This is a genomic window from Chryseobacterium sp. 22532 (genome assembly GCF_052044665.1).
Lineage (GTDB): Bacteria > Bacteroidota > Bacteroidia > Flavobacteriales > Weeksellaceae > Chryseobacterium > Chryseobacterium lathyri.
In genome coordinates this window covers 689,255-744,866 of the sequence record NZ_JBQENJ010000001.1, presented here as the reverse complement: position 1 = coordinate 744,866, position 55,612 = coordinate 689,255, and the positions used below count along the sequence as shown (strand labels likewise).

64 protein-coding genes (2 of these 64 cut by a window edge) are annotated in these 55,612 nt (G+C 37.1%); 17 read left to right on the top strand and 47 right to left on the bottom strand.

Features of this window, described 5'->3' with window-relative positions; all coding sequences use genetic code 11:
• Positions 1–909: the 3' portion of an ABC-F family ATP-binding cassette domain-containing protein gene (locus tag ACTJIV_RS03550; RefSeq protein WP_111957156.1), read on the top strand. It extends 714 nt beyond the left edge of the window; only the last 909 of its 1,623 coding nucleotides appear in the window; its start codon lies beyond the left edge, outside the window; its stop codon occupies positions 907–909.
• An 85-nt stretch (positions 910–994) separates the two neighbouring features.
• On the opposite strand, the gene ACTJIV_RS03545 is transcribed toward ACTJIV_RS03550, so the two are convergent.
• Entirely contained in the window at positions 995–1,807 is an 813-nt protein-coding gene (locus ACTJIV_RS03545; RefSeq protein ID WP_440625633.1) for a M48 family metallopeptidase, read from the bottom strand.
• 108 nt (positions 1,808–1,915) lie between these two features.
• On the opposite strand from ACTJIV_RS03545, the gene recJ reads away from it, so the two are divergent.
• The 4 genes from recJ to ACTJIV_RS03525 all read left to right on the top strand — a co-directional run bounded on the left by recJ (position 1,916) and on the right by ACTJIV_RS03525 (position 5,064).
• On the top strand, positions 1,916–3,628 hold the full coding sequence (gene recJ, locus ACTJIV_RS03540; protein ID WP_111957152.1) for a single-stranded-DNA-specific exonuclease RecJ: 1,713 nt from the start codon (positions 1,916–1,918) through the stop codon (positions 3,626–3,628).
• A 26-nt stretch (positions 3,629–3,654) separates the two neighbouring features.
• Positions 3,655–4,020 carry a four helix bundle protein gene (locus ACTJIV_RS03535; protein ID WP_440625631.1) on the top strand — a complete coding sequence of 122 codons (366 nt, stop codon included), beginning with the start codon at positions 3,655–3,657 and terminating at the stop codon, positions 4,018–4,020.
• A gap of 24 nt (positions 4,021–4,044) precedes the next feature.
• Positions 4,045–4,629 (top strand): nicotinate (nicotinamide) nucleotide adenylyltransferase, encoded by a 585-nt coding sequence (gene nadD / locus ACTJIV_RS03530; protein WP_111957150.1) that lies wholly within the window; start codon positions 4,045–4,047, stop codon positions 4,627–4,629.
• A gap of 96 nt (positions 4,630–4,725) precedes the next feature.
• A complete protein-coding gene (locus ACTJIV_RS03525) occupies positions 4,726–5,064 on the top strand; it encodes a DUF3817 domain-containing protein (protein ID WP_223558252.1) in 339 nt (112 codons plus the stop codon).
• A gap of 59 nt (positions 5,065–5,123) precedes the next feature.
• Here the strand turns inward: ACTJIV_RS03525 and ACTJIV_RS03520 are convergent, their stop codons facing one another.
• Positions 5,124–6,902 carry a carboxypeptidase-like regulatory domain-containing protein gene (locus tag ACTJIV_RS03520; protein ID WP_440625629.1) on the bottom strand — a complete coding sequence of 593 codons (1,779 nt, stop codon included), beginning with the start codon at positions 6,900–6,902 and terminating at the stop codon, positions 5,124–5,126.
• Between the two features lie 326 nt (positions 6,903–7,228).
• Here ACTJIV_RS03520 and ACTJIV_RS03515 point away from each other — a divergent pair, with 326 nt between their 5' ends.
• The 3 genes from ACTJIV_RS03515 (at position 7,229) to ACTJIV_RS03505 (ending at position 12,796) form a co-directional block, all read left to right on the top strand.
• Positions 7,229–9,460, top strand: a complete 2,232-nt coding sequence (locus tag ACTJIV_RS03515; RefSeq protein WP_440625627.1) for a TonB-dependent receptor domain-containing protein — start codon at positions 7,229–7,231, stop codon at positions 9,458–9,460.
• A gap of 75 nt (positions 9,461–9,535) precedes the next feature.
• Complete coding sequence (locus ACTJIV_RS03510; RefSeq protein WP_440625626.1) at positions 9,536–11,836, top strand: TonB-dependent receptor domain-containing protein; 2,301 nt, start codon at positions 9,536–9,538, stop codon at positions 11,834–11,836.
• Positions 11,837–11,989: 153 nt separating this feature from the next.
• Complete coding sequence (locus ACTJIV_RS03505) at positions 11,990–12,796, top strand: alpha/beta hydrolase fold domain-containing protein (RefSeq protein ID WP_440625802.1); 807 nt, start codon at positions 11,990–11,992, stop codon at positions 12,794–12,796.
• A 31-nt stretch (positions 12,797–12,827) separates the two neighbouring features.
• Here ACTJIV_RS03505 and ACTJIV_RS03500 read toward each other — a convergent pair whose 3' ends face one another.
• The 3 genes from ACTJIV_RS03500 to ACTJIV_RS03490 form a co-directional block, all read right to left on the bottom strand.
• On the bottom strand, positions 12,828–14,588 hold the full coding sequence (locus ACTJIV_RS03500) for a discoidin domain-containing protein (protein WP_440625624.1): 1,761 nt from the start codon (positions 14,586–14,588) through the stop codon (positions 12,828–12,830).
• Between the two features lie 136 nt (positions 14,589–14,724).
• Positions 14,725–15,648 (bottom strand): citrulline utilization hydrolase CtlX, encoded by a 924-nt coding sequence (gene ctlX, locus ACTJIV_RS03495; protein WP_336377715.1) that lies wholly within the window; start codon positions 15,646–15,648, stop codon positions 14,725–14,727.
• 72 nt (positions 15,649–15,720) lie between these two features.
• The gene (locus ACTJIV_RS03490) at positions 15,721–16,635 is read right to left on the bottom strand and encodes a dimethylarginine dimethylaminohydrolase family protein (protein ID WP_223558243.1); all 915 of its coding nucleotides are present in this window, start codon (positions 16,633–16,635) and stop codon (positions 15,721–15,723) included.
• Between the two features lie 312 nt (positions 16,636–16,947).
• On the opposite strand from ACTJIV_RS03490, the gene ACTJIV_RS03485 reads away from it, so the two are divergent.
• Positions 16,948–17,109: a hypothetical protein gene (locus tag ACTJIV_RS03485; RefSeq protein ID WP_157963380.1), complete on the top strand. Its 162-nt coding sequence runs from the start codon at positions 16,948–16,950 to the stop codon at positions 17,107–17,109.
• Positions 17,110–17,152: 43 nt separating this feature from the next.
• Here ACTJIV_RS03485 and ACTJIV_RS03480 read toward each other — a convergent pair whose 3' ends face one another.
• From ACTJIV_RS03480 to ACTJIV_RS03445, 8 genes are all read right to left on the bottom strand, one after another.
• Entirely contained in the window at positions 17,153–19,516 is a 2,364-nt protein-coding gene (locus tag ACTJIV_RS03480) for a TonB-dependent receptor domain-containing protein (protein WP_440625622.1), read from the bottom strand.
• A 79-nt stretch (positions 19,517–19,595) separates the two neighbouring features.
• A complete protein-coding gene (locus ACTJIV_RS03475; protein WP_440625620.1) occupies positions 19,596–20,657 on the bottom strand; it encodes a helix-turn-helix domain-containing protein in 1,062 nt (353 codons plus the stop codon).
• Positions 20,658–20,836: 179 nt separating this feature from the next.
• A complete protein-coding gene (locus tag ACTJIV_RS03470) occupies positions 20,837–22,123 on the bottom strand; it encodes a citrate synthase (RefSeq protein WP_111957117.1) in 1,287 nt (428 codons plus the stop codon).
• Between the two features lie 82 nt (positions 22,124–22,205).
• The gene (eno, locus tag ACTJIV_RS03465) at positions 22,206–23,498 is read right to left on the bottom strand and encodes a phosphopyruvate hydratase (protein WP_111957115.1); all 1,293 of its coding nucleotides are present in this window, start codon (positions 23,496–23,498) and stop codon (positions 22,206–22,208) included.
• 290 nt (positions 23,499–23,788) lie between these two features.
• Positions 23,789–24,574, bottom strand: coding sequence for a sensor histidine kinase (locus ACTJIV_RS03460; RefSeq protein ID WP_440625617.1), 786 nt, complete (start codon positions 24,572–24,574; stop codon positions 23,789–23,791).
• 26 nt (positions 24,575–24,600) lie between these two features.
• Positions 24,601–25,047 (bottom strand): hypothetical protein, encoded by a 447-nt coding sequence (locus ACTJIV_RS03455; RefSeq protein WP_111957111.1) that lies wholly within the window; start codon positions 25,045–25,047, stop codon positions 24,601–24,603.
• Positions 25,048–25,175: 128 nt separating this feature from the next.
• On the bottom strand, positions 25,176–25,991 hold the full coding sequence (locus ACTJIV_RS03450; RefSeq protein ID WP_440625615.1) for a hypothetical protein: 816 nt from the start codon (positions 25,989–25,991) through the stop codon (positions 25,176–25,178).
• A 5-nt stretch (positions 25,992–25,996) separates the two neighbouring features.
• A complete protein-coding gene (locus tag ACTJIV_RS03445) occupies positions 25,997–26,629 on the bottom strand; it encodes a response regulator transcription factor (RefSeq protein WP_111957107.1) in 633 nt (210 codons plus the stop codon).
• Positions 26,630–26,805: 176 nt separating this feature from the next.
• On the opposite strand from ACTJIV_RS03445, the gene ACTJIV_RS03440 reads away from it, so the two are divergent.
• The gene (locus ACTJIV_RS03440) at positions 26,806–27,240 is read left to right on the top strand and encodes a hypothetical protein (protein WP_336377721.1); all 435 of its coding nucleotides are present in this window, start codon (positions 26,806–26,808) and stop codon (positions 27,238–27,240) included.
• A gap of 179 nt (positions 27,241–27,419) precedes the next feature.
• Here ACTJIV_RS03440 and rplQ read toward each other — a convergent pair whose 3' ends face one another.
• The 29 genes from rplQ to ACTJIV_RS03295 form a co-directional block, all read right to left on the bottom strand.
• Positions 27,420–27,947 (bottom strand): 50S ribosomal protein L17, encoded by a 528-nt coding sequence (gene rplQ / locus ACTJIV_RS03435; RefSeq protein ID WP_111957103.1) that lies wholly within the window; start codon positions 27,945–27,947, stop codon positions 27,420–27,422.
• A gap of 6 nt (positions 27,948–27,953) precedes the next feature.
• A complete protein-coding gene (locus ACTJIV_RS03430; protein ID WP_034725969.1) occupies positions 27,954–28,949 on the bottom strand; it encodes a DNA-directed RNA polymerase subunit alpha in 996 nt (331 codons plus the stop codon).
• 33 nt (positions 28,950–28,982) lie between these two features.
• Positions 28,983–29,591, bottom strand: a complete 609-nt coding sequence (gene rpsD, locus ACTJIV_RS03425; RefSeq protein WP_111957101.1) for a 30S ribosomal protein S4 — start codon at positions 29,589–29,591, stop codon at positions 28,983–28,985.
• 19 nt (positions 29,592–29,610) lie between these two features.
• Positions 29,611–30,000 (bottom strand): 30S ribosomal protein S11, encoded by a 390-nt coding sequence (gene rpsK, locus ACTJIV_RS03420; protein ID WP_027387198.1) that lies wholly within the window; start codon positions 29,998–30,000, stop codon positions 29,611–29,613.
• Positions 30,001–30,012: 12 nt separating this feature from the next.
• Complete coding sequence (gene rpsM / locus ACTJIV_RS03415) at positions 30,013–30,390, bottom strand: 30S ribosomal protein S13 (RefSeq protein ID WP_040993540.1); 378 nt, start codon at positions 30,388–30,390, stop codon at positions 30,013–30,015.
• 9 nt (positions 30,391–30,399) lie between these two features.
• Entirely contained in the window at positions 30,400–30,516 is a 117-nt protein-coding gene (gene rpmJ, locus ACTJIV_RS03410) for a 50S ribosomal protein L36 (protein ID WP_007839480.1), read from the bottom strand.
• 109 nt (positions 30,517–30,625) lie between these two features.
• On the bottom strand, positions 30,626–30,841 hold the full coding sequence (infA, locus tag ACTJIV_RS03405) for a translation initiation factor IF-1 (RefSeq protein ID WP_027381317.1): 216 nt from the start codon (positions 30,839–30,841) through the stop codon (positions 30,626–30,628).
• 3 nt (positions 30,842–30,844) lie between these two features.
• Entirely contained in the window at positions 30,845–32,224 is a 1,380-nt protein-coding gene (secY, locus tag ACTJIV_RS03400) for a preprotein translocase subunit SecY (protein ID WP_034725974.1), read from the bottom strand.
• Positions 32,225–32,233: 9 nt separating this feature from the next.
• Positions 32,234–32,683 (bottom strand): 50S ribosomal protein L15, encoded by a 450-nt coding sequence (gene rplO, locus ACTJIV_RS03395; RefSeq protein WP_111957099.1) that lies wholly within the window; start codon positions 32,681–32,683, stop codon positions 32,234–32,236.
• A 21-nt stretch (positions 32,684–32,704) separates the two neighbouring features.
• The gene (gene rpmD, locus ACTJIV_RS03390) at positions 32,705–32,881 is read right to left on the bottom strand and encodes a 50S ribosomal protein L30 (RefSeq protein WP_007839493.1); all 177 of its coding nucleotides are present in this window, start codon (positions 32,879–32,881) and stop codon (positions 32,705–32,707) included.
• A gap of 10 nt (positions 32,882–32,891) precedes the next feature.
• Positions 32,892–33,413, bottom strand: a complete 522-nt coding sequence (gene rpsE / locus ACTJIV_RS03385; protein WP_034703137.1) for a 30S ribosomal protein S5 — start codon at positions 33,411–33,413, stop codon at positions 32,892–32,894.
• A gap of 19 nt (positions 33,414–33,432) precedes the next feature.
• Positions 33,433–33,786 carry a 50S ribosomal protein L18 gene (rplR, locus tag ACTJIV_RS03380; protein ID WP_440625607.1) on the bottom strand — a complete coding sequence of 118 codons (354 nt, stop codon included), beginning with the start codon at positions 33,784–33,786 and terminating at the stop codon, positions 33,433–33,435.
• A 15-nt stretch (positions 33,787–33,801) separates the two neighbouring features.
• On the bottom strand, positions 33,802–34,347 hold the full coding sequence (gene rplF / locus ACTJIV_RS03375) for a 50S ribosomal protein L6 (protein ID WP_111957095.1): 546 nt from the start codon (positions 34,345–34,347) through the stop codon (positions 33,802–33,804).
• A 17-nt stretch (positions 34,348–34,364) separates the two neighbouring features.
• A complete protein-coding gene (gene rpsH, locus ACTJIV_RS03370; protein WP_111957093.1) occupies positions 34,365–34,763 on the bottom strand; it encodes a 30S ribosomal protein S8 in 399 nt (132 codons plus the stop codon).
• Positions 34,764–34,907: 144 nt separating this feature from the next.
• Positions 34,908–35,177 carry a 30S ribosomal protein S14 gene (gene rpsN / locus ACTJIV_RS03365; protein WP_047376574.1) on the bottom strand — a complete coding sequence of 90 codons (270 nt, stop codon included), beginning with the start codon at positions 35,175–35,177 and terminating at the stop codon, positions 34,908–34,910.
• Between the two features lie 3 nt (positions 35,178–35,180).
• Positions 35,181–35,732, bottom strand: coding sequence for a 50S ribosomal protein L5 (rplE, locus tag ACTJIV_RS03360; protein ID WP_111957091.1), 552 nt, complete (start codon positions 35,730–35,732; stop codon positions 35,181–35,183).
• Between the two features lie 13 nt (positions 35,733–35,745).
• Positions 35,746–36,072 (bottom strand): 50S ribosomal protein L24, encoded by a 327-nt coding sequence (gene rplX / locus ACTJIV_RS03355; protein ID WP_111957089.1) that lies wholly within the window; start codon positions 36,070–36,072, stop codon positions 35,746–35,748.
• Positions 36,073–36,094: 22 nt separating this feature from the next.
• Positions 36,095–36,463 (bottom strand): 50S ribosomal protein L14, encoded by a 369-nt coding sequence (gene rplN, locus ACTJIV_RS03350; RefSeq protein ID WP_007839504.1) that lies wholly within the window; start codon positions 36,461–36,463, stop codon positions 36,095–36,097.
• Between the two features lie 2 nt (positions 36,464–36,465).
• Positions 36,466–36,723 carry a 30S ribosomal protein S17 gene (gene rpsQ, locus ACTJIV_RS03345; RefSeq protein ID WP_053073319.1) on the bottom strand — a complete coding sequence of 86 codons (258 nt, stop codon included), beginning with the start codon at positions 36,721–36,723 and terminating at the stop codon, positions 36,466–36,468.
• Between the two features lie 11 nt (positions 36,724–36,734).
• Positions 36,735–36,923: a 50S ribosomal protein L29 gene (rpmC, locus tag ACTJIV_RS03340; protein WP_034725985.1), complete on the bottom strand. Its 189-nt coding sequence runs from the start codon at positions 36,921–36,923 to the stop codon at positions 36,735–36,737.
• 11 nt (positions 36,924–36,934) lie between these two features.
• Positions 36,935–37,360: a 50S ribosomal protein L16 gene (gene rplP / locus ACTJIV_RS03335; protein WP_034738777.1), complete on the bottom strand. Its 426-nt coding sequence runs from the start codon at positions 37,358–37,360 to the stop codon at positions 36,935–36,937.
• 98 nt (positions 37,361–37,458) lie between these two features.
• Positions 37,459–38,205, bottom strand: coding sequence for a 30S ribosomal protein S3 (gene rpsC / locus ACTJIV_RS03330; protein ID WP_111957087.1), 747 nt, complete (start codon positions 38,203–38,205; stop codon positions 37,459–37,461).
• A 7-nt stretch (positions 38,206–38,212) separates the two neighbouring features.
• Positions 38,213–38,611 carry a 50S ribosomal protein L22 gene (gene rplV / locus ACTJIV_RS03325; RefSeq protein ID WP_111957085.1) on the bottom strand — a complete coding sequence of 133 codons (399 nt, stop codon included), beginning with the start codon at positions 38,609–38,611 and terminating at the stop codon, positions 38,213–38,215.
• A 2-nt stretch (positions 38,612–38,613) separates the two neighbouring features.
• Positions 38,614–38,892: a 30S ribosomal protein S19 gene (gene rpsS / locus ACTJIV_RS03320; RefSeq protein ID WP_034702850.1), complete on the bottom strand. Its 279-nt coding sequence runs from the start codon at positions 38,890–38,892 to the stop codon at positions 38,614–38,616.
• A 2-nt stretch (positions 38,893–38,894) separates the two neighbouring features.
• Positions 38,895–39,716 (bottom strand): 50S ribosomal protein L2, encoded by an 822-nt coding sequence (gene rplB / locus ACTJIV_RS03315; protein ID WP_111957083.1) that lies wholly within the window; start codon positions 39,714–39,716, stop codon positions 38,895–38,897.
• Between the two features lie 22 nt (positions 39,717–39,738).
• Positions 39,739–40,029: a 50S ribosomal protein L23 gene (rplW, locus tag ACTJIV_RS03310; protein ID WP_034702844.1), complete on the bottom strand. Its 291-nt coding sequence runs from the start codon at positions 40,027–40,029 to the stop codon at positions 39,739–39,741.
• Positions 40,030–40,032: 3 nt separating this feature from the next.
• Complete coding sequence (rplD, locus tag ACTJIV_RS03305; RefSeq protein ID WP_111957081.1) at positions 40,033–40,662, bottom strand: 50S ribosomal protein L4; 630 nt, start codon at positions 40,660–40,662, stop codon at positions 40,033–40,035.
• Complete coding sequence (gene rplC, locus ACTJIV_RS03300) at positions 40,653–41,279, bottom strand: 50S ribosomal protein L3 (protein WP_034678007.1); 627 nt, start codon at positions 41,277–41,279, stop codon at positions 40,653–40,655. Before rplC ends, rplD begins: the two co-directional genes overlap by 10 nt.
• Before the next feature lie 247 nt (positions 41,280–41,526).
• The gene (locus tag ACTJIV_RS03295; protein WP_440625598.1) at positions 41,527–42,291 is read right to left on the bottom strand and encodes a DeoR/GlpR family DNA-binding transcription regulator; all 765 of its coding nucleotides are present in this window, start codon (positions 42,289–42,291) and stop codon (positions 41,527–41,529) included.
• A gap of 117 nt (positions 42,292–42,408) precedes the next feature.
• Here ACTJIV_RS03295 and ACTJIV_RS03290 point away from each other — a divergent pair, with 117 nt between their 5' ends.
• The 7 genes from ACTJIV_RS03290 (at position 42,409) to ACTJIV_RS03260 (ending at position 51,593) form a co-directional block, all read left to right on the top strand.
• Entirely contained in the window at positions 42,409–44,007 is a 1,599-nt protein-coding gene (locus ACTJIV_RS03290) for a glycerol-3-phosphate dehydrogenase/oxidase (RefSeq protein ID WP_111957070.1), read from the top strand.
• Between the two features lie 11 nt (positions 44,008–44,018).
• Positions 44,019–45,515 (top strand): glycerol kinase GlpK, encoded by a 1,497-nt coding sequence (gene glpK / locus ACTJIV_RS03285; protein ID WP_111957068.1) that lies wholly within the window; start codon positions 44,019–44,021, stop codon positions 45,513–45,515.
• A gap of 24 nt (positions 45,516–45,539) precedes the next feature.
• Entirely contained in the window at positions 45,540–46,271 is a 732-nt protein-coding gene (locus ACTJIV_RS03280; protein ID WP_440625595.1) for an MIP/aquaporin family protein, read from the top strand.
• A gap of 10 nt (positions 46,272–46,281) precedes the next feature.
• Positions 46,282–47,082: a hypothetical protein gene (locus ACTJIV_RS03275; RefSeq protein WP_223558232.1), complete on the top strand. Its 801-nt coding sequence runs from the start codon at positions 46,282–46,284 to the stop codon at positions 47,080–47,082.
• Positions 47,083–47,394: 312 nt separating this feature from the next.
• Complete coding sequence (locus ACTJIV_RS03270) at positions 47,395–47,814, top strand: hypothetical protein (protein ID WP_111957062.1); 420 nt, start codon at positions 47,395–47,397, stop codon at positions 47,812–47,814.
• Positions 47,811–48,782, top strand: coding sequence for a hypothetical protein (locus ACTJIV_RS03265; RefSeq protein WP_336377728.1), 972 nt, complete (start codon positions 47,811–47,813; stop codon positions 48,780–48,782). The genes ACTJIV_RS03270 and ACTJIV_RS03265 overlap by 4 nt, the downstream gene beginning before the upstream one ends.
• 84 nt (positions 48,783–48,866) lie before the next feature.
• A complete protein-coding gene (locus ACTJIV_RS03260) occupies positions 48,867–51,593 on the top strand; it encodes a hypothetical protein (RefSeq protein WP_440625592.1) in 2,727 nt (908 codons plus the stop codon).
• 33 nt (positions 51,594–51,626) lie between these two features.
• On the opposite strand, the gene ACTJIV_RS03255 is transcribed toward ACTJIV_RS03260, so the two are convergent.
• From ACTJIV_RS03255 to fusA, 5 genes are all read right to left on the bottom strand, one after another.
• Positions 51,627–52,124 carry a low affinity iron permease family protein gene (locus ACTJIV_RS03255; protein ID WP_111957058.1) on the bottom strand — a complete coding sequence of 166 codons (498 nt, stop codon included), beginning with the start codon at positions 52,122–52,124 and terminating at the stop codon, positions 51,627–51,629.
• 231 nt (positions 52,125–52,355) lie between these two features.
• A complete protein-coding gene (locus ACTJIV_RS03250; protein ID WP_440625590.1) occupies positions 52,356–52,634 on the bottom strand; it encodes a hypothetical protein in 279 nt (92 codons plus the stop codon).
• A 4-nt stretch (positions 52,635–52,638) separates the two neighbouring features.
• Positions 52,639–54,900 carry a TonB-dependent siderophore receptor gene (locus ACTJIV_RS03245; RefSeq protein WP_440625588.1) on the bottom strand — a complete coding sequence of 754 codons (2,262 nt, stop codon included), beginning with the start codon at positions 54,898–54,900 and terminating at the stop codon, positions 52,639–52,641.
• A gap of 318 nt (positions 54,901–55,218) precedes the next feature.
• Complete coding sequence (gene rpsJ / locus ACTJIV_RS03240; protein WP_002661363.1) at positions 55,219–55,524, bottom strand: 30S ribosomal protein S10; 306 nt, start codon at positions 55,522–55,524, stop codon at positions 55,219–55,221.
• 17 nt (positions 55,525–55,541) lie between these two features.
• A protein-coding gene (gene fusA / locus ACTJIV_RS03235; RefSeq protein ID WP_111957054.1) for an elongation factor G crosses the window boundary here: on the bottom strand, positions 55,542–55,612 show its end. Its footprint extends 2,047 nt past the window's final position; the window shows 71 of its 2,118 coding nt (coding positions 2,048–2,118); its start codon lies beyond the right edge, outside the window — the gene reads right to left on this strand; it ends in the stop codon at positions 55,542–55,544.

Here is a 55,612-nt window from a genome sequence, read left to right as displayed (position 1 = left end):
TTCTGGTACCAGGCTTCTCAGCTTGCCACAAGACAGAGAGCTCAGGCTAATAAGAAAGCAGAAGAAAAGAAGAAAGAACTTCAGGACTTCATCGCAAGATTCAGCTCTAACGTTGCAAAGGCAAAACAGGCTACAGCCAGAAAGAAAATGATCGATAAACTGAATATCGATGATATCAAACCTTCTTCAAGAAGATATCCAGCCATTATTTTCGAAATGGAAAGAGAGGCAGGAGATCAGATTCTAGATGTAAAAGGTCTTGAGAAAACAAAAGACGGAGAACTTCTATTCTCAAACATTGATTTAAACCTTAAGAAAGGTGATAAAGTTGCTGTGTTGTCTAAAAACTCTTTAGCGATCACAGAATTTTTTGAGATTCTTGCAGGAAATGTTCAGGCAGATAAAGGAACAGTGGCTTGGGGAGTTACCACAAACCAATCTCATATGCCTTTAGATAACACCAATTTCTTCCAGGAAGATTTAAGCCTGGTTGACTGGTTAAGACAATTCACCAAAAATGATGAAGAGCGTCATGAAGAATTTGTAAGAGGATTCTTAGGAAGAATGCTTTTCTCTGGTGATGAAGCTTTAAAATCCTGTAAAGTACTTTCAGGAGGGGAAAAAATGAGATGTATGTTCAGCAGAATGATGCTTCAGAAAGCCAATGTTTTATTATTGGATGAACCTACCAACCACCTTGACCTTGAAAGTATCACGACCTTGAACAACTCATTGTCTAACTTCAAAGGAAATCTTTTATTAGCGTCTCATGACCACGAAATGCTTCAGACAGTCTGTAACAGAATCATTGAACTGACTCCTTCAGGAATTATTGACAGAGAAATGACTTACGATGAATATCTTGCAGACAAAAAAGTAAAAGAAATCAGAGAAAAAATGTATTCTTAATTCTTTAAGACCATATTAAAACTCAATATAAGTAAAATTCCTCAAAGTTGTCTTTGAGGAATTTTTATTTTAACTGAAGATTGTATTATTTGTTAAGCTTCGTTTTAGGAATAGCAATTGTTCCCGGATCTTTCCATAAACCGTCTTTTTCAGCTCTCTTCTTAATCGCCTGGGCTCTTTTTTCACTGTCAGGGTGAGAGTTGAACATTTTCTGAAAACCAGTCTGAGTGCTTCCTTCCGAAAGCAAAGCCAGTTTTTTGAATGCTGAATACGCCCCTACTACGTTATAGTTATTAGTTTTCATAAAATCATAAGAGTAAGTATCTGCCTCTGATTCCTGTTTCTTGCTGTGTGAAGCATCCAGAAAAGCGTTGGCCATCTGCCCTATCTGACTATCATTTAACGTTGCTACAGCTCCTGATGCTGATGATGCCGCATCCAGTGCTGCTGCCTTCAGGTAAGCAGATTTAATAGCGTCTTTGGTGTCCTGATTCTTTACATGTCCTATTTCATGTCCGATTACTGCTAATAATTCATCATCCGTCATGATATCCATTAACGAAGAAAATACACGAACACTTCCGTCTGCACAGGCAAAAGCATTGATATCCTTTACTTTATAAACTTTATAGTTTAAAGCAAGTCCATCCTGAGATTTATGTTTTCCGAAAAGCTTGTTAAGTCTTACTGTATAAGGATCTTTAGGTCCTGCAACCGGATTGTTCTTATCCATCCAGTCAACCGATTCTTTTGACAGTTTTACTGCGTCTTCATTGGTAAAGGTAAGGGCTTTTGCTCCTTTAGAAACAACGCCTGCAGCTTTTCCAAGATTAATTTTCTGTGCCGATACAGCATTCATAGCGCCTAAGAATAAAAGGCAGAGTGTAATTTTTTTCATGATTATTTTAATTTGGACCGCGAAGATAGATATTTTTTTCAACAATCAGTAAGTCAAGTTCAACCTTAATCATTTCAAAATGCTATTTTTTTTCCTTATTTTTGTGAAATGAGTCAGAAATGGATTTACAAGCCCGAACCCGATGAGGAAGTTGTGGACAGATTAAGTTCGTCACTTGGTTTTGGTACTTTTGAATCTAAGCTCCTCGTTTTAAGGGGAATTGACAATTATCAAAAGGCCAGAGAATTCTTTAAACCCAACCTCAACGATATACACAGCCCATTTTTAATGGCGGATATGCAGAAAGCTGTAGAACGTATCGCAACTGCAATTGAAAATGGCGAGAAAATACTGGTGTATGGAGATTATGATGTAGACGGAACTACGGCTGTTGCTTTGATGTACCTTTACCTCAGCAAAATTGTTGAGAAGAAATATTTAGATTATTATATTCCGGACAGGAATTCTGAAGGATACGGAATTTCTACCGAGGGTATTGATTTCGCCAAAGAAAACGGTTTTTCCCTGATCATCGCTCTAGACTGCGGTATTAAAGCGACCGATATGGTACAATATGCCCAGGATAAGGGTATTGATTTTATCATCTGCGACCATCACCTGCCTGGTGAAGAGATCCCTAATGCAGTAGCTGTTCTGGATCCGAAAAGAAACGACTGCAGATATCCGTTTAAAGAACTTTCAGGATGTGGTGTGGGCTTTAAGCTCTGCCAGGGACTGAATACCATCTATAAAATTCCTGAAGCCGAACTGTTTGAGCTAACTGATCTTCTGGCTATTTCTATAGCAGCAGATATTGTCTCAATGACCGGAGAAAACCGGGTTTTAGCTAAAATGGGATTAAAAGTTCTCAGAAAAACAAGAAATCTTGGATTAAGATTATTGATTCCTGAAGATAAGCTTTCTCATTTTGAAATTTCAAATATTGTCTTTGAAATTGCTCCGAAAATTAATGCTGCGGGAAGAATTTCCCAGGGAAAGGCAGCGGTAGAGTTGATGGTTTCTGATAACCTGAAACATGCCAATCAGATCGTCAGCGATATTATGGACCTTAATGACGAAAGACGTGAGCTTGATATGAATTCCACGCTTTCTGCTTTGAACCAGATTATTGAATCCCAGCAGCAAACAAAATATTCCACCATTGTTTATCATCCTGAATGGAATAAAGGTGTGATCGGTATTGTGGCATCAAGACTTATTGAGACTTATTATAAGCCTACTTTGGTATTTACTGACGGCAACAATGGGGAAATGGTAGCTTCTGCAAGATCGGTTTCTGATTTTGATGTTCATGAAGCGCTTGATATGTGTTCTGAATATTTTCTGAAATTCGGTGGACATCATGCCGCTGCAGGACTTTCAATGGAAAAGGATAAATTTGAGGCTTTCAAAATAAAATTTGAGAAAATAGTTTCTGAAAAGATTCAGGAACACCAGCAGGAACCTTCTATCACGATAGATTCTGAGATCAAAGTGGATGAGATTAACAGGGAATTCATCAACTTCCATAGAAAACTGGCACCATTCGGTCCTCATAATATGAAGCCTATTCTTACCCTGACTGACCAAAAACTGTCCGGATATGTAAAAACAATGGGAAAAGACAACAATCACCTGAAATTTTACATCAAGCAGGAATCTACGGGTAGAAATATAGAATGTGTAGGCTTTAAGCTTGGGCAGTATGTGGAAGATTTTAAAAATAAAAAGTTTGATCTTGCCTTTACCTTAGAAGAAAACCATTGGAAAGGAAATGTAACCCATTATTTGAATATAAAAGATGTAAAGTTTAGAGATTAGGAATCAGTAAAGAGGGATTAGGGCTCATGGGGAATTATAAAGAATTATTGGTATGGCAAAAGTCAGTACATTTTGTAACTGAAATTTACACCTGCACCAAAAATTTCCCAAAAGAAGAAATTTATGCTCTTACCAATCAGATCCGGCGCTCCGCAGTTTCTATTCCGTCCAATATTGCAGAAGGGCATTCACGAAGATCAACCTTGGATTACATTCAGTTTTTAAAAATTGCCCGGGGAAGCTGTGCAGAGCTGGAAACGCAACTCATTATTTCAAGAAATCTGAATTACTTAAGCCTTGAAAATTTTCAAAAGCTAAGTGAAGCAACATCTGAAATAGCAAAAATGCTCAACGCTATTATCACAAAATTACAATCCAACCCTAATCCCTAATCTCTTAAACCTAAGCCCTGACACATGAAAAAAATCGGCTTATTTTTTGGTTCTTTCAATCCGATCCATATCGGACATTTAATTCTGGCTAATTACATTCTGGAAAATTCCGACATGGATGAACTGTGGTTCGTTGTAAGTCCGCAGAATCCTTTTAAAGATAAAAAATCGCTGCTGAAAGATCACAACAGGCTGGACATGGTGCAGCTTGCCGTAAAAAGCTATCCGAAGATGAGGGCTTCAAACGTAGAGTTTTCACTTCCTAAGCCAAGTTATACCATAGATACGCTTACCTATCTTCATGAAAAATATCCAAACTGTTCCTTCAGCCTGATTATGGGTGAAGATAACCTGGACAGTCTTCATAAATGGAAAAATTCCGATATTTTGATCAAAAATCACCATATTATTGTTTATCCAAGGGTTTTTGAAGGAGAAAAGAAAGATTCTGAATATCTTCAGCATGAAAATATTTCGGTTATTAAGGCTCCGGTTATTGAACTTTCTGCTACGGAGATCAGAAATATGATCAAGGAGGGAAAAAATGTACGCCCAATGCTCCCTCCGGAAGTGTTTGAATATTTGGACGGAAGCAGTTTTTATAAGTAATTTTGCAATTAAGAAGTTAAAAGCCAGACTTTAGAAGTTATTTAGGTACAATACAATCTAGTTTTCGACTTTTAATTCTTACCTTATACTTACCATATGGAATTCATCGAAAAGTTTTTCTCAAAATATCCTCAGGAAAAAGTCATTAAATGGTTTAAGCAAATCTGTTTGGCAGAAGCCGTTTCATGGTTTTTTCTATTTACCGCAATGACCTGGATACGTATTGATCCTGAAGGTGTTGTCCCAATCGTATATATCAGTACTATTGGTAGTATTCACGGATTATTTTTTACACTTTACCTGATCTTTCTACCTGTAATAAGAAAAATATACACATGGGATGACGAAGACAGTGTCTTTGCATTAATTTCCGCGTTTTTCCCTTTTGCTACCATCTGGATAGACAAAAAACTAGCCCGTTTTGACAGAGAATAACAGTGTCATATAAAAAAAGGACCAAAATGGTCCTTTTTATTTAAGTTACTTTTAGATGATTAAAGATCTCTTAGAACATGTCCGTTTGCTATGAAAGTATGACTTCCGTTCGTATCCGTATAAGTTCCGTTAACCGTAAAATCAATATACGCTCCTACTGCTCCGAAATTAGTCACCTGAACCACTACATTTCCTGTAGTAGGATTGAAATATCCTCCTGAAAACTCAAAAGTATAATCTGTAGTAAAGCTTCCCGGAACTCCAAGCATATTATTTTGAATCATATAGAAAGAATTTCCGGCAGGTGATGCAGAATTAATTCGTAATTGTTTTGCCGGCATATTGGGAGAAGTTGGAGTAAGACCAGACCATTGAGCATACATACTTCCCAAAACGTACCTCACATTTTGATTATCAATCTTATAACTGATAAATTCATTAACCGAATTACAAACCGAAAGATTGCTAAAATTCATAACCGGTAAATTGGCTGTAAAAGGAATTTCTCCTGAAGTCTGCAAATTAGTATAATCATAGCCTTCCAAAATAAATTGTGGATTAGCTGTACATGAGTAAACATTAAATGAAAAAGTACCTGTACTGCTTACCGGAACTGACGTGTACTGAAAATAGTTGGTTCCGGCCGCAGGTCTCAAAAGCACATAACCATCCGTAACATCAGTATTGGCACAGGTTTTCAAATTTCCCTGTATTATATACTGATTTCCTGTAGATGTTACTGTAATATCAGGCAGCGTCATGGTACTTCCCGCTACTACTGGTGCTACATTTGCAGTATAAACCACCGTGCTACATACATCATACACTTTAAGAATAAGAGTTTCATTTGCAGGAATAATTCCTGTAACTGTACCTAAATTATCTGTCATTCCATAGGTTTCATAGGTCTGGCTGCTTCTTTTTAAACTCACCTTTGTATTAACCATTGGCAACCCCGCAGGATTTTTCACCGTTACTTTCAGGATAGCCTGGGGAAACTGCGCATCGCAATTCCACCAGGAGAAATGACTTACTGTTCCTACATAAGTATTCCCAACCTTCGTTGCAGAACCTTCTTCCTTCCACATTCCCGTATTTTCATCGTATGACCATAGCGGTATTGTGTTCGGAGACATTGAAGTTTGTGAAGCATCAATGGGAACTGTCATTTCAGCAGTATGCCCGTTTGCAATCTGTAATTTTTGTCCTGAACTTCCTGTAAGCTGAACATGCACCATTCCAAAGGTTTCCATGATTCTTGCATTTCCTCCGGAGTTGGTTGCCAGGAGAGAACCGGGCATTAATTCGGTCAGATACTGATTGGATGATGCTAAATGATACAATGCAACATTTACACTTCCGCTGTAAGCATTTCCGTTTGTATCTTTGAAACTTCCGTCGAATTTTACTTTTGTTCCGTTAGGTAAAGAAACCGTAGAAGTGGTTCCTGAATTAATACTTGCCTTTATGGTTGCAGGGATCATCATAATATTTACACGGTTTATTCCACTCGTAGGAACCATTACTCTTGAACCGTCTACAAATCCGGATTTTGTTACTTTCACCAGGGCAAAGTTTTCCTTCACCTCTGCATTTTTAAAAGTAAAAAAACCTTTGAAATTGGTTTGAACCGTACTCGATCCGATTGTTACCGTTGCTCCGCTTACAGGATTTCCGCCCGTATCAAGCACTACTCCCTGAAAGTTTCTCTGTACTGTACTTCCAAAATTAAAATTAGATTCAGGGGTTGGGTTACTGTCATCAATGTCTATATATGTTTCATTTTTACATGAAAATAGCAACAATAATAACAACAATAAAGGATAAAATTTTCTCATATGTTATTAATTTTTAGTTTACACTAAATTAATCATAAAATAGATACATCCATCTTTTATTAAATTTTTCATCATACTTTTTTTAAAATCTGATTAATTTTCAATCTCTGATGTAACAAAATTCCATATTGAATTGTCTAATTATGTAGAAACTCAAAAGTATTTAAATTTTAATTCAAAATTTTAATTACTGTAAATCAACAAGTTAAATGTAAGTTAAAAATATTTCAAGTACTTTGTATTGCATGATACTGTTTTTATTATATATCTTTGCTATGTTAAATAATAACAGATACAAGCTATTAAACCACAAAAAAATAATGACCATGAAAACTCATATTCTAATTGCCGCCTTATTTTTCAGCGGACTGGCAGCTGCCCAGCAATCAAAGGACACTCTGAAAGTAAAAAATATTGAAGCTGTGAATATCAAGAAGCAGGTTTTCAAAAAGCAAAGTGACCGTTTCATATATGATGTAGCTTCTTCCCCTATTGCAAAGGGAACCAATACGTTCAATCTTTTGAAACAAACTCCAATGATCTCAAGCATTGACGGAAAATCTCTTAAGATTATGGGAAAATCTGATGTGGTGATCTACATCAACAATAAAAAGTCCAATATGGATGCTGAGGCTCTGATCGAAATGCTGAAAGGAACCCCATCTGAAGATATCCAGAAAATTGAAGTAATTACAACACCGGGAAGTGAATACCAGGTAGAATCCAATGAAGGGGTGATCAATATTGTGATGAAAAAGAAGAAAAATGACGGCTACAACGGAACCCTGAAAATGAACAATGAACAGGCTTATTACAATAATCCTTCTGCAGGTGCTTCTTTCAATTTCAGAAAAAACAAATGGTCTGTGAATTCAAATTTCAATACGGGAAGCTGGACAGACCGCGAAAGGTATACTTTATCGAACGGAGATTCCACTTTCAGAAATGAATCTTTGGGATATAATGATGATCCGAATAAGAATGTGGGTGGAAGTGTGAATATCGATTACGAGATCAATAAGAATCACAGTTTAGGTTTTACCTACAACATGAGATATAATAAGAGTTTCAATTCAATTCTTGATGTAACGAACTGGCAAAACGGCGCACTTGTTAACAGAACCGTCAACAATGAGAACGCACAGACAAGAAATCACTCTTTCAATCTGAATTATGAAATCAAAACGGATTCCATCGGAAGCAAACTTACTTCGAATGTTTCTTATTTATGGTTCAACAGGGACAAAATGAGTACAAATGAAAGTTTCCCACTCAATAATGATAAAAAAAACAAGTACAGTGCACTGCAGCAGTCAGTTCCTCAGATCATTAATAATTATGCAGCAAACATCGACTACCTGAAAAAGACGGCAAAAGGCAACACATGGCTGATGGGAGTAAGCTACAACCACACCAACACGGATAATGATACTAGACAGGATGATATTGAAAATGGAGTAATTATCAATAATGAGAATCAGACCAATCATTTCATTTATAAAGAAAGAATCCTGGGTGCATATCTTACGTATGAAAGAAAGCTAAGCGAAAAATTTTCAGGGAAAATAGGAACCCGTTATGAAATGACCAGAAGCAGCGGCGAAATTCTTGGCAAAACAAGCTTTGACAGAAACTACAACAACCTGCTTCCTTATCTTAATTTAAATTATGCCATCAGTTCAGATCATAATCTTACCTATAGTTTTTCAAGCAGGATCAGAAGGCCAAGGTTTTGGGAACTGAATCCATCTAGAACATATTTCACGCCTAATAACTATACACAGAACAATCCTTTCGTACTGGCTTCTAAATTTTACAATCAGGAACTCAACTATATGTACAAAAACGCTTTTTTTGCCAACCTGAGCTTCAATTATGTAAAAGATGCTTCCAACCAAATACCACTGCAGGGAACTGTAACCGGACCGGAAAAGGATGAAAATGGAAACACGGTAATTGTTACCAGAAGGTTTTTAAGATATATAAGAACAAACTATGGTGACAACAAACAGTTTGGACTGACCTTAGGAATGAACAAATCCTGGTTCAAGGAAATCTGGACAACCAATTATTCGGTAAACCTGGGATATAACATCTATAAAGGTTCGGTAACGGAAGATCCTACCTCGGTTCCGGTTGCAGGCCAGACAGAAGTAGTTGAACCTTATGTAATCAATTTCAAAAACTTCAACATATCCGGTAATATCAATAATACGGTACGTCTTTCTTCAAATAAGGACTGGTTTTTAGGAGTTAATTATTACTATGGCAGCAAAGTAAAAATTGAAAGCGGAACATTAGGCGTAAGACAGAGCTTTGATGTGAGCTTAAAAAAGATCATGGGCAACTGGACCTTCGTAGCGGAAGTGTATGATGTATTTAACCAAAATTATAACAGCATACAGGGAATACAGCCTAACGGCAGCTATAATAACGTAGTCAATTTCGAATATCCAAGAATCCTGAACATCGGGGTAACCTACAATTTCGGAAACCAGAAACTGAAAAAGGCAAGAGAAATGAAATCGGCCAACGATGCGATAAAGTCAAGAACTTAAGTTTTATAAAAAATTACAATTACCACAAACCACCACAACCACTCCGTTTCAAAACGGTATTTAAATAGAAGAATCATGAAAAAGATCATTATACTGGCAGCAGCTATCTCAGGAAGCGTAGTTTTTGCCCAGGAAAAGAAATCCGATACGGTAAAAACGAAATCTATAGAAGGCATTACACTTACAAAACAGGTTTTTAAGAAACAGAGTGACCGTTTTGTATATGATGTTGCAGCATCTCCGGTTGCCAAAGGAAACACCACTTTTGATCTGCTAAAGCAGACTCCGCTTCTGTCTTCAACGGATGATAAGACGTTAAAGATTGCAGGAAAAAACAATGCCCTGATCTATATCAACGGAAGAAAAACCAATATGGATTCTGAATCCCTGGTTCAGTTCCTGAAAAATACGCCGGCAGAAAATATCCAGAAAATAGAAGTGATTACGGTTCCCGGAAGTGAGTTTCAGGTGGAATCTTCAGATGGGATCATCAATATCGTTTTAAAGAAAAAAATGAGCGACGGCTTGAGCGGAAATATGAGGATGGCCAATTCACAAAACAAATACAATGCAAGCTCTGCAGCCTTTTCCATCAATTACAGGAAGGATAAGCTGGGAATCAGCGCCAATCTTAACGGCGGTGAAAATATAGAGGCTCAGACCTATACTTTAAGAAACGGAAACAACCTTTCTTCCAACGAATCTAAAGGAGACATCAATGACCCGAATAAAAATTTAGGCGGTTACCTCAACGTTGATTATCAGCTTACAGAAAACAGCAATCTGGCACTAACATGGAATACCTGGGCCAACAGAAGCTATAATTCTACTGTAGATCTGTACAATACCATTCGTTCCTATGATGCAGACAGCAAAGATTATATTTTTAATTACAGCAATTCAAAAAATAACGAGAATACCCGTTCTTATAACAATTCATTAAATCTGAACTATGAGCTTAAAACAGATTCTTTGGGAAGTAAGTTAAACCTTAATGCAGCCTACCTGAATTATAAGAGATTCCAGTATACTGATAACAGGACTCTTCTTCCAGATGCTTCCGGAAATTATTCTTTGCTGGGCAAGCAGGTGATCCAGGATCTGCCTCAGATTATTAATAATTTTTCGGGAATGGCCGATTATATTCAAAAGTTCAAGAATGATTTCACTGTATCCGTGGGAGGTAATTATAACAAAACCAAAACAGACAACGATACTAAAAATTACACCTACGAATTCGATAAAAAGGGTCAACTGGTAAAACAAAAACCGGAACCAAATCATTTTATCTATGATGAAAGTATTTACGGTGTTTATTTAACACTTGAAAAAAAGTTCTCTGATAAGTTTTCGGGAAAAGTAGGAACCAGATATGAAATCACACACAGTTTAGGAACTTCTGATAACGCTCCTACTGCCGATCTGAAAAGAATTGAGAGAAACTACAACAATCTTTTACCTTATCTAAGCCTGAATTATGCCATCAATGATAAAAACAATATTTCCTATGCATTTTCAAGCAGAATGAGAAGACCGAGCTTCTGGGAAATAAACCCGGTAAGGAATATTTTGACTGAGGATAATTATACACAGAACAATCCTTTTGTAAAAGCGTCTTCCACTTACAATCAGGAACTTACGTATATGTATAAAAATTCATATTTCCTGATTTTAAATCATTCCTACTTTAAAGATGTAATTACACAGGTTCCGCTGCAGAGAGACATTCTGAAACCGAGAATTGACGCACAGGGAAATCCTGTCCCTGGCCCAAATGGACAGCCAATTATGGATCCTTACACCCAATTGAGGTACATCCGTACCAATTTTGGAGATAAGCAGGAGATGTCTGCAATGGTGGGAATACAAAAATCCCTTTTCAAACAATACTGGACGACTAACTTTAATATTGGCGTACAGCATAATATCAACAACGGAAGTTTAAGTATAGATCCTACTTCGGGAGATGTTTTCCCAACTTATGAAAACAAAAGAAAATCAACGAGCATTGTTATTCAAACCAACAACACGATTCGTCTGGATAAAAAGAAAACATGGTTTGCCGGAGTTAATTACTTCTTTGTAGATAAGCAGCAGATCGAGCTTGGAGTATTGCGAAATCTTATGAGCCTGGATTTGAGTCTTAAAAAAATCTGGAACGACTGGACATTTGCCCTGAATGTAAATGATGTCTTAAATACAAATATCATTGAAATTGAAGATTACCAGGACAACGGAAACTACAACTATATCCACCAGAACCGATACAACAGAGGCATGACGTTAAGCATTACCTACAATTTCGGAAACCAGAAAGTGAAAAAGGTAAGAGACATCGAAGGAGCTTCTGACGCCATTAAAAGCAGAACAAGATAGAACTATCATTTCTTCATATCAATTATTTTGTGGTAAGATCCGTCGGAATTTCCGGCGGGTTTTTCTATCTTTATGATTATGGATAAAAGTTTTGTGATTATTCTGTATTTTTTTTCGATATCCCTTCTTTGGACCGGCTGCAAAGAAAAAACAGTGACTTTGGCTAAAGATATCAGTTTTGAAAAAGAAGAAAATATCCGGTACGGAAATGATCCTGAACAGAAGCTGGATCTTTATACTCCTAAAAATAGAGGCTCAATAAAGGGGATCTTTGTCATCATTCATGGTGGAGGCTGGCGAGGCGGAGATAAATCCCAGCTTACTTTCTTTACCCTTTCTATGATGAAAAAATTTCCTGATTATGCCTTTGCTAATATGAATTACAGATTGGCAGACAATCATTCCTTTATCCTTCCTAATCAAACAAAAGACATTGATAATGCTTTAGATTTATTAGTTAAAAAATCTATGAAAATGAAGTTTACGCCTGAATTTATTTTGCTTGGAAACAGCGCAGGTGCCCATTTATCAATGTTATACGGTTACAATAGGATTTTCGACCATAAACATAGAAAAAAAGTGAAGGCAATTGTCAATATTGTAGGACCTGCAGATTTAAATAGTGCAGATTTCAGGAAATATTCCGACTATTCTTTTGTCGAAAAACATATGATAGATTCCTCAAAGCCAACTCCAACAGATATTACCCATCAAGATATTCCGAATCCTATTTTCTGGATTAATGAAACCTCTCCACCTACCATTTCTTATTATGGAAACAGGGATCAGGTCATTCCTATATCTCAAGAGAGAAAATTAGATTCTGCTTTGATTCAGAATAAAGTAAGACATGAAACTTATGAATTCAATGGCGGTCATCTGGACTGGGACAAGGCTCCGAATGATGAGTTCTTGATTAATAAAATTGCCGCTTTTCTTAAACAAACTGATAAAAAATAAACGCTTTGAGAATTTCAAAGCGTTTATTTTTCTATTCAGACTTTACAATTTCTGTTCTTTCCGAAATTCCATTCGAATTGAAAGCTTCGATCTGAAAATAATATGAATCGGTCCGGTCGGCTCCGGTGAAGAAATATTCATTCTTTCCATAAACCATAATGCTTCCATACAATTTATCCGGAGATTTCCCCCAATAGATCACATATCCGTCTGCATCCTGATTCTGCTGCCATTTCATCCAGATACTTCTTCTTTCACCGTATTTTTTAGGATCAGCTCTTAAAGGAACAAATCCTTCCACTTTCTTTGGTCTTTCACCTGCTCCTTTTCCAAATACTCTGAAACCACTTAATGCAAATTTTCCGGTAGGCATTTTCAGGTTTTCCATTTTAAGGAACCTTGCCTTAACTGGTTTTTCAAGCTCTACATAATCGTGGGGAACATCCTTGGTATTTTTACTTTTATCTACAACAACATTCCACTTCTTTCCATCATTCGAGCCATAGATTTTATATTGATGCATTTTGCCCAATGTTTTCCCTAAAAATTCAACATCCTGATCTGCGTAATTGATCTGGATCGCATTGATTGTGGAAACTTCACCAAGATCTGTCTGAAACCATTCTCCGGAGTTTCCTGTTTTTGCACTCCAATACGTCTTGATATCTTCATCTACCGCTAGATTCGGCTGATAACCACCTAAAGTAGATGAAACCTGAACTGGCTTATTATAATTCAGCAGCATCCAACCTGCGAAAAGGCCCTTTGAGAAATCTTTACCCTGCGCATACTGCGGAAGATAGGTTGGGTAATCTCCGTAAGCGGTATTCGTGTACATTACATCATCTTTGTCAAATCCTGCCGGCCAGATTCCTAGGCGCCTTTCAAAATTATTTTTAGTGGAAATAAAGATGGTTGACACATGCCACCAATTTTTGTAATTGTCCTCAAAAGTGGCTCCGTGTCCTGCTCCTCTTGCAAAACCTCCGGGTTTATAGGAAAACGGATTGTGCTGCTGGTACTCAAAGCCTTCCAGAGGATTTTTGCTGACATAAACGCCATCGGAATATCCGCTGAATTCGGTAGCCGGAGCTCCATACTGCATATAATATTTTCCGTTGTGTTTAGTCATCCATGCTCCTTCTACAAATGGCTGCAGGAAAACATTGTCATTATATTCCCCGAACCTTTCCCAACCGTGATCTTCAGGCTTCAGTTTTATAATAGGTTTTACAAAGCCTTCTGACTGCAGGTTTTTAACCTTCACTTCAGTCCCCAGAAGCGGCCACTCGTTGCTGGATCCCCAGTAGAGATACAGCTTATTTTTGTCCTCATCATAATGGAATGCAGGATCCCAAGCGCCTACTTTCAAAGTATCTACAGCAATTTTCCAGTCGTCTTTGGTAGGATTGGTACTTTTCCAGATCGGGAAATCCTGTTCCCAGGTAGATCCATAAACGTAAAGAGTGTCTTTCATTGCCCAAACAGCCGGAGCATTCAGGTCATGAATATATTTATTGTCTCTCAGAAATTTCCTCTTCACAAACTTCCAATCCAGCATATCATCGCTGTACCAGTATCCTTCCTGGTTGGTAGAAAAAAGAAATAACTTATTTTTAAAATTAACAATCACCGGATCAGCGGTAGCACGGTGTTTTCCCTGTTTTGAGAAAGCTTCAAATGGCGTATAACCATAATCAATGTTAATTGGGTTACAGAATGTTTTCTGCTGGGCACCAACGAATATTCCCAACAGAACAGTGAATGATAAAAAGTACTGCTGTATCTTCATAGCTTTTTGCTTAAGCGACAAATTTAGGTAACTTTTTTGTCTTTTGTCTCAATTTGAAGAAATGAAACCGATCAAAAAAATTCCGGCCTTGAAACAAAGCCGGATGAATATTTTAAATAAATTGCTATTAAAACTGTTATTTTTTCGGAAGGAAAACTTCAGCAAGCATACATCTGGCGCTTCCTCCTCCATTCACTTCGATGGTATTCAGATCTGAGTAAATGATCTCACAGTATTTTTCTATGGCAGCAACCTGTTCAGGTGTTAAGGACTGATAGGCCGTCTGGCTCATCACCAAAAACTTCTGGCCGTCTTTATTCTGAACCTGAAGCATATTTCCTGCAAACTGCTGCATCTGCTCTTCTGAAATTTCGATGATCTCTTTTCTGGAATTTTTGATGGTTTCAATAACCTTTTCTCTTTCCAGCTCATTATCGATACAATCAAGGCATATGACTACAAATTTATCTGCCACACACATCATAACATTGGTATGGTAAATTGGAAGCCTCTCTGTGCCTACAGTTTGATAAGAATGGAAAACTATAGGGGTAAATCCATATTTCTCACAAAATTCTCTGAATAAATTTTCGTCAAGTCTTAGAGAAACCGAACCATAAGCGATTTTATTATCGTGGTCAAAGATCATACTTCCTGTCCCTTCCAGGAAGTGACCCTGAGTTTCAGGCAATGACCAGTCGTCAATTTCAGCAACTTCAAAGCCTTGATTTTTGATACTCTCAATAATATCCTCCCTTCTCTCTACTCTTCTGTTTGAAGCGAACATCGGATATAAGACAACTTTGCCATCTTTATGGAAGCTTACCCAGTTATTCGGAAAAATAGAATCCGGAGTATGAGGATCCAGGGTATCTTTTATAGTGATCACATTTATCCCTTTGTTTCTCAGTGTTCCAACAAAAGTGTTGAATTCTGCCAAAGCTTTAGACTGAATATCAGCCCCTTTCTGTTCAACCTGAAAGTAATTATTTTCTGCCGTTTCCGCATTATAGCCGAACGCAATCGGCTCTATCATTAATACTGTATCTGTTGTTTGCATTGTTTTTGATTTAAAAATTAAAACATTGAAAAGATTAAAAGATTCAGAAACCAATCTAATCTTCACATCAATCTACTCTCTTACCAGTGGCATTGTGGAGCACCTCAAGAGGCCACCCATTTTAGAAATCTCTCTGTAAGGAATTTCTTCTACGGTCATTCCCCACTCGTTTCTCAGATGATTGTTCATTCTTGTAAATGTTTTGTCTGAGACAACAACTTCAGGAGAAATAGAAAAAATATTCGGGAACATTTCAAACATTTCTTCATCATTAAGGTGGAAACAGTTTTCTTCTCCGAAGATATCAATGATCAGGCGGTAATCGCTTTCGTCCACGAATCCGTTTTTATAGATCAGGCATTTATCTTTTCCCACCGGATTGAATGTGCAGTCCAAATGTAGGATCCCTTCAAACGGAATTTTATCATTTTTCTTTAATTCCAGGTCGATGATTCTTTTCTTCGGAAAATATTCTTTCAGAATTTCAATAGCATATTCATTGGTTCTCGCTGTTTTATAGTTTCTGTAATCTTCGCTGAAACATGTTCCTATAAAAAGAAAATCATCCCATACAATAACGTCACCGCCTTCAATGTGTGCAGTTTCCGGAAGATTGATAATTTTTCTCCACGCTACTTTTTCAAAAACTTTCTTGTAAGCATCCTGCTCATCAGCTCTGTCAGCGATCACATTTGAGATGATCATTTTATCGTCAATCACAAAAGCCACATCTCTTGCGAAAACCTGGTTATAATCTTTGATAATGCTTGGACGAAGGACTTCTACATCATATTTCTTCAATACAGCTTCAAAAGCATTCATTTCGTTGATAATATCCTCTTCTTTAGGATACATATTGTGTTCGATGGAGTAATATGACTTGGCATCATAGCTCTCCTCCAGTGTGGGAACGGCTCCCATTGAATTAGGCTGTCCTAGAACAACTGATTTCAGCCTGCCCGTTTCGTTTTTAATGTTTAGTTTCATAAAGATTTATGCAATACTACAAATATAAGTAAAGGTCTCTATCTGGAAAACTTTTGATTTGTTTTATGCATCAAATTTGATTTTAATGCTGCTTATATTCGGCCTTATGCCTTATATTCCTGTATTAAATTGTAAATACAACCCAATAGTCCCTTTATATTTCCAACATAATTCATCTACAACTGACTATTTTTCATCTACATAAGAAACAAAAAACAATATATTTTATAAAATAAATTCATATCTTAGTGATATAATTTCAATGGAATTATAAAAATTAAAATTTAACTATTAACATCAAAAATCAAAATCATGAACAAGAAAAGCCCGGTGCTTAAAAATGCACAAAAATTAGGAAGAAACGAGCAGAAATTAATCACAGGAGGAGGGATAACCAGACCCAGATATTGCTGCGAGTGGGATGACAACGGAAACTGTACCATTTGGACGTGTGGTAACTGTGTTTGTCCATAATTAAAGAAATAACAACCCTGCTTTTGATAAGCAGGGTTTCTTTTTATCGCGCCCTATTTTCTTCTTCTGTTTTCAGAAGTTCTTTGGCTTGGTATTTTGAACTTCCAAAGCTGTATCCTACCGAAAAAATCAGACGGCTGCTGTCCCACCAATGAGTAAGACGGTTGTCCATAATCTGCTTATGCCTGAATTCCAAACGCTGATCATAAGAATCAAAAATATTGTTATAGCTGATTTTTGTATTCAATGTGTTGTTAAACCATGACTTCTGCACAGACAGATCTACTGTATACCTTGGTTTGATAATGTATAGGCTGTTTCCGGTTTTGGATTCATAATTTGCAAATAGATTAACGGTATAACCTTTTGGCAATGAGAAAACCTGATTTATCCGTATTTCATAATTATACACTTTTAAAGCAAACACCTCACCCAGATACGGTCTGAACTCATCGTTATAGTATCCCGCAAGCTGGCTGGTGATATTCCACCAGTTTGTCAGTTTCACAGGAAAACTGGTTTCTATAGAAGCAAATTTGCGGTAAGGAAGATTGGTTCCAAGATATTCCAGAACGTTGGTTTTCGGATTGTAAAGCGGATACCGGGTCATCACATCTTTTTCTTTTCCTGCTGTAAAACTGGTCACCCAATTCTTATAGCGGTACGTAAGTTTGATCTGGCTGGTGAAAGAAGGCTGCAGATAAGGATTCCCGATCCAATAATTCAGCGGGCTGAAATAAACCCGGAACGGATTGAGCTGGGAAAACACAGGTCGTGTTATTTTTCTGCTGTACGAAAGTGACAGTTCATTAGATTTATTGAATGTATAGGTTGTACTAAAAGACGGCAGCCATTCGAGATAATTTCTTGACACCACAGAATCTTTGGTAACAGCATCCGAAATACTCTCGGTATTTTCAAACCTTAGCCCTGCATTCACCTGAAGCTTTCCAAATTTCTGTCTGTATGAAACATAGCCGGCCCATATTTGCTCTTTGTAAGAAAACATATTGCTACGCTCCGGATCAAAGATAAAACGGTCATCAACAGACAGCGTATCGTAGCGAATATTATTATGGGTATTGGAATGGCTATATTTCATTCCGGCCTCGAGGTCAGCATTTCCTATCTTTTGGGAAATGTCGATTTGTGCGGTCTGGATATCAATTTTATTAAGCAGGTCAGATTTCCAGTAGGACAAGAGTTGAGAGATTGGTTTATCTTTATTGATAAAATCGTCCTTCTGCTTGTTTCTGACGGAAAGATAATTACCTAAAAAATTCAGTTTAAAACCTTTATTTTGAAATGAATAATCTGCAGTTACCCCATAATTTTCCTGGGAATAATTTGTAGGGTTTTCACTTTCGGTGTTAAAGATCAGCTGTGAGCCTTCTTTATTGGTAGTGTATAGTGAACCTGAACGGACCCGGTCACTGGTTCTGAAATTTCCTCTTAAACTTATGCCTAATCTATTCTTATCATTGATCCTGAAATCTGCTCCGGTCTGAATGCCATATACCTTCCCTTCATCTTCCTGGTACGTATTGGTTTGCATGACATTGGTATTGGCAAGCTTCTGTAGTGCATTATAGCGATATGTAGAAATACCATTATTGTAACTGGCCTGCAAGCTGTATGCTGTCTTTTCTGTATTATAAGAAAGGTTTAAAGAGTTTTCTCTGTACCTGAACTTATTGGCATAGGTATTTCCACTGTAATGTCCTTTCCAGCCAAGGTTTCCGTTTCTTTTTAGCCTGATATCGATAATTCCTTTAAACTCTGCATCAAATTTGGAAGAAGGATTGGCATTCACTTCAACAGATTCTACCATTTCCGGCGGTAATGAACGAAGATAGGCCTGAAGTTCCTGGCTGCTCATGGTGACTGGCTTCCCGTCAATAAATATGGCAGGAGTAATTCTTCCGCCAATAAAAATGCCGCCTTCCTGATCTATGGAAACGCCCGGTGTCTTTCTTAAAACCTCAAGAAGGTTCGCAGAGGTCTTGAAATCTTTATTTCCGGAAACACTCATTACGACATTTCCGTCGTTGAGCCTGATACTTCTGGCCGTTGAACGGATCACTACTTCAGAAATATTTTCAGAAACAGGTTTCAATTCAATCAAAGAAATATCTTCTACAGTATTAAATTCTTCCGTTTCATATTCATTTTTCCGGACCACAAAGTAAGCATCAAGAGCTACATTATCAAGCCGGAAAAAACCTAAGGAATCCGTCTGAACTTTTTGAATGATGCTCCGGTCTGATTTATTTAACATAGAAACTTCAGCCTGAGAAACAGCTGTCTTGGTCTCTGAATCCAAAATTTTCCCCTGTATTGTTTCCTGAGCTTTTCCAAAGAAGGAAAGGAATAATAGCAACAGAAAAAACCATAATCTGATATTCATAAATTTTAATTTTATGAAACCAAAAGTAGCAGGTTATTGAAAAAATAAGGTTTTGAAGTTTAAATTCCGCAGTACGAAATTATAATTCTGAACTTTGAAACCTAGCTTCAGAAGGGGTTTGTGACTGCTTGTATAAAAGCGGTGTGGTATTTTTAATTTTTTTGAATGTGGAAAAGAAAGTAGACTTAGAATTAAACCCAACTTCATAACCAATCTCTTCGATCTTGAGGAAGGAGCCGATTTCTATTTTTTGACAGGCTTCGTTGATCCTGTATTCATTGATGTAAGTTGAAAAGCTTTTACCGAGATTATCATTCAGCAATTGGGAAAGCTGATGGGCAGACATATTCATTTTAGCCGCCAGATCGCTTAGTTTCAGGTTTGGATTTTTGTATAATTCTTCGGAATTCATCAGCTGTTCAAGTTTTGAAACAAAACTGTCTGCAAGTTCTTCTGAAATCTTTTTATTGGTATATTTAGGAATCTCTTTTACAGAATTATCATTATTCTTTTTACTGAAAAGAATTAAAAAATTCGCGTACAGCACAAATGAGAATACAAGACTTCCGCCTGCACAATACACCTGTACCCAGCCTGTAGAAATTAACTGATACGCCAGGAAAATGATCACATTGCTGATAAGTACCGGAAGGATAAATTTATTGGGATTTCTCGCTGTCTGTTTTGAAGAAATATAATACTGATATACAGCAAGCAAGACAAATACTGACCAAACCGTATAAATAAAGGTTCCGAAATATTTATCCCAACTAACCGGAAAAAACAAATACAGCAATCCTACACCTCCAAGAACCAATGTCAATACTCCGAAAAACGCTCTGCATTGCTTTAAATCAAATTCTTCTTTCTGGAATGATGATCTGATGTAATAATATAAAGCCGGCCCTGTGAAAAATAGCGCAGACATCCCAAGGTGCGGAATGATTCGCGGCCAGTCCGGATAGAAATAGATACAAACAGAAATCCCCACTCTGATGCTTAAAGTCAATAAAATCAAGCCTAAAAAGAAATCCGGAATGTTTTTAAGTTTTTTGACAAACAGAAGATAGACCCCGAGCAGCAACCCATTAAAGGCTCCTACCGCACTGAAGAAAAATAACATCTGCTGTCCGAAAGTCATTGTAACTGTTTTTTATTTTTTGATATAAAGACTATAATAAGCCCAAAGCTATTGATAGTTATCAACTTATGTCAGTAAATTTAATAAAATTATCACTTCCAATTTTATAAAAGATACAACTCATTAAAATAAAAATCCCAAAGCAAGCTTTGGGATTTTGTTTATGATAAAAACAGGGGTTATCTGTTTGTAATATCGATGTAATCTCTTTTTTGAGCACCCTGATAAACCTGTCTTGGTCTTCCGATAGGATCTCCTTTCAGTCTCATTTCTTTCCACTGAGAAATCCATCCCGGAAGTCTTCCCAAAGCAAACATTACGGTGAACATTTCTGTAGGAATTCCCAGTGCTCTGTAGATAATACCTGAATAGAAATCTACGTTTGGATATAGTTTTCTTTCTACGAAGTACTCATCTTCAAGTGCTACTTTTTCTAACTGCATTGCAATGTCAAGAGCTTTATCCTGGATACCTAATGCATTAAGGATATCGTCAGCAGCTTTTTTAATGATCTTCGCTCTTGGATCAAAGTTTTTATATACTCTGTGTCCGAAGCCCATTAGACGGAAGCTGTCGTTTTTATCTTTTGCTTTCGCTACCCATTTATTAACATCTCCTCCATCTTTGTCGATCAACTCAAGCATTTCGATAACAGCCTGGTTAGCACCTCCGTGAAGAGGTCCCCAAAGTGCAGAAACACCGGCAGAAATAGAAGCAAAAAGACCTGTATGAGCAGATCCTACCATTCTTACTGTAGAAGTAGAACAGTTTTGTTCGTGGTCAGCATGAAGGATTAATAATTTATCAAGAGCGTCTACAATAACTGGATTTACTTCAAATTCCTCGTTAGGTAATCTGAATGCCATTTTGTAGAAGTTTTCTACATAGTTCAGGCTGTTGTCTCCGTGGTTAAGCGGAAGCCCCTGAGTTTTTCTGTAGGTCCATGCGCAAAGGTGAGAGAATTTAGCAATCATCAATTCTGCCGCGTGGTCCATTTCTTCTTTAGAGTTTACATTAACGGCTTTAGGGTTAAAAGCTGTTAAAGCGGAAGTTAAAGAAGATAAAACTCCCATAGGATGAGCAGAACGAGGAAAAACATCAATGATCTTTTTCATTTCATCTGCTATAAAGTTATATTTTTTAATATTATTGTTGAAGGAAACAAATTGGTCCTGAGTAGGTAATTCACCATGTAATAAAAGGTACATTACCTCTGAAAAGTTAGATTTCTCAGCAATCTGCTCGATTGGATAACCTCTGTAGAATAATTCTCCTTTATCTCCGTCTAAGTAAGTGATGTCGCTAATAGTAGCTCCGGTATTTTTGTACCCTAAATCCAGAGTGATTAAACCTGTCTGGTCTCTTAATTTTGAAATATCAATTCCTCTGTCTCCGATAGTACTATCCACAATTGGATATTCATATGAATTACCGTCATAATTCAATATTACTTTGTTGTCTGACATTTATTTATTTTTTTTTAAATATACTACTTATTACAAAATACGGCAAACAAAAATTATCGCTTGCCGTTATTTATAAATTCAATTATCTTTTAATTTTAAATGCATCTAAACCTGGGAAAAAAGCCGTATCACCCAATGCTTCCTCAATTCTTAAAAGCTGGTTATACTTCGCCATTCTGTCTGATCTTGAAGCAGATCCGGTTTTGATCTGTCCGCAATTCATAGCTACTGCCAAATCAGCAATTGTGGAATCTTCGGTTTCTCCTGACCTGTGAGACATTACTGAAGTAAATTTGTTATTCTGAGCCATTTGTACAGCATCCATTGTTTCGGAAAGAGAACCAATCTGGTTTACTTTTACAAGGATTGAGTTGGCAATACCTTCTTTTACTCCTCTTGACAATCTTTCTACATTGGTTACGAATAAATCGTCACCCACAAGCTGTACTCTGTCTCCGATTTTATCGGTAAGCATTTTCCATCCTTCCCAGTCATTTTCCTGCATCCCGTCTTCGATGGAGATGATAGGATATTTAGCTGCTAATTCAGCAAGGTAAGAAACCTGCTCGCTGCTGGAGAACTGAGCGGCATCCGGAGTCTGGAATTTTCTGTAGTCGTAAATTCCGTCTTTGTAAAATTCTGAAGCAGCACAGTCAAGCGCCAACATGATATCGTCACCCGGCTTATAGCCTGCTTTTTCAATAGCCTGAAGCAATGTATCCAAAGCATCTTCAGTTCCTTTGAAAGTAGGTGCAAAACCTCCTTCGTCCCCTACTGCTGTAGAAAGACCTCTTGAATGAAGAATAGATTTCAGGTTGTGGAAAATTTCAGTTCCTTTTCTCAATGCATCAGAGAAAGATTCTGCTTTTACCGGCATTACCATAAATTCCTGGAACGCGATAGGAGCATCGGAGTGAGATCCTCCGTTGATGACATTCATCATTGGAACAGGAAGTGTATTGGCATTAACTCCTCCTACATATTTGTATAACGGTATTCTTAGTTCAGCAGCAGCAGCTTTAGCTACAGCCAAAGAAACTCCTAAAATTGCATTGGCCCCAAGGTTTCCTTTGTTGGCAGTTCCGTCAAGATCAATCATGATCTGATCAATAAAGTTCTGCTCAAAAACCGGCTGTCCGATTAAGTTTTCTGCAATTACTTCTTTTACATTTTCAACAGCTTTCAGGACTCCTTTACCCATATAATCTGAACCACCGTCACGTAATTCCACTGCCTCATGTTCACCTGTAGATGCTCCGGAAGGTACGGCAGCACGTCCCATGGCCCCGCTTTCTGTAAATACATCTACTTCAATGGTAGGATTACCTCTGGAATCCAAAATTTGTCTCGCTTCTATGAAAGAAATTGCACTCATATTGTTTAGTTTTGAACCATCCGCAAAAGCTTCAAGTTGTTTATTATTAAAATTATACTTATTACAAATTTAATGAAAAAACTAACCTGATGAAAAAAGTAGGCTTTAATATTTGGTAATACATCCAAATTTATCAACGTTTTTTATGACATTGAGAGATTATAGTTTAATTTTCCATTTAAATGAGATTTTACCTATCAGAAACAGTATGTTTTCTTTGTTCTGCAATAATTTTTTTATTGTTTTTTTGCCTTCTTGAAGACAAAGGTTCTATGTATGTTTTCCGGATCTTATACTGTAGTTCTGAAAAGTATCTGTGTTCCTGATCCTTCAGATAAAATTTGACATTCGCCATTCTGTTCCTGCATCCGCCGTTTCATATTCCGAAGCCCGTTTCCTTCTGCATTTTCATGACTGATCCCAACTCCGTTATCAGAGATTTTCATGATAAATTCTTTATCTTTTTGAACAAAAGAAAGTTTCAACTGATTGGATTGACTGTGTTTATAAGCATTATTCAGAGCCTCTTTTAAGCATAAAAACATATTCCGTCTCAGTTCTGTAGAAATTGGTGTTTCAGATATAATATCTTCGCTTTCTGACGAAAGCTTAATTTTTGTTTTTTTCAGAAAGTTACCGGTATATTGTATGGCATAGTCTATAAAGCTTCCCAGAGTATCATTTCCTGAGTTCAGGCTCCAGAGCATTTCGCGCATGGATAGGTTCATTTCTTCTGAGGTTTTCAGCAGCTCATCGATATCATTCTGCAGATCTCCGTCTTCCGCTTTCTGCTTTAGAAATTCTGCCTGAAGTTTTAATGCTGAAATTCCGGCTCCGAGATCGTCATGCATATCGTGGGAAATACGTTCCCTTTCCTGTTCTATAGATTTTTGCTTTTCGAGTTCTTTTTGAAGAAGCTGGTTTTGATGCTCTGCTTCTTTAAGTTGCTGTTCTTTAAGATACAGAAGCTGTTTTTTATTATACATTAAAACAACAAAAATAATGAAAGCAATGAATAGCACTATTACAATAACTGCAATAATGTAAGTGAGTTTTATTCTATCCAAATCATTCATTTCTATCTTAATTAAATTCCAAACGTTTATTTTCTGCAAAAAATACCTCTCAGGAATAATGCATAGCAAAAAATAGTAATTCCCTGATAAAAATAATTTATACCTTGGAAAAAAACACTGTCTTTTTCGGCAAAAAATAATGATGGGATAATTCGCATTAAAAATACAGCACTCCACAATAAAAGTCCAGCACAAAACCAGAATTTCTGTTTATTGTAGATTGAAATTTCATTAGGATTTTTAATTTGCCACATCATCCATCCTAAGCTAAGAAAAACATAAACAAAACTTTGTATTACCGGTAATAAATTTTCATCTCCAATACTATTCTTTATAAGCAGGCAGGTAATGACTATAAATAAAAGAATGTATCTATTATAATGTAATGTAAAAAGTTCTTTATAATAAAATATAAAGAACAGAATATAAAAAATCTTAGTGTATTTATAAATGCCACCATCAAATATTCCCATGAATATCAGAATTTCTGATAAAAAAACAATCACAAAGTATAAATACAAGAATCTTTGTCTTGCTGCTTTATTTATAACTGAAAAAGCAAGACAAAGAAAAGTTAGAATTAAATAGAATATATACATATTTAGCAGCCTGGCGGCTTTAAACAAAAATCATCAGAAAAAACGATTGGAGGATTTTTAAGAGCTTTGTTGGGACTTAATTCCATCAAACACATAATTAAGGTTAGATGGTGCATTTTACTTTTCTTATTGCTGTTAACATTGTTATTCGTTAATACTCCAGGTAAAAAAGATAGAGTATGTTTTGTTGGCTCATATTGGCTAAAGTCAGCATACGGTATTAATATTTCAGTAGTATTACCATACGTTTTATCCCCTGAATGTTCAGAGTCTACCAATCCTGTCTTAGCTTTTGTCATTTCATCATAAATACCGGTTTTGAAGACATTATCCATTTCTTTAAATACTTTCTCATCAACCTGCTTAATAGCATTTTCTGTAATAATGTATTTGTTATTATTTGAGTCGGCAAAAAGAATTTCCAAATGATTTTCTCTTGTAGTAAGAATTAGCCGTATCGAGTCATTATTCTTCACCATCTTTTTCATTTCCTCTCCTACACTGGGAGCTATATCAAAAGAATATGGGTATTTTTTTCCCAATCCTAAATGTGGTTTATATGTAGTTGAATATTTCCCATAATACTTATCTACATCCGTATCCGGTATTGTTGTTAATATGGTTTGTAAGCTTAGAAAATCGAATTTCTTTATATATATACTATCTCCATTAGAATCAACAGGAGCAGCATTAGCTTTTTGATCCGGCTGGTCTAAAGCTCTATCCTTTATTTCTCCGGTCTTATCCTTCCTGCAACTTATCAAAAACAACATTAAAGTTATTAGATAAATAATTCTTAATAGTTTAATTGTTCTCATGTCTCTTAGTTTTTAAAATGGTTAAATTTATTTATTGCTTCTACCTTATTGCTCACGTGCAGTTTTCTGTAGATATTTCCTACATGTTTTTTTACAGTGTCTATACTGATGAACTTTCTGTCGGCAATTTCTTTGTAAAGGAGTCCCTGTGAAAGGAGCTCAAGAATTTCTTTTTCACGTTCTGTGAGGTCATCAAAATCTTTAATTTCAGGAAGTTTTTTTTCAAAATGACTTAATACTCTGCGGGCGATGGACAGGCTCATGGGGGCACCGCCGTTATATACATCGCGGATGGAAGAAAGGATCTTGTCCATGCTTTCACCTTTGATGAGATATCCCATGGCTCCTGCTTTTAATGAATTAAAGATCTTTTCATCATCTTCAAAACTGGTACACATGATGAACTGTGTCTTTGTCATTTCTTTTCTGAGCTTTTCAATGATTTCGATACCCAGCATATCCTGCAGCTGGATATCCATCATAACAACATCCGGGGAAATACCGGGAAGATTATTCAGGGCTTCCTTTCCATTAAAGAACTGGGCAGTCACGTGCATATCCTGCTGGTAATTGATGACCTTCTTCAACGCGTTGTTGTAGTTTTTTTCGTCTTCTACTATGGCGATAGAAATGCTCATTGTTTTTTGTTTAAGACAAATTTCGCAAGAAAACAAGGCGGAATCAATTACACTTTTGTGTAATTTAGTGGCTTGAGTTCAGGGTTATTGGTTTGTTTTTTGTTTCTATTAAATTTAGTTAAAATTCTATTATAATAGAAAAACAATTAACCCTACATAATAAAAAAATAAATATCATGAGAAAAAGCCTTTTAATAGCAGTTTCAGCTGTGGCATTATTATTAACCAGCTGTAAAAAAAGTGAAAGCGGAAACAAAAGCGTAATTAAAATTGACAGTTCAGAAACGGTGATCACCGACAACAATGGGAAAATTGATTCTGTAACCCAAAGTTCTTCAACAACTGAAGTGAACGGTCAGAAGACAGAGAAAACAGATTTCGTTTACAAGGCTACAGACGGAACATTAGTAAAAGTAGTATTCAAAAATGATTCTAAGGAAAATACTGTAGCGATCACCAGCAACAAAAAGACATTTACATTACCTAAAACAGACACAAAAGACGGTGAGGTCATCTACAAAAAGGATGATATGACTGCCAGGGTAAAAGGTGATAGTCTTCATCTGGAACAAGGAAATAATGTGATTGAATTGAAGAGAACGAAAATTTAAACCGAGATAAATTCCGGAATCGGGGTTTAGAAAATAATGGTGAATGTGATACTGAATTGTCAATGGTGAATATTAAACTCACTTCATTGCTGAAATAAATTTACTGTTCTTCGCAGAAGCCGGCAAATAAAAAAGCCATCCAGAATCTGGATGGCTTTTCAATTATATCTGAATGAATATTATTCTTCAGTTTTCTCTTCTGCAGAGTCAGCTGCCTGAGCCTTAGGCTCTTCAGTTTTCTCTTCTGCTTTTGGAGCTTCAGCTACTACAGCTTCAGCTTTTTTTGCAGTTGCAGATCTTCTGCTTCTTCTTGTAGCTTTTTTCTCCTCAGCATTAGGATTGTAAAGTTCGTTGAAATCAACCAGCTCAATAAGAGCCATGTCAGCAGCATCACCTTGTCTGAAACCAGTCTTGATGATTCTTGTATAACCGCCGTTTCTTTCTGCGATTTTAGGAGCTACTGATCTGAAAAGTTCAGCAACCGCCTCTTTACTTTGAAGATATGAAAAAACAATTCTTCTATTGTGTGTAGTATCTTCTTTTGCCTTTGTTAATAGAGGTTCAACATATACTCTTAAAGCCTTAGCTTTAGCTACAGTAGTGTTGATTCTTTTATGCTCAATTAGAGAACAAGCCATATTAGAAAGTAAAGCACTTCTATGAGAAGCTGTTCTTCCTAAGTGATTGAATTTTTTACCGTGTCTCATTATTAATTATTTATCAGCGTCTAACTTATATTTTGCAACGTCGAAACCGAAGTTAAGACCTTTTGAATGCACTAATTCTTCTAGTTCTGTCAAAGATTTTTTACCAAAATTTCTGAATTTCATCAAATCAGACTTACTGTAAGAAACCAGTTCTCCAAGAGTTTCTACTTCAGCTGCTTTCAGACAGTTAAGGGCTCTTACAGAAAGATCCATATCTGCTAATTTAGACTTAAGTAATTGTCTTGTATGAAGTGTTTCTTCGTCATATTGGATAGATGCTTTTACAGCTTCTGTTTCAAGAGTTATTCTCTCATCAGAGAACAACATGAAGTGATAAATTAATATCTTAGAAGCTTCAGTTAAAGCATTTTGAGGACTGATGGAACCATCAGTTTCTATATCTAATACAAGTTTTTCGTAGTCTGTTTTTTGCTCTACACGATAATTTTCAATGCTGTATTGTACTTTCTTAATTGGCGTGAAAATAGAGTCAATAGCAATAGTACCTACAGGTGCATTGTTTGACTTATTCTGTTCTGAAGGAACATACCCTCTTCCTTTTTCTATATTGAAAGTAATTTCGAAAGTTACATCACTGTTTAGGTTGCAGATCAAAAGGTCCGGGTTCAGCACCTCAAATCCGTTGATAGACTTTCCTAAATCACCAGCAGTAATAACTGTTTGACCTGAAACTTTAGCAATTACCTGCTCGTTGGCCTGGCCTTCTGCTGAAGCTTTTAATCTTACCTGCTTAAGGTTAAGAATAATTTCGGTAACGTCTTCGATTACTCCTGGAATAGTTGAAAATTCGTGCTCTACACCTTCTATTTTGATAGATGAAATAGCATATCCTTCCAGAGAAGAAAGCAACACTCTTCTCAAAGCATTACCGATTGTAAGCCCGAAACCTGGTTCTAATGGTCTGAATTCGAATTGACCTTTAAATTCATCAGAGTTAAGTAAAATTACTTTATCGGGTTTTATGAATTGTAAAATTGCCATATTATTGGGTTGAGCAAAAATTTGATTAAAAAATTATTTAGAGTAAAGTTCGACGATAAGCTGTTCCTTGATGTCCTCCGGAATCTGGATTCTTTCAGGAGCAGAAACGAAAGTACCTTCTTTCTTCTCATCGTTGAATTGTAACCACTCATAATTAGCTTTAGAAGCTAATGAATCAGTAACAACCTCAAGAGATTTAGATTTCTCTCTTACAGCGATCACATCACCTGCTTTTACTAAATAAGAAGGAATGTTAAGGATCTCCCCATTCACAGTGATGTGTCTGTGAGAAGTTAACTGTCTAGCAGCAGATCTTGTTTTAGCAAAACCTAATCTGAATACTACGTTATCCAATCTTGATTCACAAAGCTGTAATAGAACTTCACCTGTTACACCTTTACTTCTGTGTGCTTTTTCAAATAAGTTAGCAAACTGCTTTTCTAAAATACCGTAAGTATATTTAGCTTTTTGCTTTTCAGCTAGCTGAATTGCATATTCAGATTTTTTAGCACCTCTTCTTTTGTTAGGACCGTGTTGTCCTGGCGGTTGGTTTTTTCTTCTTTCGAAGTTTTTGTCATCTCCGTAGATTGCAGCACCAAACTTTCTAGCAATCTTAGTTTTAGGTCCAATATATCTTGCCATAATGGGTAAATTCTAAAAATTAAACTCTTCTTCTTTTCGGTGGTCTACATCCATTGTGCGGCATAGGAGTCACATCAATGATTTCGCTAACTTCAATACCTGAATTGTGGATTGTTCTGATTGCAGATTCTCTACCTGCACCAGGACCTTTCACATACACCTTTACTCTTCTTAATCCAGCTTCGTGAGCAACATTAGAGCAATTTTCAGCCGCCATTTGAGCAGCAAATGGAGTATTCTTTTTAGAACCTCTGAAACCCATTTTACCGGCAGAAGCCCAAGAGATAACTTCTCCGCTTTTATTTGTTAAAGAAATGATGATGTTATTGAAAGAAGCCTGAATGTGCGCTTCACCAATAGCTTCAACTTTTACTTTTCTTTTTTTAACTACTTTAGTTTGTTTTGCCATAATTCCTAACGATTATTTACTTGCCTTTTTCTTGTTAGCAACAGTTTTTCTCTTTCCTTTACGGGTTCTAGAGTTGTTTTTCGTTCTCTGGCCTCTTAAAGGTAGTCCTAGTCTGTGACGTATTCCTCGTTGGCATCCTATGTCCATCAATCTCTTGATGTTCAATTGCACTTCAGATCTTAATTCTCCTTCTACTTTTATGTTTTCAGAGATATATGTTCTGATTGCAGCCAATTCATCGTCATTCCATTCGTTGACTTTCTTGTCTTCGCTGATACCGGCAGCTTTAAGGATTTCGGAAGAAGTACTTCTTCCAACTCCGTAGATGTAAGTTAAACCGATAACACCTCTTTTGTTTTTTGGTAAATCAATACCTGCAATTCTCGCCATAATTTAATGTTAGCCTTGTCTTTGTTTAAATTTTGGGTTCTTCTTGTTGATTACGAATAGTACACCTTTTCTGCGTACAATCTTGCAATCAGCGCTTCTTTTTTTAATTGATGCTCTAACTTTCATTTGAAATATTTATTTTTTTTACTGACCAATGAATCTTACGATTTCATTTTGATAGTATTTATTTTTCAACAAGAGCCAAATGGAACATACATTCCATTTGGCGTTTGTCTTAATATCTAAATGTGATTCTCCCTTTCGATAAATCATAGGGAGACATTTCTAGTTTTACCTTGTCTCCAGGTAAAAGTTTAATATAATGCATTCTCATTTTACCGGAAATATGAGCGATAAGTATATGCCCATTCTCCAGCTCTACACGGAACTGGGCGTTGGAAAGAGCTTCCGTGATAACGCCGTCTTGTTCAATATGTTTTTGTTTCGCCATAAATTAATATCCAGTCGTTCTTGATAATTTAGACTGCATTAAGCCATCATAGTGATGATTCAGCAGATATGTATTAATCTGTTGAACGGTATCTAAAATAACTCCAACCATAATCAATAGTGATGTTCCCCCGAAAAATAGGGCGAACGCATCTGTCTGAACAAAGCTTCCATGCACTATTGCTGGAAGGACTGCAAAGATAGACAAAAATATTGCACCTGGCAAGGTAATTTTTGATAAAATATCATCTAAATAATCAGCTGTTTCTTTACCGGGTCTTACTTTCGGTACTAAACCTCCATTTCTCTTCAAATCATCAGCCATTTGGTTTACCGGAATCGTAATTGCAGTATAGAAGAATGAGAAGATAATAATTAATAGCGCGAACAATACATTGTACTGCCAGCTAAAAACATTCTTGAAACCTGCAAGAAAAGTATTGGACTCATCGAATTTCGTTAATAGTCCTGGTACGAACATCAATGCCTGAGCAAAGATAATCGGCATTACACCAGCAGCATTTACTTTCAATGGGATCCATTGTCTTGCTCCCTGCATAAGATTTCTGTTTACACCTCCTCTTGCTTGAGCTCTGCTTACATACTGAATTGGAATTTTTCTGACAGCAACAGATAATACTACTGCTAAAAGAACTACCAGCATCCAGAATATTACTTCTATAAGGATCATGATAGATCCCATTCCTCCTTTTCCGTTCTGCACGGCCATTTCCTGTACGAATGCTTCAGGTAATCTTGATAGGATCCCCACCATAATAAGGATGGAAATACCGTTTCCGATACCTTTGTCGGTGATTTTCTCACCTAACCACATTGCGAACACTGAACCGGCAACCAAAATTACAATACTTGGTAACCAGAACATGATAGAATTTGGCTCTACATAGTATGCAGAAGAGAACTGAGCATACGGTAAGAATAATTGAGTAATAGATGTTAAATAAGAAGGAGCTTGTACAAGACAAACACCAATCGTTAACCATCTAGTAATTTGATTCAATGTATTTCTACCAGACTCTCCATCCTTCTGAAGTTTCTGAAGATAAGGAATAGCCATCCCCATCAACTGAACAATAATAGAAGCAGAAATATAAGGCATGATTCCCAACGCCATTACGGAAGCGTGGCTGAAAGCCCCCCCCGTAAACGACGAAAGCAAGCCAAGGAGACCTGCTCCTTGCTTGTTACCGCCTTGATTTTTATAATGCTCTAAGAGATCTCCCACTTCTGCAAGGTTAATTGCGGGAAGTGAGATATAAGATGCGAATCTATACACAAGGATAATACCTAACGTAAAGAGAATTTTATCTCTTAATTCCTTTAGGCTCCAAATATTTTTAAGGGTTTGTATAAATTCTTTCATTAGTAAGTATTATAAGGTAATTGCTTTTCCACCTGCTTTAGCAATAAGCTCTTCAGCAGATTTAGTGAACTTGTCAGCAGAGATTGAAACCGCAGATTTCAATTCTCCTCTACCCATAATTTTCACTAATTCGTTTTTAGAAACTAAACCGTTTTCTACTAAAACTTCTTTCGTGATATCTCCAGTAATGGATTTGTTCTCGATTAAAATTTGGATAGTATCAAGGTTTACTCCTCTAAACTCTTTTCTGTTTACGTTTTTGAAACCGAATTTAGGTAATCTCCTTTGTAAAGGCATCTGTCCACCTTCGAAACCGATTTTCTGAGAATAACCAGCTCTAGCTTTCTGACCTTTATGACCTTTCGTAGCAGTACCTCCTTTTCCTGTACCCTGACCTCTACCAATTCTTTTTGAATTGAAAGTAGATCCTGCAGCAGGTTTTATGTTATTTAAATTCATTTTAATTTCTTTTGTTAAAAATTATTTTTGAACTTCAAGTAAATGACTAACTGCAGCTATCATTCCTAAGATAGAAGGAGTAGCTTCGTGTTCTACAACTTGGTGAAGTTTCTTAAATCCTAATGCTTCAAGCGTTCTCTTTTGGGTTTTTGTTCTTCCAATAGCGCTTCTTACTTGCTTTACTTTGATTGTTGCCATTGTTCTAATATTAACCGTTAAACACTTTACTTAAAGAAACTCCTCTCATTCTAGCGATCTCTTCAGGTCTTCTGATATCCAATAACGCTTTGAAAGTAGCTTTCACCACGTTGTGAGGGTTAGAAGATCCTTTAGATTTTGAAAGGATATCGTGAATACCAGCAGACTCCAATACCGCTCTTACCGCACCACCGGCGATAAGTCCTGTACCGTGAGAAGCAGGTCTTAAGAAGATATCTGCACCACCGTATCTGGCAGTAGTCTGGTGAGGGATTGTGTGGTTCATTACAGGAACTTTCACAAGGTTTTTCTTAGCATCTTCAACAGCTTTAGCAATTGCAGAAGCTACTTCTTTAGATTTTCCAAGACCGTGACCGATTACTCCGTCTTCGTTTCCTACTACAACGATAGCAGAAAATCCGAAAGCTCTACCTCCTTTGGTTACTTTTGTTACTCTGTTAACAGCTACGAGACGATCTTTTAGTTCTAATCCTCCCGGTTTTACTCTTTCTATATTATCTAGTCCTAACATATTTTCCGAAATTTTATGATTAGAATTTAAGTCCTCCTTCTCTCGCTCCATCAGCAAGAGCTTTCACTCTTCCGTGGTAAACGAAACCGTTTCTGTCAAATACAATACTTTCGATTCCTGCAGCGATAGCTTTGGCAGCAATAGCTTTACCAACAGCAGCAGAAACTTCAGTCTTGGTACCATTAGCATCAACACCTTTCTCTCTTGAAGAAGCGGCAACTAAAGTTGTACCCTTTTTATCATCGATTAACTGAGCGTAAATTTCCTTATTACTTTTATATACAGATAATCTTGGCAATTCAGAAGATCCAGAGATTTTTCCTCTTACTCTTCTTTTTATTCTTATTCTTTTTTCTAATTTACTTAATGCCATAATACTTATAATTTATTAAGCAGATTTACCAGCTTTACGTCTAACAATTTCTCCAAGGAATCTTACACCTTTTCCTTTGTAAGGCTCAGGCTTTCTGAAAGAACGAATCTTTGCAGCTACCATTCCTAGAAGTTGGTTGTCATGAGACGCTAAAGTAATAATTGGGTTTTTACCTTTTTCAGTCAATGTATCTACTTTTACTTCGCTTGGAAGTTCTAATACGATACCGTGAGAGAATCCTAAAGCTAACTCAAGTTTTTGACCTGTGTGTGAAGCTCTGTATCCTACCCCTACTAGTTCCAGTTTCTTTTCGAAACCTGTATTAACACCAGTGATCATGTTGTTGATCAACGCTCTGTATAGACCGTGAAGTGCTTTGTGTTGTTTAGACTCAGATGGTCTGTTAACGTTAAGTTCACCATCTTTCTGTTCTAAAGTAATTCCTGCTGTAAGCTCCTGAGAAAGTTCTCCTTTAGGACCTTTAACTGTTACAACACCGTTATTTTCAGTGACAGTAACTCCAGCTGGAATTGTTATAATTGCTTTACCAATTCTTGACATTTTCCTCTGATTAAAAATTAATAAACATAGCAGATTACTTCACCGCCTACTTTCTCTTCTCTAGCCTTCTTGTCAGTCATTACTCCTTTAGAAGTAGAGATAACAGCTATACCCAAACCGTTCAGTACTCTTGGAAGTTCAGTAGAACCCTTGTACTGTCTTAAACCTGGTCTAGAAGCTCTTTGAATAGACTTGATAGCCGGTTTGTTAGTTTGCTTGTCATACTTTAAAGCGATTTTGATCACTCCTTGAACAGCGTTATCTTCAAACTTGTAGTTTAAGATATACCCTTGGTCAAATAAGATCTTAGTAATCTCCTTTTTGATTTTCGATGCAGGAATTTCCACCACTTTGTGGCCTGCGCTTTGTGCGTTCCTTACTCTTGTTAGGAAATCTGAAATTGGATCTGTTACCATTTTTCTATTTTAAATTATTGGTTAAAGACAATCAGTATTGAAAGGACTTGAAGATTAAAATATCAGACTTCAGAAAATCTTGGGTCTGATATTTTTATTCTTTAGTATCCAGACAACTTAATTGTCCCGATTAATTAGTAATTATTACCAACTGGCTTTTCTTACTCCCGGGATAAGACCGTTATTTGCCATTTCTCTGAAAGTTACTCTGGAAATACCAAACGTTCTCATGTATCCTCTAGGTCTACCTGTTAGTTTACATCTGTTGTGTAATCTTACAGGAGAAGCATTTTTAGGTAATTTCTGAAGTCCTTCATAATCACCAGCTTCTTTTAAAGCTTTTCTTTTGTCAGCGTATTTAGCAACTAGTGCTTCTCTTTTGCGCTCACGCGCTTTCATTGATTCTTTAGCCATCTCTTAGTTCTTTTTGAATGGTAAACCGAAGTGAGTTAATAATGCTTTAGCTTCTTTATCTGTTTTCGCAGTTGTAACGAAAGTGATGTCCATCCCTTGGATTTTTTTCACTTTGTCAATTACGATTTCAGGGAAGATAATCTGCTCAGTAATACCTAAGTTGTAATTACCTCTACCATCGAACCCGTCTGCTTTGATACCAGAGAAATCTCTGATACGTGGTAAAGCAGAAGAAGTAAGTCTGTCTAAGAATTCATACATTTTATGAGCTCTCAATGTTACTTTAGCACCTACAGGCATACCTTTTCTCAATTTGAAAGCTGCTTCGTCTTTCTTAGAGATAGTACCTACTGCTTTCTGGCCAGTAATCATTGTTAATTCTTCTACAGCATAATCAATGATTTTCTTGTCTGCAGTGGCATCACCTAATCCTTGAGATAGGATGATTTTTTCCAATTTAGGTACCTGCATTACAGATTTGTACCCAAATTCTTCCATCATTGCAGGAACAATTTTCTCTCTGTATATATTTTTGGGTCTTGCTATAAATTCCATGTGTTAATTCAAATTATAAAGTTTCACCCGTTTTTCTATCGATTCTTACTTTCTTATCTCCATCGATTTTGTAACCGATTTTGATAGCTTTTCCGTCTTTACCAACTAGGGCTACGTTTGAGATATGGATAGAAGCTTCCTTTTCAGTAATCCCACCTTGAGGGTTAGAAGCTGAAGGCTTAACGTGTTTTTTAACGATGTTAAGTCCTGCAACGATTACTCTAGGGTCTTTTCCTTCTTTCTTGATCACTTCAATAACTTCACCAGTCTTACCTTTGATATCTTTCTTACCAGTAGTAATGATGACGTTATCTCCTCTTTTTATTTTTAACTTTGACATTTTCTTTTAAAAATTTTAAAAATTAAAGTACTTCAGGAGCTAATGAAATGATTTTCATATATTCTTTGTCTCTCAACTCACGAGCAACCGGTCCGAAAACACGTGTTCCTCTCATTTCTCCCGCTGCGTTTAGTAATACACAAGCATTGTCTTCGAATTTGATGTATGAACCATCTTTTCTTCTAACTGCTTTTTTAGTTCTTACTACTACAGCTTTAGATACCTGACCTTTTTTAGCATTTCCTGATGGTGTAGAATCCTTGATAGTAACAACGATTTTATCACCAACTGAAGCATATCTTCTTCTGGTTCCTCCCAGAACTCTGATAACTAGTACTTCTTTTGCACCTGTGTTATCAGCAACTTTTAATCTTGATTCTGTTTGTAACATTATTACTTAGCTTTTTCAATGATTCTTACTAATCTCCATCTCTTGCTCTTGCTCAAAGGTCTAGTTTCTTGGATAAGAACTGTATCACCTTCTGTGCATTCGTTGTTTTCGTCGTGTGCAGTATATTTTTTCGTTTTTAATACGAATTTACCGTACATCGGGTGTTTCACTCTCGTAGTCTCACTTACAACAATGGTCTTTTCCATTTTATTGCTGGAAACTATTCCGATTCTTTCTTTTCTTAAGTTTCTTTCCATAATGTATGAAAATCTTATTGTTGTTTAGTGGTTAACTCAGTGTTTAGTCTAGCGATCGATCTTCTCAAATCTCTGATTTGAATCGGGTTTTCAATTGGACTGATCTTGTGAGCCAATTTCAGTTTTGAATATTGAGTTTTCAATTCAGCAAGTTTTGCTTGAATATCACCCGCGCTTAAATTTTTAATATCAGCTTGTTTCATTGTATCAAAGATTATAGAGGTTTAACAAAATCGTTAGCAACTACGAATTTAGTAACTACCGGTAATTTCTGTGCAGCAAGTCTTAAAGCTTCCTTAGCGATTTCGTAAGATACACCTCCGATTTCGAACATAATTTTACCTGGTTTTACTACAGCTACCCAATATTCCACAGCACCTTTACCTTTACCCATACGAACTTCGGCTGGTTTTTTAGTAATTGGCTTATCCGGGAAGATTTTGATCCATAGCTGACCTTCTCTCTTCATATATCTTGTCGCAGCGATACGAGCAGCTTCGATTTGTCTTGCAGTGATCCAAGCACCTTCTATAGCTTTGATTCCAAAAGTTCCGTAAGCCAGTTGATTACCTCTTTGAGCAATCCCCTTCATCTTCATCTTGTGAACTCTACGGAATTTGGTTCTTTTTGGTTGTAACATAATTTCTAAATTTTAGATTTTAGATTTTAGATTTTAGATTTTTTATATTTTAAAAAAGTAACGGTAATTTAAAATTCAAAATTTCTAACCTAAAATTTTTAATTATTATTGTTATTATTGTTATTTTTTCTAGGTCTTCTGTTGTCTCTGTCTCCTCTGTTTCCGCCTCCTGAAGGACCTCCTTTTTTCTGTTGTCCCACTAGTGGAGAAAGATCTCTTTTACCGTAAACCTCTCCTTTCATGATCCAAACTTTTACTCCTAGTCTACCATAAGTAGTATGAGCTTCAGCCCAGTGATAATCGATATCAGCTCTGAAAGTAGACAAAGGAATTCTTCCGTCTTTGAAAGATTCGCTTCTTGCCATTTCAGCTCCGTTCAATCTACCAGAGATTTGAACTTTGATACCTTCAGCACCCATTCTCATTGTACTAGCCATTGCCATTTTAACAGCTCTTCTGTAAGAAATTCTGTTTTCAATTTGCTTAGAGATGCTGTCAGCCACTAATACTGCATCAAGTTCAGGTCTTTTGATTTCGAAAATATTGATTTGAATATCCTTACCTGTAAGTTTCTTCAATTCTTCTTTCAATTTATCAACTTCCTGACCTCCTTTACCGATGATAAGTCCCGGTCTAGCAGTAGTGATCGTCACTGTTACTAATTTTAGTGTTCTTTCAATATAAATTTTTGAAATCCCACCTTTAGATAATCTAGCCTCAAGGTATCTTCTGATTTTGTAGTCTTCCGCGATTCTGTCTCCATAATCGTTTCCGCCAAACCAGTTAGAATCCCATCCTCTGATGATACCTAATCTGTTACCAATTGGATTTGTCTTCTGTCCCATACCTTGATTAATTTTCTTTATTACCTAAGATTAATGTAACGTGGTTAGATCTTTTTCTGATTCTATACCCTCTACCTTGCGGAGCTGGTCTTAGTCTCTTCAATTGTCTTGCACTATCCACGAAGATTTCTTTAATGATAAGGTTTGCTTCTTCAATATCAGCACCTTCATTTTTAGTCTGCCAGTTTGCCATAGCAGAAAGAAGTAATTTCTCTAATTTGTTAGAGGCTTCTTTTTTAGAATATTTTAGGATATAAAGAGCTTTATCTACCTGCTCTCCTCTAATGATATCAGCAACTAATCTCATTTTTCTTGGAGATGATGGGCAGTCATTTAATGAAGCTTTTACAACGTCTTTGTTAGCTTCTTTTCTTGCGATTGAACTATCTTGTTTTCTTGATCCCATGATTATCTGCTTCCTTTATTTTTGTTACCACCATGACCTCTGAAAGATCTTGTTGGAGAAAATTCGCCTAACTTGTGACCTACCATGTTTTCTGTAACATAAACAGGGATAAAAGATTTCCCGTTGTGTACTGCAATAGTTTGTCCTACGAAGTCTGGAGAGATCATCGATGCTCTAGACCAAGTTTTAATAACTGTCTTCTTACCAGACTCTATGTTTGTCTGAACCTTCTTATCTAAAGTATGATGAATGAATGGTCCTTTTTTAAGTGATCTTGCCATAATTATTTTCTTTTAGATATGATATGACGGTTAGACGCTTTGTTTTTCTTTCTGGTTTTGTAACCTTTAGCCGGCATACCGTTTCTAGATCTTGGGTGACCTCCAGAAGAACGTCCTTCACCACCTCCCATTGGGTGATCTACAGGGTTCATTACTACCGGTCTAGTTCTAGGTCTTCTACCTAACCATCTGCTTCTACCAGCCTTACCTGAAACAGTTAACTGATGATCAGAGTTAGAAACAGATCCAATCATTGCATAACATTCAGTAAGGATCATTCTGGATTCTCCTGAAGGCAATTTGATGATAGCATATTTTCCGTCTCTTGAAGTTAATTGAGCTGAAGAACCAGCACTTCTTGCTAAAATAGCACCTTGTCCAGGCTTCATTTCAACACAAGAAATTACAGTACCCAATGGAATATTTTTTAATTTCATTGCGTTACCTACGTTTGGTTCAACGCTTTCTCCTGAAACTACTTTCTGATCTACTTTGATACCGTTTGGAGCGATGATGTATCTCTTCTCTCCATCTGCGTACTCTAATAAAGCGATAAATGCAGTTCTGTTTGGATCATATTCTACAGTTTTTACCGTTGCTTCAACATCATGCTTGTTTCTTTTGAAGTCGATAATTCTGTATTTCTTTTTGTGTCCACCTCCGGTGTAACGCATGGTCATTTTACCAGTTTGGTTACGTCCACCTGACTTACTAATACCAACTGTTAGAGATTTCTCTGGTTTGTTGGTAGTAATTTCCTCAAAATTGTTTACAATTCTGAATCTCTGTCCTGGGGTGATAGGTTTTAATTTTCTAACAGACATTACTATTATTTATAATTAATAATTAATTTACAGCAAAAATATCGATAACTTCACCTTCAACAAGCTTGATTACCGCCTTTTTCAATTTGTTTGTCTTCCCTACTTGAAGACCTTTTTTAGTGTATTTTGAAGAAACCTTCGGAGCATAAATCATTGTGTTAACGTCTGCTACTTTTACACCGTAAGCTGCTTCAACAGCTTTTTTAATCTGGATCTTATTAGCCTTAGGATCTACTAAGAAAGAATAAGAACCTCTTAAATCTGTAAGGTAATTAGCCTTTTCTGAGATAACTGGTTTAATAATAAGTGACATGATTTATTTCTTTAAATTTTCCTGGAATTTTTCAACTGCACCTTCTAAGAATACGATCTCACCTGCATTCATTAAGTCATATGAACTAATTTCGTTGAAGTTCATTACTTTAGTTTTAGGTAAGTTTCTTGAAGATAAATACACATTCTTGTTAGCCTCAGGAAGAACAAATAAAGACTTCTTATCGTTCAATGCCAATGCATTTAGGATCGTGATGAAATCTTTAGTTTTAGGAGCGTTTAAGCTCATATCTTCCATTACTCTGATGCTGTTGTCTCTCATTTTCTGAGATAAAACAGATTTTTTAGCTAATCTCTTAAGAGCTTTGTTCAATTTGAATCTGTAGTCTCTTGGTTTTGGTCCGAATACTCTACCTCCACCTCTGAAAGTTGGAGATTTGATATCACCATATCTAGCAGAACCAGATCCTTTTTGCTTCTTAAGTTTTTTAGTAGAAGCAGTAATTTCGCTTCTTTCTTTTGATTTATGAGTCCCTTGTCTCTGTGCTGCAAGGTACTGTTTAACTTCTAAGTAAACCGCGTGCTGATTTGGCTCAATTCCGAATACTGATTCGTCTAGAGTTACTTTTCTTCCGGTCTCTTTTCCTGATGTATTTAATACTACTAGTTCCATTTTCTGATAATTACATAAGAATTTTTAGCTCCCGGAACAGCACCTTTTACTACTAAAAGATTTTGTTCTTGATCCACTTTTAATACTTGAAGGTTTTGTACAGTTACCTGCTTACCTCCCATTCTACCCGCCATTCTCATTCCTTTGAATACTCTTGAAGGATCCGATCCAGCACCGATAGAACCTGGAGCTCTAAGTCTGTTGTGCTGACCATGAGTAGCTTGCATTACACCTCCAAAGCCATGTCTTTTAACAACACCCTGGAAACCTTTACCTTTTGAAGTTCCTGTTACGTCAACATACTCTCCTTCAGAGAATAAATCAACTTTTACTTCTTCTCCTACTTTTACTTCGTCTACGAATTCTCTGTAGAATTCTACCAACTTAGCTTTTGGAGCAGAACCAGCTTTTTTAAAATGGCCAGCTAACGCTTTACCTACGTTCTTTTCACTCTTGTCATCGAAACCTAACTGAACTGACTTGTAGCCGTCCTTTTCTATGGTTCTGACCTGTAAAACCGAGCATGGACCAGCCTGAATAACTGTACAAGGAATATTCTTTCCTTCTTCGTTAAACAAAGACGTCATACCGATTTTTTTACCAATAATACCTGACATTGTTTATATTAAATAAAATTTATCTTTCTAATTTCCACATTTTTAGGAGGTCTGAAGTAATTTCTACTTTTGATATAGGCATACTACGCCCCTAAAATGGAGTGTGCAAATTTATGAATATTTTTATAACTGACAAATATTTAGAGTAAAATATTTTGATTTTTAATCAATTAGGTAATTTTGAAAAAATCCGGATGGATTTTCAGTGAAATTATTTTGGATTTTTTTTAAATAATTTAAAAGAAGCTTATTTTACAATAACCGTAACGCCTATTTCTTCTAATGCCACTTTATCTTCGGCACAAATCCCGTTATCTGTAATCAGATAATCAACTTTATCCAGAGGAGCAATTTTGCCAAACCCTTTTTTATTCAGTTTTGAAGAATCACCGAGAATGACCACTTTTTCGGAGCATTCTATCATAAGTTGATTCAGATGGGCTTCAGCAGCATTGGATGTACTGATTCCAAAATCAATGTCAATCCCATCCACTCCCAGAAAAAGTTTATTACAGGAAAACTGCTTGAGAATTCCTTCAGAAATGGAACCTACAATGGAAGTCGAACTTTTCCGGACTTCGCCACCCAACTGTATTATATTAATATTAGGATTATTACATAGCTCAATAGCCACCCTTAAAGAAGAGGTTAAAACCGTAAGAGGCCCAAAGTTCACCAGCATTCTCGCTAAATAATGCATCGTAGTCCCTGAAGCTAAAATAATACAGTCATTCTCCTGGATAAGCTTTAAAGCTGCTTTCGCAATATTCTGCTTAGCTTCTACATTGATGTTTTCCTTTTCATCTACATTTCTTTCATAAGCATATCTTACATGCTTACTTGCCCCACCATGGTTTCGGAAAAGCAATCCCAGGCTTTCGAGATAATTCAGATCCTTTCGGACCGTAACCGACGAAACATTGAACTTCTCACACAGATCCTGTACAAGAACATGCCCCTTTTCATCCAGTTCCTTTAATATATCATCGTGCCTTGGTATTAACTTTTCCATTCTGATTCTTTCATCAAAAATACCATTTTTTTTCGAGACCGATAAAATTTCATTTATTTTCTTTTTAGTTTCATTTTTAATTTATACATTTGAAAACGAAACATAAACGAAACATTTATGAAACGAAACGAAGAAATTAATAAATTATCCAGTGTTCAGGAATGGGACTTCATCATTATCGGAGGTGGAGCCAGCGGCCTGGGTTCAGCATTGGATGCAACCAGCAGAGGATTCAAAACCCTGCTTCTTGAATCACACGATTTTGCCAAAGCAACATCCAGCCGAAGCACCAAACTGGTACATGGTGGCGTAAGATATCTTGCACAGGGAGATATCGGACTTGTAAAAGAAGCTCTGAAAGAAAGAGGACTTTTGGCCCAAAACGCAGCACACGTAGTAAAAAACCAGTCATTTATTATTCCTAATTATACTTGGTGGGGAGGTATTTATTATAAAATAGGATTATCTATTTATGACTTCCTTGCCGGAAAGCTTAGTCTTGGAAAAACAAAATACATCAGCAAATCCAAAACGGTTGAAAAATTACCAACCATTGAACAGCATAACCTTGCAAGTGGCGTGGTATATCAAGACGGGCAGTTTGATGATGCAAGATTAGCAATCAATTTAACCCAGACTCTGATCGAAAAAGGAGGTAGCGCAGTTAATTATATGAAAGTAACCGGTCTTCTGAAAAATGATTCCGGAAAAATAAACGGAGTTAAAGCAGAAGATCAGTTTACCAACCAGCAGTACGAGCTTCGTGCGAAAGCAGTTATCAATGCAACAGGGGTATTCACGAATGACATTTTGAATATGAACAATCCTAAGCATGGTAAATTTGTAGTTCCAAGCCAAGGTATCCATTTAGTATTGGATAAATCTTTCCTGAAAAGTGACGATGCGATTATGATTCCAAAAACATCAGACGGCAGGGTTCTTTTTGTTGTTCCATGGCACGACAGAGCATTGGTAGGAACTACAGATACCCTTCTAGAAAGCCCAAGCTTTGAGCCGCACGCGTTGGAATCTGAAATTAATTTTGTTTTAAACACAGCAAGACAATATTTAGCGAAGAAGCCAACCAGAGAAGATGTAAAATCGATGTTTGCAGGATTAAGACCTCTTGCCGCTCCAAAAGAAGGAGGCAAAAGCACCAAGGAAGTTTCCCGCAGCCACAAAGTCATTGCTTCCGATACAGGATTGGTTTCCATCATCGGCGGAAAATGGACCACTTACCGTAAAATGGCGGAAGATACTATTGATAAAGCTGTAGAGATCCTTCATTTAAATGGAGGACCTTCTCAAACAGAAAATATGTCTATTCATGGTAATATGAAAGCAGAACTTGTAGACCGCACCAGCCATCTGTATGTTTACGGATCCGATATTCCAGCCATAAAATCATTGCAGAGCAGTGATCCTCAATATTCTCAAAAGATTCATCCTGACCATGCTTTTACTATGGCAGAAGCAGTCTGGGCCATAAGATACGAAATGGCGGAAACCATTGAAGACATTCTCGCCAGAAGAGTCCGTCTTTTATTTTTAGATGCAAGAGCTGCGATCGACAGTGCACATACTATTGCACAGCTTATTGCCAAAGAAAAAGGATATTCCCAGGAATGGGCCACTGAACAGGAAAAAGAATTTATTGAATTAGCACAAGGGTATTTATTAACCCCTTACTCTCCCAAAACTATTACTCATAATTAAAACTTTGCAGTATGAAGGAAAAATTGATTCTCGCTTTAGACCAGGGTACAACTTCTTCTAGAGCCATCTTATTCAATCACAGCGGAGCTATCGAATATATCTCCCAGAAAAATTTTGAACAAATCTACCCTACTCCGGGATGGGTAGAGCATGATCCGAACGAAATATGGTCATCCCAGATATCCGTTGCCGCAGAAGTTATCGCCAAAGCAGGCATTTCCGGGCTGGAAGTAGCTGCCATCGGTATCACCAACCAACGTGAAACAACCGTTGTCTGGGATAAAGAAACCGGTGAACCTATTTACAATGCTATTGTCTGGCAGGACAGAAGAACTTCTAAGTACTGTGATGAATTAAAAGAGCAGGGGCATGCCGAAATCATTAAAGAGAAAACCGGACTTGTCCTGGATGCCTATTTTTCAGCAACCAAACTAAAATGGATCCTGGATCACGTAGAAGGAGCAAGGGAAAAAGCAGCAGAAGGAAAATTATGTTTCGGAACCGTTGACACATGGCTTATCTGGAAGCTTACGCGCGGAAAAATGTTCATCACCGATGTTTCCAATGCCAGCAGAACCATGCTTCTGAATATTCATACCCTAGAATGGGATCAGGATCTTCTGGATCTGTTTGATATTCCAAGATCTGTTCTTCCTGAAGTAAAACAGAGCAGTGAGATCTATGGAGAAACTGCAACCACTTTATTTTCTACAAAAATACCAATTGCAGGGATTGCAGGAGACCAGCAGGCCGCCTTATTCGGACAGATGTGTATTACTCCCGGAATGGTAAAGAATACGTATGGAACAGGATGTTTCCTATTAATGAATACAGGAACAGAAGCTGTTTCTTCTAAAAACAACCTGTTAACAACAGTGGCATGGAAGATCAATGGAGAAGTAAATTATGCCCTTGAAGGAAGTGTATTTGTAGGCGGAGCAGCGATACAGTGGCTGAGAGACGGGCTGAAACTTATCCGTTCCGCAGAAGAAGTGAATGATCTGGCAGCAAGTGTTGAAGATAACGGAGGTGTTTACTTTGTGCCTGCACTTACCGGATTAGGAGCACCGTATTGGGACCAGTACGCAAGAGGAACTATTGTAGGAGTAACCCGGGGAACAACTGATGGACACATTGCAAGGGCAACTTTGGAAGGAATAGCATTCCAGGTGTACGATATTGTAAAATCCATGGAAGCAGATTCCGGAACACCCAGTATGGAACTCAGAGTAGATGGCGGAGCTTCTGCAAGTGATCTTCTGATGCAGATACAGTCTGACCTTTTCGGTTTTAAGATCACAAGACCAAAAACGCTTGAGACCACAGCTTTAGGGGCAGCCTATCTTGCAGGTTTAGCAGTAGGATATTGGAAGGATATTAATGAAATACAATCTCAATGGGTTGTAGATGAGGATTTCCATCCAAAAGTGGATAAAGAAAAAGCAGATAACATGATTCATTTCTGGAACAAAGCTGTAAAACGTTCCCAAAGCTGGATCGAAGATTAATCCTTAATATTAAAAAAACTACTCATGACCCCATTTACCGCAGAACTTGTAGGAACAATGCTTCTTATATTATTAGGCAACGGTGTTGTAGCCAATGTTGTCTTAAAGGATACTAAAGGAAATAATTCAGGATGGATCGTCATTACGACAGCCTGGGCACTGGCAGTTTTTGTTGGTGTCACCGTTGCCGGTCCGGCAAGTGGTGCCCATCTGAACCCGGCTGTAACGATCGGACTGGCAGTTGCAGGAAAATTCTCGTGGGACTTGGTTCCATCTTATATTGCTGCACAGCTGCTCGGTGGAATGCTGGGAGCTTTCCTGGTCTGGCTTTTCAACAAAGACCATTTTGCCATTACGGAAGATGAAGGCGCAAAGCTTGCCTGTTTCAGTACCGGGCCGGCTATCAGGAACACATTTTCCAATTTAATCAGTGAGATTATCGGAACGTTTGTACTGGTATTTGTCATCTTTCATTTTTCGGACCCAAGCATTTCTCTGAATGCAGATCCGACCGCTAAAGTAGGACTCGGTTCTGTAGGAGCTCTTCCTGTTACCTTACTGGTTTGGGCCATTGGCTTATCACTGGGTGGAACAACCGGTTATGCCATCAATCCTGCAAGAGATTTGGCTCCAAGGGTTATGCATGCAGTACTTCCAGTAAAAGGCAGCAGTGACTGGGGATACGCATGGATCCCAGTCGCCGGACCCATTCTGGGCGCTGTTATCGCTGCCATTCTTTTTGGAATAATACATTAAAAAATACCCGATGAAAATTTTAAAAATTGCATGCCTGATTATTTTGGGCACAGGAAAACTATTCTCTCAGGAGAGCGAGGAACCTAAGGAAAGCAACAGGCTGGACTTTACCGCCAATATTCAGAATAATCACTTATGGAGAGGCCTGATCATTACAGATAAACCTGTAGTGATGGGAAATCTTTCCTACGCTCTGGATTCTGAAAAGAAATGGAAGATTGGTATTTGGGGCGCCTCGGCATTAGCTGACGATAAAGACGGCACCCATTATAAAGAGATCAACTACTACATCCAATACTCCCATAACCGTTTTTATATTGGATTGTGGGATTTGTATAATTCCAGAAACATTAATACCGCTGTAGCCGCAGACGACATTTTCAGTTACTCACAGAGAAGAACTGCCCACATCATTGACCTTAGGACCAATTATACTTTCGGACCATCATTCCCATTGAATATTGAAGCGGATATCATGCTGTACGGAGGAGCCAATGCGGGCGAAGTGGTTCTGGAATCTGATGGAAGCTATAAAAAAAATAGATACTCTACCTACATTCAGGCGAGCTATCCAGTTATCGCCGGGGAGAAAGTAAATCTGGATGCGTTTATTGGTGCTGGGTTTGCCCTCAACGACAAACATTTCCTCTATGGCAATGGTGAAAACAGCTTTGATATTGTTAATGTAGGAGTAAAAGCAGGTAAGACCATTAAAATTACGGAACATTACAGTCTGCCGGTTTCTATGATGGCGATGTGGAATCCTTCCAATAAATACGCAAGAATTCAGCTGGCAGCGACTGTTTTCTAATCTAACTTTTAAATCAATAATAAAGACCATTCCTATTTGGAGTGGTTTTTCTGTTTTTAACTGATTAAATATTTAACCACAAAAGTCACAAAAGTTATTTAAACACTTAAGTTATTTTAATCAACAAGCTTTGTGAATATAAGTACTTAAGCTTTACGAAAATCTCAGATTTTCTTTATGTGAATCTCATTCATCAAGAATCTTTTGTGGCTTTTGTGGTTAAAAAGATCCTATAAATGCCCTAAATAAGCAATCTCCGGGTTTTTACGGTTTAATTTTTGCTTAAATATTTTTACTTTTGAAAAAAAATATATGAAAAAGATTTTAAGTTTAGTGATCTTGTGCATCAGCATTTTATCCTTTGCGCAGACAAAAGCACCATTTGTAGGCTACAGAAGCTTTAATATCATTGAAGGATTCAGCGGATCGGGAACCCCATCTTATTATTTGGATGTAAAGAAAAACGGTGATGTTTATTTCGGATTTGTTCAGGTAAATCAGGCGGACAGCACTGAAACCACCGAGGAAATCAATGCCGGAAAATACAATCCAAAAGTAATGAAGGTAGATTTCAAAACATACGGTGAAAATTTTTATGTGAAATTCGATAAGGATAACATCTACCTGACGGATAAAGAAGGAAACATTAAGAAATCTGAAGACTGCTGCTCCAGCATGGAAAGCGGAACACAGGATATCTGTTCCTGCGAAAGCAAACTGTATAAACGATGAAAGTATTAAAGGTCCTGCTTGTCCTGCTTCTCATTGTTTCGTGCAGCAGGAAAAAGAACCATCCTTATACTTTTTATTACTGGAAAACAAATCTTAAGCTGGATCAGGAAGAGAAAAAAGCTTTGGACAAGGGTCAAGTTCCCTATCTGTACACCAGATTTTTTGATATAGATAAATCCGGCGGACAATTTCAGCCGGTTGCTGTTATAACCAAAGACAGGAGTTTTCAGACAGATAAGCAAATCGTGCCGACTGTTTTTATCACGAACCAGTCCATGTATCATATTTCTACGGAAGAGATCAGGTTTCTTGCAAAAAACATTCATAATCTGATTCAGAAGAAAGCCAAAGAATATGATTTAAAGATTCATAATGAAATTCAGATTGACTGTGACTGGACAGCCGGAACCAGGAATGATTATTTTAAATTTTTAAAGGAGCTTAAAAGAGTTTCCGGAAAAGAGATTACCTGTACCCTACGCCTTCATCAGGTTAAAGACAAAGGTCAGACCGGAGTACCACCGGTAGAAAAAGTCTACCTGATGTGCTACTCTACTTCTTCACCACTGGAGAACTCCAACAAAAATTCTATTCTGGACGTGACGGTTTTAAAAAGCTACCTTTCCAAACTTGAGGATTATCCTGTTAAAAAAATTGAGGTAGCACTGCCGATTTACTCCTGGGGAATTGTTACCAATCATCTTGAAAAGCATAAGCTCATTAATGCTTTATCCAGAAAAGACCTTAAAAACCCCGGATTTAAAAAGATCTCGGATAATGAAGTTGAAATCACTAGAGACGGTTTCTATTTCGGAAGTTTTCTAAGTAAAGGATTCAGGATAAAGGTTGAAGAAATATCAGATGACCAGCTTCAGGATGTTACCCGTTTTCTGGAGAAAAAAATACATGATTTTAATATAATTTATTATCAATTAGATAGTAAATTTGTAAGTAACAGGAATTTTTAAATTTATGGTTCTGCTAATTGAGCAGATCATGAAGCTTTAAACCTGTTGAAACTGAATTACAAAATAAAAACACCTATCAACTATATGAAAAAGTATATTCTTTCAATGGCGGTTCTATCGCTGTTTTACACCAAATCTGACGCCTGCGCGTGGTCAGACCCGGATTATGAATATTTCAATCTTTTTACACAAAGCATTATAAAGGATAAATCCTATCTCCCCTTCCTCCTCACTTATTCTAACAGGTTTTACGGAGACTACAAAGGCAACCCGATTCCTGACGACAATATTGAAACGTGGAAAAAGTTTTTCAACAACCAACTGAACTACGCGGAAACAGAAAGCCTGGTATACAAGATCAGCATGAGCGATCTTAATGCTTTGAAAAACGGAGCACCAACAAATCCTTTGCTACAGAAACTGGGAACAGGATTCTACCAAAAGTACAGAGAAGGCATCGATTATTTAATTGAAGCCAAGTATCTGGAACCTTATATGAGCATTAACTATGTTGAAAGTCCCGACTCATTTTACAGTTATGGTCCTTCAAAAAAGCAAAATGCTACATCCATTGATTACGCCAAGACAGTCAATGCACTGACTTCCCTATATAATGCAGCAAGAAATCCGGAGATCAAGCAGCGTTACGGATATCAGCTGGTACGTTTCAATCATTATACCAGAAACTATGACGCTGCCCTGGAGGCTTTCAGAACGTACATAGAACCGATCAAGCAGAAAGGTACGGTATATTTTATGGCCCTTGACCAGCTTGCCGGTGCCCAGAGAGGAAAGGAAATGAACGCTGATGCGAACTGGAACTTCTTCCAGGTTTTCATGAACAGCAAAGACCGTAAGGAATCTGCTTTTGTCTCGATGAAACTTTCGGATACAGCTTCTTTCAGCAATATTATGAAGAGGGCTGGCACCAATGATGAAAAGAATATGGCTTACTTCTTATTGGGTTATGAAGGCTTTACGAATCCCATTCCTATCATGGAAAAGATGTATGACATTAATCCGGATTCTGAGATCCTTAAAGTAATGGCGGTAAGAAGTATCAACGAGCTGGAAAGAAGTTATCTGCCAATCTATTATTATACTTCGGATGCTTCCGACAATGTGTACATGCAGAAGGGAAATGCTGATGACCATGACACAACTTCCAAGGATGCAAAGGCTGAACCTGCTGAAGTAAAAAAAGAAGAAAAGCTTTCATTCTGGCAGAAGATTGTAAGATTCTTCAAAAACCTTTTCGGAGGATCAAAGTCTGACAGCGTGGCTGGAGAAAAGAATGATCAGAGCGATGATGAACTGCTGAACAACCCGGACAGAATTCCTTTCTATACAAAAACAGGTTACGGATACGACGAAAAGACCAAAGATTACCTGGACGACCTGGAAAAATTCACAGAGAAAACTAAAAAAGTATCTAAGGATGAATACTGGCAGATAGCAGATGCTTATCTTAAGTTTTTGAAAAAAGATTACAAAGGAAGCTCGGAGATTCTGGAGGATATCAAAACAACAAACCCGGAATATCTTGAAGAAATAAAAAGAATGAAGGTTTTGAATGATATTGTTTCGCATCCTAAGATCGATGCGGAATTTGAAGATCATCTGATGAAAGACTATGCTGATTATTTTGTAAAGAAAGAAGTGAAAAAAGACAGTACTGCCGTATCTGATTATGATTATTATGGAGAAACTCCATCTACGGCAGATTTCCTTAAAGATGTTCTTGCCAACCGCTATTTCCTGCAGGGAGAAGACGGAAAATCGTTCCTGATGAGCAATAAGCTTTCGGATCTTCAGTATAACCCGAATTCCAGTCTGGTAAAAAGTGTTGAAGACTTTTACAAAAAACCGAATAAGACTCAGTTTGAACAGCAGATCATCGCCAAGAATATGGACAATGTAGGCAATATAGATGCTTTCTTCAGCATGATCTATGGTGACAGAGCCATGAAGCAGGCAGATTTTGAAAAGGCTAAATCTTATTATGAAAAAGCCCAGGGATTTGCTGGAATTCCAAGAATGAATTATGACTGGACGGATAAAGGTGAAAAAATGACTCCGAAGCAGTATGCAGCCGGCGAATATAATGGATTCAGGGATATTTCGAATCTTGTTTTCGGACACAATGTATGGGAAAGTTTTGGAAGTCCTGAAACTGAAAGTATGGAAGCCGAAGATTATTCTGCATTTCCTTTCATTAAAGCCAGCATGAATAAACTGGAACTGGCGGATGCGCTGATCCAGCTTAAAAAAATAGGTAACGGAACAGATGAAAAGGCAGCGAAAGCCAGCCAGCTTATCGGAAACCTATTGTACAACACTTCCAGCTTAGGATATTACCGCCAGTTGTTTGTGATGGACATTGATAACACCAACGGCGGAAAGTACGATTTCTGGAATACGGACAGAAAGAATCCTTATAAATATTATTATAAGAACTTCCTTTATACCACTTATGTGGAGCCGGATAATTTTGATCTTGCGATCAATTATTACCAAAAGACCCTGAAACTATCAAAAGACAAAGAACAGAGAGCAAGAGTCCTTTTCCAGATGGCCAGCGCGGAGCAAGGAAAGTATTATCAGTATGAGGCAAAAAATGCAGCAAAAATAAGCTATTCGGATCCTCAGTATTCTGAAAAGGAACAGGCGCACCAGACTGAACTTGATAATATCAAAAATCAGAAATACAGAACGTATTTTGCGCAGTTGAAGTCCCAATATGCAGATTCGGAAACCATGAAGAGCCTGTCGGGAAGCTGCAGCTACTTCGGGTATTTCCTGAAAAGATAATATTTAACATATACAAAAAAGAAAAAGGAATCATTACGATTCCTTTTTTTCTTGCTGTTTCTGAAGCCATTCCTCATGCTTTGTTTTAAAGATATCATGTTTGTAGTTCTGATTTCTTTTAGCTGCATCTATTGAGTGCGAGGTATGGATATCGTTGTCTTCTTCCGCAAAATCGGCTAACTTTTCATAATAGCAGTGAAGCTGGTCCAGTTCTTTTTCCGTAAGGTCTTCTATATCCACAATTCTGTTGCTGGCTTTTTCATTAGCCGCAAGAAGCTCATTAAGCTTAATTTGTATGGCTTTGGAATCTTTGTTCTGGGCTTTCTGAATTAAAAAGACCATTAAGAAAGTGATAATGGTAGTTCCGGTATTAATGACCAGCTGCCAGGTTTCAGAATAATCAAAAATAGGTCCTGAAGCTGCCCATACTACAACAATAAGTACGGCTCCGATAAATGCATATGAACTTCCTGTAAATTTGGTTGCCCAATCTGAAAACTTCTCAAAGAGATTATTGTTCTTATGACTCATACTATCAATTCTTTTAAATAATAAATTTATAGAATTAACTTGAATCGGAAGTAAAGAAACTTGGGAAACAGTGGAAAAGAATGAAAAATTTAACCGGATTATTGATCCTGCTTTACTTTTAATCTTTCAGGCGCCTTAAATAAGATTGAATGGTTTAAAAAAACAAAAACATTAAGACAGAAGGACTGCCTTAATGTTTTCTAATTAAAATTTGATATGAATGAATGTTTATTATTTTTTTCCGAAGGGTATTTCTTCAGATTGATCAACTGTTTTTGTACTGACTGAAGGTAAATCTTTTCCGAAGCGGATCTTCTTTATACCGGACATCCCATTATTCCAGGTGTTCTGCGGCCAGCCATTATTCATATGGTTGGCTTTATAGAAATCCCTGAATTCTTTTTCATATATGGATTTTAGTTCTTCGTCGGAAAGCTCTGCTTCGGAACGGCATGATACGAATAGTGTTCCAAAAGCAAAAGCCAAAAATATTTTTTTTATATTTTTCATAAGATTAGAATTTGTAGTTTACCTGTACTGCAAAATTTCTAGGCTGGATCTGATCGATGTACCCTCCTCTGAAGTACGAACTGTATCCCACAGAATCGAAAATATTGTTGAAGAATACTCTTAGCCCCAAACCATTTTTAAGGGTGTACCCTGCCTGTGCATCTACTGTAGTATATTCCGGCATATCAAAAGGCTTATCTCCAGCTTTTACGCTGTTAAGATGGCCTGCTGTAAATGTCTTCTGAGTCCATTCATCCACAGGCCTTTTCCCTACATAATAGATTCCTGCTCCCACATCCAGACCCGTTAATGCTCCTGTTATAAATTTATAGTTCAACCATCCGTTTGCGGTGTGCTTCGGGGCATTCATTGGCGCAGAACCATTGATATAGGCAGGACTCTCCTGATACTGGGCATCCAGATATGCCCATCCGGACATTACCTGAAGGTTAGGAAGAATTCTTCCGATCAACTCTACTTCCATTCCTTTTCTTCTCAGGTTACCGGCAAGTCCGTAAAGGATATTATTTTTATCATCTTTTATTGGCTGATAATTTTTATCAAGGATCTGGAATGAAAGATTATTTGTGTTAATATCAAATAAAGTAACATTAAATCTCAATCTTTCATTGAACCAGTCAGATTTGATTCCGGCTTCCCACTGCTTTGTATGTGATGCTCCTACTTTTCCACCTGCCTGAAGGATATTATTAGAAGCTCTTAAAGAGGTAGTCGTAGTGTAGGATCCGAAAATATTGATATTCTGAATCGGTGAAATGATCAATCCAAAAGATGGGTTCCATGTATCTACCGTTTCATTAGAAGACCCGTTCAGTCTGCTGTACCTGATTCCCAAATGGGCTTTCACATATTTGCTGATTGACATTACATCCTGAGCCATAGCACCAATGCTTGGCGTAAGGACAGGGTTTGAGCGCCCAAGATTTTTATAAATTACATTGGCAGGAACCTGGTTCGGGATATTTCCGTTGACAACATCGAAAATATCAAGAGGATTGGCATCGTACGTTATAGCACCAATTTTTGTTGGGCGGGCAGTAATTAAATTTTCAGGGGCAATGGAATTTTTATAGGCTTCATAGGTGACGGTTGATGTTTCCGTTTCCCTCCAGTCAAATCCAACCTGGAAAGTATGATTGATGAATCCTGTTTTTACCTGCTCACCAATGAAATCCAACTGCAATACTTTATTGATATCTTCTCCCTGAGATTTCCCGATAGTATGCTGCCTGATATTATAATTCGTTTCGTTAGTCGGTAATGATATGGAAGAGGCTTCACTGTCTGAACTGCTTGTAGAATTAATAAATGCAGCTCTTACTTTTAGTTTATCATTAAGCTTACGAACCACTGTTGTGGCAAAATTAAAGGTCTCTGTTTTCGAATAATCAGAAATATATCCTAAAAACTTCCCTTTCGGCATGTGGTATAATGCTTCCACATCACCCGGTGCTGTATTAATGGTTCCTCTGTCAGGAGTACGATTATCATGAAGATAGTCCATCTCTACATTAATTTCCGTTTTATCATCCGGGCGATAAGATACGGATGGATTGATGTAAATTCTCTCTCCTTCAACATGAGATCTGAAAGAATTATTTTTCTGATAAGCTCCATTAAACCTTACAGCTACTTTACCCTGAGAATCCAAAACTCTCTGAAAATCCACTGTAGGTCTGTAAAAATCCCAGCTTCCGTAGCGGAAACCTACACTGGTCTGATCTATGAACTGTGGTCTTTTGGTTACTACATTAATCACACCTCCTGCTGAGCCCAAACCGTTTCCTATTCCCTGGCTCACGGCTGCAGATCCTTTAATAACCTGAATGCTTTCAACACCCTGCATATCTGTGATCATTCCTGCCGTACGGAAATCCGAATCCATCTGAACTCCGTTTTTCAATACAGGCACTCCTCGATACCCTCTGATAGACATACTTTCACTTCCTCCTCCATAGCTTGAGAACAGGGTTACGCCTGGTACATTTTTAGCAACATCAGTTACTGTAAGGGCTCCCAACTCTTCAATGGCTTTATGGGAGATCACTGAAATACTCTGGATCTGATCTCTGGTTTTCAAGGGAAGCCTTGTAATAGCTTCTAAGCCTACCGGCTGTTTCTTTTTTTCACCAAATAATTCTACTTCATCAATCTCTTTTGATTTTTTAATAGAATCATTCACTTGCTGTGCGTTTACAAAAACCCCACCCAATACAAGCAAAGAAAAGGATACTACTTTATTCATCTGATAATTTTTTACGAAATTATTATTTTTATTAATTCTAAATAAATAAATCAAGCTGACATATCTCACCCGGATATGACTAAGCATTATCAGATCATAAATGAGCCTAGAGCTGTTATAGGGATATTTTAAGGATCCTGGAGCATCATTAAAAGGAACAGGGAAAAGTAGACTTATCTCTATAAAGAGCTAAATGATGAAAAGGTGTGATTTTAATAGTTTTTATTTTATAACCAAGCAGTTTTATATTCAATATTCAAAAAAAAATCCGTTCCTAAAAAGGAACGGATTCTATAATCATTGCAAAGTATGCAATTATCACACTTTAATTTCAACGTCTACACCGCTTGGTAACTCTAATTTCATTAGAGCATCAACAGTTTTAGAAGAAGAAGAGTAGATATCCATCAGTCTCTTGTGAGCTGATAATTGGAACTGCTCTCTAGCTTTCTTGTTTACGTGTGGAGATCTCAACACCGTGAAGATTCTCTTATTTGTTGGCAATGGAATTGGTCCGTTTACAACAGCACCAGTAGCCTTTACCGTTTTTACGATTTTCTCAGCAGACTTGTCTACCAAGTTGTAATCGTAAGATTTTAGTTTTATTCTGATTCTTTGTGACATTTCTTTAGTTTAAAAAATTAACCTTTTGCTTTAGCAATGATTTCTTCAGCAACGTTTTGTGGAGTAGCCTGGTATTTCTCTAATTCCA

What these genes read in the sequence shown, in the direction of transcription:
- ACTJIV_RS03515 (WP_440625627.1), top strand. Translation starts at nt 7,229, where the DNA reads ATGAAAACTCATATTCTAATTGCCGCCTTATTTTTCAGCGGACTGGCA.
- rpsK (WP_027387198.1), bottom strand. Translation starts at nt 30,000, where the DNA reads ATGGCAAAACAAACTAAAGTAGTTAAAAAAAGAAAAGTAAAAGTTGAA.
- eno (WP_111957115.1), bottom strand. Translation starts at nt 23,498, where the DNA reads ATGAGTGCAATTTCTTTCATAGAAGCGAGACAAATTTTGGATTCCAGA.
- secY (WP_034725974.1), bottom strand. Translation starts at nt 32,224, where the DNA reads ATGAAAGAATTTATACAAACCCTTAAAAATATTTGGAGCCTAAAGGAA.
- infA (WP_027381317.1), bottom strand. Translation starts at nt 30,841, where the DNA reads ATGGCGAAACAAAAACATATTGAACAAGACGGCGTTATCACGGAAGCT.
- ACTJIV_RS03485 (WP_157963380.1), top strand. Translation starts at nt 16,948, where the DNA reads ATGAACAAGAAAAGCCCGGTGCTTAAAAATGCACAAAAATTAGGAAGA.
- ACTJIV_RS03510 (WP_440625626.1), top strand. Translation starts at nt 9,536, where the DNA reads ATGAAAAAGATCATTATACTGGCAGCAGCTATCTCAGGAAGCGTAGTT.
- ACTJIV_RS03250 (WP_440625590.1), bottom strand. Translation starts at nt 52,634, where the DNA reads ATGAAAAATATAAAAAAAATATTTTTGGCTTTTGCTTTTGGAACACTA.
- glpK (WP_111957068.1), top strand. Translation starts at nt 44,019, where the DNA reads ATGAAGGAAAAATTGATTCTCGCTTTAGACCAGGGTACAACTTCTTCT.
- ACTJIV_RS03525 (WP_223558252.1), top strand. Translation starts at nt 4,726, where the DNA reads ATGGAATTCATCGAAAAGTTTTTCTCAAAATATCCTCAGGAAAAAGTC.
- ACTJIV_RS03440 (WP_336377721.1), top strand. Translation starts at nt 26,806, where the DNA reads ATGAGAAAAAGCCTTTTAATAGCAGTTTCAGCTGTGGCATTATTATTA.
- rplN (WP_007839504.1), bottom strand. Translation starts at nt 36,463, where the DNA reads ATGTTACAAACAGAATCAAGATTAAAAGTTGCTGATAACACAGGTGCA.
- rpsC (WP_111957087.1), bottom strand. Translation starts at nt 38,205, where the DNA reads ATGGGACAGAAGACAAATCCAATTGGTAACAGATTAGGTATCATCAGA.
- ACTJIV_RS03480 (WP_440625622.1), bottom strand. Translation starts at nt 19,516, where the DNA reads ATGAATATCAGATTATGGTTTTTTCTGTTGCTATTATTCCTTTCCTTC.
- rpsH (WP_111957093.1), bottom strand. Translation starts at nt 34,763, where the DNA reads ATGGTAACAGATCCAATTTCAGATTTCCTAACAAGAGTAAGGAACGCA.
- rplP (WP_034738777.1), bottom strand. Translation starts at nt 37,360, where the DNA reads ATGTTACAACCAAAAAGAACCAAATTCCGTAGAGTTCACAAGATGAAG.
- ACTJIV_RS03545 (WP_440625633.1), bottom strand. Translation starts at nt 1,807, where the DNA reads ATGAAAAAAATTACACTCTGCCTTTTATTCTTAGGCGCTATGAATGCT.
- ACTJIV_RS03450 (WP_440625615.1), bottom strand. Translation starts at nt 25,991, where the DNA reads ATGAGAACAATTAAACTATTAAGAATTATTTATCTAATAACTTTAATG.
- rpmC (WP_034725985.1), bottom strand. Translation starts at nt 36,923, where the DNA reads ATGAAACAAGCTGATATTAAAAATTTAAGCGCGGGTGATATTCAAGCA.
- ACTJIV_RS03275 (WP_223558232.1), top strand. Translation starts at nt 46,282, where the DNA reads ATGAAAATTTTAAAAATTGCATGCCTGATTATTTTGGGCACAGGAAAA.
- nadD (WP_111957150.1), top strand. Translation starts at nt 4,045, where the DNA reads ATGAAAAAAATCGGCTTATTTTTTGGTTCTTTCAATCCGATCCATATC.
- ACTJIV_RS03280 (WP_440625595.1), top strand. Translation starts at nt 45,540, where the DNA reads ATGACCCCATTTACCGCAGAACTTGTAGGAACAATGCTTCTTATATTA.
- ACTJIV_RS03270 (WP_111957062.1), top strand. Translation starts at nt 47,395, where the DNA reads ATGAAAAAGATTTTAAGTTTAGTGATCTTGTGCATCAGCATTTTATCC.
- rpsD (WP_111957101.1), bottom strand. Translation starts at nt 29,591, where the DNA reads ATGGCAAGATATATTGGACCTAAAACTAAGATTGCTAGAAAGTTTGGT.
- rplQ (WP_111957103.1), bottom strand. Translation starts at nt 27,947, where the DNA reads ATGAGACACGGTAAAAAATTCAATCACTTAGGAAGAACAGCTTCTCAT.
- rpmD (WP_007839493.1), bottom strand. Translation starts at nt 32,881, where the DNA reads ATGGCAACAATCAAAGTAAAGCAAGTAAGAAGCGCTATTGGAAGAACA.
- ACTJIV_RS03445 (WP_111957107.1), bottom strand. Translation starts at nt 26,629, where the DNA reads ATGAGCATTTCTATCGCCATAGTAGAAGACGAAAAAAACTACAACAAC.
- ACTJIV_RS03290 (WP_111957070.1), top strand. Translation starts at nt 42,409, where the DNA reads ATGAAACGAAACGAAGAAATTAATAAATTATCCAGTGTTCAGGAATGG.
- ACTJIV_RS03535 (WP_440625631.1), top strand. Translation starts at nt 3,655, where the DNA reads ATGGGGAATTATAAAGAATTATTGGTATGGCAAAAGTCAGTACATTTT.
- rplF (WP_111957095.1), bottom strand. Translation starts at nt 34,347, where the DNA reads ATGTCAAGAATTGGTAAAGCAATTATAACAATTCCAGCTGGAGTTACT.
- rplE (WP_111957091.1), bottom strand. Translation starts at nt 35,732, where the DNA reads ATGGAATTTATAGCAAGACCCAAAAATATATACAGAGAGAAAATTGTT.
- ACTJIV_RS03265 (WP_336377728.1), top strand. Translation starts at nt 47,811, where the DNA reads ATGAAAGTATTAAAGGTCCTGCTTGTCCTGCTTCTCATTGTTTCGTGC.
- rplW (WP_034702844.1), bottom strand. Translation starts at nt 40,029, where the DNA reads ATGTCACTTATTATTAAACCAGTTATCTCAGAAAAGGCTAATTACCTT.
- ACTJIV_RS03430 (WP_034725969.1), bottom strand. Translation starts at nt 28,949, where the DNA reads ATGGCAATTTTACAATTCATAAAACCCGATAAAGTAATTTTACTTAAC.
- ACTJIV_RS03520 (WP_440625629.1), bottom strand. Translation starts at nt 6,902, where the DNA reads ATGAGAAAATTTTATCCTTTATTGTTGTTATTATTGTTGCTATTTTCA.
- ACTJIV_RS03455 (WP_111957111.1), bottom strand. Translation starts at nt 25,047, where the DNA reads ATGGGAATATTTGATGGTGGCATTTATAAATACACTAAGATTTTTTAT.
- ACTJIV_RS03475 (WP_440625620.1), bottom strand. Translation starts at nt 20,657, where the DNA reads ATGACTTTCGGACAGCAGATGTTATTTTTCTTCAGTGCGGTAGGAGCC.
- rplC (WP_034678007.1), bottom strand. Translation starts at nt 41,279, where the DNA reads ATGTCAGGTATTATTGGTAAAAAAATCGGTATGACGTCTTTGTTTAAC.
- ACTJIV_RS03295 (WP_440625598.1), bottom strand. Translation starts at nt 42,291, where the DNA reads ATGGAAAAGTTAATACCAAGGCACGATGATATATTAAAGGAACTGGAT.
- rplR (WP_440625607.1), bottom strand. Translation starts at nt 33,786, where the DNA reads ATGGCATTAAGTAAATTAGAAAAAAGAATAAGAATAAAAAGAAGAGTA.
- ctlX (WP_336377715.1), bottom strand. Translation starts at nt 15,648, where the DNA reads ATGCAAACAACAGATACAGTATTAATGATAGAGCCGATTGCGTTCGGC.
- ACTJIV_RS03460 (WP_440625617.1), bottom strand. Translation starts at nt 24,574, where the DNA reads ATGAATGATTTGGATAGAATAAAACTCACTTACATTATTGCAGTTATT.
- rplX (WP_111957089.1), bottom strand. Translation starts at nt 36,072, where the DNA reads ATGTCAAAGTTAAAAATAAAAAGAGGAGATAACGTCATCATTACTACT.
- rpsS (WP_034702850.1), bottom strand. Translation starts at nt 38,892, where the DNA reads ATGGCAAGATCACTTAAAAAAGGACCATTCATTCATCATACTTTAGAT.
- rpsJ (WP_002661363.1), bottom strand. Translation starts at nt 55,524, where the DNA reads ATGTCACAAAGAATCAGAATAAAACTAAAATCTTACGATTACAACTTG.
- recJ (WP_111957152.1), top strand. Translation starts at nt 1,916, where the DNA reads ATGAGTCAGAAATGGATTTACAAGCCCGAACCCGATGAGGAAGTTGTG.
- rpsE (WP_034703137.1), bottom strand. Translation starts at nt 33,413, where the DNA reads ATGTTAGGACTAGATAATATAGAAAGAGTAAAACCGGGAGGATTAGAA.
- ACTJIV_RS03500 (WP_440625624.1), bottom strand. Translation starts at nt 14,588, where the DNA reads ATGAAGATACAGCAGTACTTTTTATCATTCACTGTTCTGTTGGGAATA.
- ACTJIV_RS03245 (WP_440625588.1), bottom strand. Translation starts at nt 54,900, where the DNA reads ATGAATAAAGTAGTATCCTTTTCTTTGCTTGTATTGGGTGGGGTTTTT.
- rpsN (WP_047376574.1), bottom strand. Translation starts at nt 35,177, where the DNA reads ATGGCTAAAGAATCAATGAAAGCGCGTGAGCGCAAAAGAGAAGCACTA.
- ACTJIV_RS03490 (WP_223558243.1), bottom strand. Translation starts at nt 16,635, where the DNA reads ATGAAACTAAACATTAAAAACGAAACGGGCAGGCTGAAATCAGTTGTT.
- rpsM (WP_040993540.1), bottom strand. Translation starts at nt 30,390, where the DNA reads ATGGCGAGAATTGCAGGTATTGATTTACCAAAAAACAAAAGAGGTGTT.
- ACTJIV_RS03260 (WP_440625592.1), top strand. Translation starts at nt 48,867, where the DNA reads ATGAAAAAGTATATTCTTTCAATGGCGGTTCTATCGCTGTTTTACACC.
- ACTJIV_RS03255 (WP_111957058.1), bottom strand. Translation starts at nt 52,124, where the DNA reads ATGAGTCATAAGAACAATAATCTCTTTGAGAAGTTTTCAGATTGGGCA.
- rplV (WP_111957085.1), bottom strand. Translation starts at nt 38,611, where the DNA reads ATGGGATCAAGAAAACAAGATAGTTCAATCGCAAGAAAAGAAGCTAAC.
- rplD (WP_111957081.1), bottom strand. Translation starts at nt 40,662, where the DNA reads ATGGAACTAGTAGTATTAAATACATCAGGAAAAGAGACCGGAAGAAAA.
- rplO (WP_111957099.1), bottom strand. Translation starts at nt 32,683, where the DNA reads ATGAATTTAAATAACATAAAACCTGCTGCAGGATCTACTTTCAATTCA.
- ACTJIV_RS03470 (WP_111957117.1), bottom strand. Translation starts at nt 22,123, where the DNA reads ATGTCAGACAACAAAGTAATATTGAATTATGACGGTAATTCATATGAA.
- rplB (WP_111957083.1), bottom strand. Translation starts at nt 39,716, where the DNA reads ATGTCTGTTAGAAAATTAAAACCTATCACCCCAGGACAGAGATTCAGA.
- rpmJ (WP_007839480.1), bottom strand. Translation starts at nt 30,516, where the DNA reads ATGAAAGTTAGAGCATCAATTAAAAAAAGAAGCGCTGATTGCAAGATT.